Consider the following 56,637-nt stretch of genomic DNA (forward strand, 5'->3'; position numbering starts at 1 on the left):
CGCCATCGCGGGCAAGCCCGCTCCCACAGGAGATCACCTTTGAGATATCGACTTGTATTTGCCCTGCTGTTCATCAGTGCCAGTGCGAGCGCTGCGCCGCCTACGCTCGAACCCTTGCTCAACAGCATCGCCGAACGCCTGGAGATTGCCGACCAGGTGGCGCTGAGCAAATGGGACAGCCACAAGCCCGTGGAGGACAAGAAGCGTGAACAAGAGGTGATCGCCAGCGTTACTGCCCAGGCTGCCAGCTACAAGCTGGACCCGGCCGCTGCCGAGCAGTTCTTCGCCGTCCAGATCGAAGCCAACAAACTGGTGCAATACACCCACCTGTCCGATTGGCAGTTCCAGGGCAAGGCGCCCGACGACCCGCGCCCGGACTTGGTCAAGCAGATCCGCCCGCGATTGGACGAGCTGCAAAAAAGGCTGCTGCAGCAGTTGGCCGACTTCACTCCACAGCGCACCGACCCGCAGTGCCCGCAATGGCTGGCCGAGGGAGTACACGAACCGCTGAATGATCCGCTGCGCCAATTGGCGATGATCCGCGCCACCGCTGAACTGTGCATCTATAAAGGTTAAAAGGACTGCAAATCCAATTAAAAATGTGGGAGCTGGCTTGCCTGCGATAGCAGTGTTGAATGCACACAGCTATCGCAGGCAAGCCAGCTCCCACACTGACCACAATCATCACTGGCTGAACAACCTTCATAAAATCGCACTATATTGGTGCGATAGCCTGCACCCTTCTCAAGTGCCCAGCCCATTTTGGTTCGAAACTTCCCGTTAAGGCTGGCAGAACGCCACAGTTTCGCGCCTGAACCCCTTATTTCAGGGCATTAGCGCTTCTTTTCGGAGCCTTGGTTTGGTTTTTGCATTTTCCTTGTATCAGCGTGTGCCTCAAGCCCGCGCCTTGCTCCAAAAGAGGTCCCGATGACCATCAGCGATGCACTGCACCGTTTGTTACTCGACAACCTGACCACCGCGACCATCCTGCTCAATGCCGACCTGCGCCTTGAGTACATGAACCCGGCGGCGGAGATGCTCCTGGCCATCAGCGGCCAGCGCAGCCATGGGCAGTTCATCAGCGAATTGTTCACCGAGTCGGCCGAAGCCTTGAGTTCGTTGCGCCAGGCCGTGGAGCAGGCACACCCGTTCACCAAGCGCGAAGCGATGCTCACCGCGCTCACCGGGCAGACGCTGACCGTCGATTACGCCGTGACCCCGATCCTGAGCAACGGGGCGACCCTGCTACTACTCGAAGTCCACCCCCGCGACCGCCTGCTGCGCATCACCAAGGAGGAAGCGCAGCTGTCCAAGCAGGAAACCAGCAAGATGCTGGTGCGCGGCCTCGCCCATGAGATCAAGAACCCGCTGGGCGGTATTCGCGGCGCGGCACAGCTGTTGTCCCGCGAGCTGCCGGACGAGCACCTCAAGGATTACACCAACGTCATCATCGAAGAAGCCGACCGCCTGCGTAACCTGGTGGACCGCATGCTCGGCTCCAACAAGCTGCCGTCCCTGGCGATGACCAACGTGCATGAGGTGCTGGAGCGCGTCTGCCAGCTGGTCGAGGCCGAAAGCCAAGGCTGCATCACCCTGGTGCGCGACTACGACCCAAGCATTCCCGATGTGTTGATCGACCGCGAGCAGATGATCCAGGCGGTGCTCAACATCGTGCGCAACGCCATGCAGGCCATCAGCAGCCAGAACGAGCTGCGCCTGGGCCGCATCAGCCTGCGTACCCGCGCCCTGCGCCAGTTCACCATCGGCCATGTGCGCCATCGCCTGGTGACCAAGGTCGAGATCATCGACAACGGCCCGGGCATTCCTGCGGAGCTGCAGGAAACCATCTTCTTTCCCATGGTCAGCGGCCGCCCGGACGGTACCGGGCTGGGCCTGGCCATTACCCAGAACATCATCAGCCAGCATCAGGGCCTGATCGAATGTGAGAGCCACCCTGGCCACACCACGTTCTCGATCTTCCTGCCATTGGAACAAGGAGCCCCCACGACATGAGCCGTAGTGAAACTGTCTGGATCGTCGACGACGACCGTTCTATCCGCTGGGTCCTCGAAAAAGCCTTGCAACAAGAAGGCATGACCACCCAGAGCTTCGACAGCGCCGATGGGGTGATGAGCCGCCTGGCACGCCAGCAGCCGGACGTGATCATTTCCGACATCCGCATGCCTGGGGCCAGTGGCCTGGACTTGCTGGCGCGCATCCGCGAGCAGCACCCGCGCTTGCCGGTGATCATCATGACCGCCCACTCGGACCTGGACAGCGCTGTCGCGTCTTATCAGGGCGGCGCCTTTGAATACCTGCCCAAGCCATTCGACGTGGATGAGGCGGTGGCACTGGTCAAGCGCGCCAACCAGCACGCCCAGGAACAACAGAACCAGGAAGCCCCGCCGACCCTGACCCGCACCCCGGAAATCATCGGGGAAGCGCCGGCGATGCAAGAAGTGTTTCGCGCCATCGGGCGCTTGAGCCACTCCAACATCACCGTGCTGATCAACGGCGAATCCGGGACCGGTAAAGAGCTGGTGGCCCATGCCCTGCACCGCCACAGCCCACGGGCGGCCTCGCCGTTCATCGCGCTGAACATGGCGGCGATTCCCAAGGATTTGATGGAGTCCGAGCTGTTCGGCCATGAAAAAGGCGCGTTCACCGGGGCAGCCAACCTGCGTCGCGGACGCTTTGAACAGGCGGACGGCGGCACGCTGTTCCTCGATGAGATCGGCGACATGCCGGCCGATACCCAGACTCGCTTGCTGCGCGTGCTGGCTGACGGCGAGTTCTACCGTGTGGGCGGGCATACACCGGTCAAGGTCGATGTGCGCATCATCGCGGCCACCCACCAGAACCTGGAAACACTGGTGCATGCGGGTAAATTCCGTGAGGACTTGTTCCACCGCCTCAACGTGATCCGCATCCACATCCCGCGCATGTCGGACCGTCGCGAAGACATCCCCACCCTCGCCCGCCACTTCCTCAGCCGCGCCGCCCTGGAGCTGGCCGTGGAGCCCAAGCTGCTCAAAAGCGAGACCGAGGAATACCTCAAGAACCTGCCGTGGCCCGGCAATGTGCGCCAGCTGGAGAACACCTGCCGCTGGATCACCGTAATGGCGTCCGGGCGCGAAGTGCACATCAGCGATCTGCCGCCGGAGCTGCTGAGCCTGCCGCAGGACTCGGCACCCGTGACCAACTGGGAACAGGCGCTGCGCCAATGGGCCGACCAGGCCCTGGCACGCGGCCAGTCGAACCTGCTGGACAGCGCCGTGCCGGCGTTCGAGCGGATCATGATCGAGACTGCGTTGAAGCACACTGCCGGCCGTCGTCGCGATGCCGCCGTGCTGCTGGGCTGGGGGCGTAATACCCTGACGCGCAAGATCAAGGAACTGGGAATGAAGGTGGATGGTGGGGATGATGATGAGGGTGATGAGGCCTGAATCTCAAAGCCACTGAAAACCTACTGCGGGAGCCGGGCTTGCCCGCGATGACGGTGTGTCAGCCACCCGATATAGGGCTGACACACCGTCATCGCAGGCAAGCCAGCTCCCACATGTGTTTTGTGCAATGCCTGCAGACTGTGCACCGCTTCAATGCACTATGAACCGGCATTGAGCACAGACCCGAAACCTCACAGAGCGCTTTCGCTACGAAGTTCACAACCGTAGAAACAACCAAAGCCCCGTATTCCGGGGCTTTGCGCTTTTTGGCATTTTTTTCAAGCAGCAATTGCAAGTTTTGGCACGCCCCCTGCAACAACCCCAGTACTACCCAGTTTCGGGGACCTTGGTACAGGCAGGCCGAGAATCCCCTCTTTAACACCGAAGCCTCAGGCTTCACCCCGTTTTGGGAGCCCTGGTACAGGCAGGCCGGGAACTCCCTCTTTTATTGCTCTTGGAGATGGATCTCCAGCCGCCAGCGGCCATCGACCTCTGCACCGCGCCACTCCCCACGCAACGGCCGGGCCGCTACCAGGTTCAGCAGCAAGCCAGCATCGGTCTTGCGTATGCGCCAATTCACGTCCTTGTCATTGACCTTGAGCTGCCCGCTGGCAGCCTTGCCCTGAGCGTCAAACAGCAGCGCCACGGTGCCGTCGATATGCTCGCCGTGCAGCTTGGGTTCGTGGTTGAACCACACCACCAAACCCTGCGCCGCAGGTTCTACCTGTTGCAGCTCAAGCGGTTCGGGGGTGGTCAAGCGGCCGATCATCAAGCCAATCATCAAGCCGACAATCGCCAATGAGCCCAACACCCTTGGCAATAGCTTCGGTCTCGGGTCGTCTTCGGGGGTAGAATGCAGCGCATCTTTGCCTTCGGAGCCGTGCATGTTTCACGTCATCCTTTTTCAACCAGAAATTCCGCCGAATACCGGCAACGTTATCAGGCTGTGCGCCAACAGTGGCTGCCACCTGCATTTGATCGAGCCTTTAGGCTTTGACATGGACGACAAGCGCCTGCGCCGTGCCGGGTTGGACTACCACGAGTACGCCACCCTCAAGCGCCATGCCGACCTCGCCAGTTGCCTGGAGAGCCTGAGCCACCCACGGCTGTTCGCATTCACCACAAAGGGCTCGCGGCCGTTTCATGATGCCAGCTTTGCCGAGGGCGACGCGTTCCTGTTCGGCCCCGAGAGCCGCGGCCTGCCGGCCGAGGTGCTTGACGCATTGCCCGATGGCCACCGCCTGCGCTTGCCGATGCGTGAAGGCTGCCGCAGCCTGAACCTGTCCAACACCGTGGCCGTCGCTGTTTACGAAGGCTGGCGCCAACTCGGCTTTAAATAACACCCCTTCTCCCTGTAGGAGCGAGCTTGCTCGCGAAAAACCAACAGGCGATGTGGGCTACCTGATAGAGCTGCGTCATCGTTGACGCTCTTCGCGAGCAAGCTCGCTCCTACAGGCGTTAGCAGTACATAAAAAAAGCGCCTGTGATGGCGCTTTTTTATACATCGAAGGCTTACTGAACGGTTGGCGCGCCTTCCTGTTGCATGCGCTGCAGCTCTTGGGCGTACAGGGCATCGAAGTTCACCGGCGCCAGCATCAGTGCCGGGAACGAGCCACGGGTGACCAGGCTGTCCAGGGTCTCACGGGCGTACGGGAACAGGATGTTCGGGCAGAACGCGCCCAGGGTGTGGCTCATGGACGCTTCGTCCAGGCCCTGGATCAGGAAGATACCGGCCTGTTGCACTTCAGCGATGAAAGCAACTTCTTCACCATTCTTGACGGTGACCGACAGGGTCAGCACCACTTCGTGGAAGTCACCTTCCAGGGATTTCTGACGGGTGTTCAGGTCCAGCGCAACGCTTGGGGTCCATTCCTGACGGAAGATGGCCGGGCTTTTTGGCGCTTCGAACGACAGGTCACGCACGTAGATCCGCTGCAGCGAGAACTGTGGGCCTTGAGCTTCTGCTGCTTCGGTGTTCTGTTGATCAGTCATCGCAGATCCTTCTTTATCTTGGGTTCTTAAGGGTTTAGGCGTCAGGCGGACAGCAGCGCATCAAGTTTACCGGCGCGTTCCAGGGCAAACAGGTCGTCGCAGCCACCGATGTGCCGGGTGCCGATCCAGATCTGCGGGACCGACGTGCGGCCAGCCTTCTGGGCCATTTCGGCGCGCACCTGGGGCTTGCCATCGACCTTGATCTCTTCGAAGGCAACACCCTTTTTCTCAAGCAAGGCCTTGGCCCGCATGCAGTAAGGGCACCAATCGCTGGAATACACGACAACCTGGCTCATATCACTTCACCAACGGCAGGTTATCGCCACGCCAGCTGCTGATACCACCGGACAGCTTGGCGGCGGTGAAGCCGGTCTTGAGCATCTCGCGGGCGTGGGTGCCGGAGTGCTGGCCCTGGGCATCGACCAGGATGATGGTCTTGGCCTTGTGCTTTTCCAGTTCGCCCAGGCGCGCCATCAGCTTGTCCTGGGGAATGTTCAGGGCGCCCACGATATGGCCGGCGGCATAATCCTTGGCCGGGCGAATATCGACGACGACGGCCTCATCCTTGTTGACCAGCGCGGTCAGCTCCGACGTGCTCAGGCTGCGACCACCGCGGCTCAGTTCATGAGCGATCAGCAGCGCCAGCAGGATGACGAAGGCGCCCACAAGCAGGTAGTGGGCAGTGGCAAATGCAATCAGGTGATCAACCATCAAGGAGGTTCCAGGGCGTTAAAATGGCGGTAAGTATACACAGCCGCCAGGGGGGGCCAACCCCCGTAAAGCGGTGACGTGGTTGGAACTTAGCTTTAAACTGCCACTCCCTTTTCAATTGTCTTCCTTTATTAGCGCCGCGAGAGGATCTATGACTACCACGCCTAAACCTTTGGTCCTGATAATTCTCGATGGCTTCGGACACAGTGAAAGCCACCACGACAACGCGGTTTACTCGGCCAACAAGCCGGTACTGGACCGTCTGACCGCTACCGTGCCAAACGGTCTGATCTCAGGTTCCGGCATGGACGTGGGCCTGCCGGACGGCCAGATGGGCAACTCGGAAGTCGGCCACATGAACCTCGGCGCCGGACGAGTGGTGTACCAGGACTTCACCCGTGTCACCAAAGCCATCCGCGATGGCGAGTTCTTCGAGAACCCGACCATCTGCGCGGCGGTTGATAAAGCCGTTGCCGCCGGCAAGGCCGTGCACTTCATGGGCCTGTTGTCGGACGGCGGCGTACACAGCCATCAGGATCACTTGGTCGCCATGGCCGAACTGGCGTTCAAGCGCGGTGCTGACAAAATCTACCTGCACGCTTTCCTCGACGGCCGCGACACGCCGCCCAAAAGCGCACAATCCTCCATCGAACTGCTGGACGCCACCTTCGCCGCTCTGGGCAAGGGCCGTATCGCCAGCCTGGTGGGCCGCTACTTCGCCATGGACCGCGACAACCGTTGGGACCGTGTCTCCCAGGCCTACAACCTGATCGTCGACGGCCAGGCCGAATTCAACGCGGCCACCGCCCAGGAAGGTCTGGAAGCGGCCTACGCCCGTGGCGAGAGCGATGAGTTCGTCAAAGCCACCACCATCGGCGAGCCGGTGAAGGTCGAAGACGGCGACGCCGTGGTGTTCATGAACTTCCGCGCCGACCGTGCCCGTGAGCTGAGCCATGTGTTCGTCGATGACGGTTTCAAGGACTTCGAACGCGCGCGCCAGCCGAAGGTCGAGTTCGTCATGCTCACCCAATACGCCGCCAACATCCCGGCCCCGTCGGCGTTCGCGCCGGGCAGCCTGGAGAACGTGCTGGGCGACTACCTGGCCAAAAACGGCAAGACCCAGCTGCGCATCGCCGAGACCGAGAAATACGCTCACGTGACGTTCTTCTTCTCCGGTGGCCGCGAAGAGCCGTTCCCTGGCGAAGAGCGCATCCTGATCCCGTCGCCAAAAGTCGCGACCTACGACCTGCAGCCGGAAATGAGCGCGCCGGAAGTCACCGACAAGATCGTCGACGCCATTGAAAACCAGCGCTATGACGTAATCGTGGTCAACTACGCCAACGGCGACATGGTTGGCCATAGCGGCAACCTGGAAGCGGCGGTCAAGGCGGTTGAATGCCTGGACCTGTGCGTTGGCCGCATAGTCGACGCGCTGGAAAAAGTCGGCGGCGAAGCGCTGATCACCGCCGACCACGGCAACTGCGAGCAGATGTCTGACGAATCCACCGGCCAGGCTCACACAGCCCACACCACCGAGCCGGTACCGTTCATCTATGTCGGCAAACGTGACCTGAAAGTGCGTGAAGGTGGCGTGCTGGCGGATGTGGCGCCGACCATGCTGAAACTGATGGGGCTGGAGCAGCCGAAGGAGATGACCGGGACCTCGATCCTGGTCTGATCCGTAGGAGCGAGCTTGCTCGCGAAAAACTCACAGGCGCCGCGCTTAATCAGGGCACACGCGTTATCGTTGACGTTTTTCGCGAGCAAGCTCGCTCCTACATGGGTTCGTGGCGTTTTGGGGGATGTCTTTTTGACATACCCCTGCCACTCGGCACCTATCTTGCCCACCAGCCCCAATTGGGCGTTTTTTTTGCAGCGCTTGGCGGGCATACTAGGCCGTCCTTTTCCCCTGGTGTCGCCCGCCTCTATGCTTCGCGCCTTGATAACCCTTGCTCTTGTCTGCCTGCTCCAACCGGCGTTTGCCGATGAGCGTGCACAAACCCAACAACAGTTGGACGCTACGCGTCAGGACATTACCGAGCTGAAAAAGCTGCTCGGCAAGCTCCAGGAAGAAAAATCCGGGGTGCAGAAAGACCTGCGCGGCACGGAAACCGAAATGGGCAAGCTGGAGAAGCAGGTCCAGGAGCTGCAAAAAGAACTAAAGAAGAGCGAGTCGGAACTGGAGCGACTCGACGCTGAGAAAAAAAAACTCCAGAGCGCACGCGTTGAACAGCAACGCTTGATCGCGATCCAGGCCCGTGCCGCGTACCAGAGCGGCCGCCAGGAATACCTCAAGCTGCTGCTCAACCAGCAGAACCCGGAAAAATTCGCCCGTACCCTCACCTATTACGATTACCTGAGCCAGGCCCGCCTGGCGCAATTGAAGGGGTTCAACGAAACCCTGCGCCAATTGGCCAATGTCGAACAGGAAATCGCCGACCAGCAATCCCAGTTGCTCGACCAGAAAACCGCCCTCGACACCCAGCGCGACCAGCTCGATAAAGTACGCAAGGAACGCCAGCAGGCCCTGGCCAAGCTCAACAGCGATGTAAAAGCCCGCGACGCCAAGTTGCAGGCCCGTGAGCAAGACCAGGCCGACCTGGCCAAAGTGCTCAAGACCATCGAAGAAACCCTGGCCCGCCAGGCACGCGAGGCCGAAGAAGCGCGGCAAAAAGCGCTGATCGCCCAGCAGGAAGCCGAAAAAAAGCGTCAGCGTGAGGCCGAACTGGCTGCCACCACCGACGCTCCGGCCCCGCGCAAACCGGCGCGTGCAGCCCCTGGCCCGCTGGTTTCCAGCAGCGGCGAGTCGTTCGGCGGCCCTTTTGCTTCAGCGCGGGGCAAACTTCCATGGCCGGTTGATGGTCGATTACTGGCACGCTTTGGGGAAACCCGTGGCGATGACACCCGTGCCAAGTGGGATGGCGTGATGATCAGCGCCTCTGCCGGCAGCCAGGTCCACGCCGTGCACGGTGGGCGCGTGGTGTTTGCCGATTGGTTGCGGGGCGCCGGCTTGCTGGTGATTCTTGACCACGGTAATGGCTATTTGAGCCTTTACGGCCACAATCAGACATTACTCAAGTCGGCAGGTGATGTTGTAAAAGCCGGTGAATCCATCTCCACTGTCGGTAACAGTGGTGGCCAGGACACCCCGGCGCTGTACTTCGCTATTCGTCAGCAGGGCCGCCCGAGCGACCCTGCACAATGGTGCCGGTCCCAAGGATAGGGTCGCATCTACATTAGGAGTTCGTTCGACATGCTGCATTTGTCCCGCCTCACTTCGCTGGCCCTGACGATCGCCCTGGTGATCGGCGCGCCTCTGGCTTTTGCCGACCAGGCCGCACCGGCTGCACCCGCCACGGCTGCGACGACCAAGGCGCCATTGCCGCTGGACGAGCTGCGCACCTTTGCCGAGGTCATGGACCGGATCAAGGCAGCTTATGTCGAACCCGTAGACGACAAGGCCCTGCTGGAAAATGCCATCAAGGGCATGCTCAGCAACCTCGACCCGCACTCCGCCTACCTGGGCCCGGAAGATTTCGCCGAGCTGCAGGAAAGCACCAGCGGTGAGTTCGGTGGCCTGGGCATCGAAGTGGGCTCCGAAGATGGCCAGATCAAAGTGGTCTCGCCTATCGACGATACCCCGGCGTCCAAAGCGGGTATCCAGGCCGGCGACCTGATCGTGAAGATCAACGGCCAGCCGACCCGCGGCCAGACCATGACAGAAGCCGTCGACAAAATGCGCGGCAAGCTCGGCCAGAAGATCACCCTGACCCTGGTACGCGACGGCGGCAACCCGTTTGACGTGACCCTGGCGCGCGCGACCATCACGGTCAAAAGTGTGAAAAGCCAGCTGCTGGAGTCGGGCTACGGTTATATCCGTATCACTCAGTTCCAGGTCAAGACCGGCGACGAAGTGGCCAAGGCCCTGGCCAAGCTGCGCAAAGACAACGGCAAGAAGCTCAACGGCATCGTGCTTGACCTGCGCAACAACCCAGGCGGCGTGTTGCAGTCGGCGGTCGAGGTGGTCGACCACTTCGTCACCAAGGGCCTGATCGTCTACACCAAGGGCCGTATCGCCAACTCCGAGCTGCGCTTCTCGGCCACCGGCAACGACCTCAGCGAGAACGTGCCACTGGCGGTCTTGATCAACGGCGGCAGCGCCTCGGCCTCGGAAATCGTCGCCGGCGCCCTGCAAGACCTCAAGCGCGGCGTGCTGATGGGCACCACCAGCTTCGGCAAAGGCTCGGTGCAGACCGTATTGCCGCTAAACAACGAGCGTGCGCTGAAGATCACCACGGCGCTGTATTACACGCCCAACGGCCGCTCGATCCAGGCCCAGGGCATCGTGCCGGACATCGAAGTACGCCGCGCCAAGATCACCAACGAGATCGATGGCGAATACTACAAAGAGGCCGACCTGCAAGGTCACCTGGGCAATGGCAACGGCGGCGCCGACCAGCCAACCGGCAGCCGCGCCAAGGCCAAGCCGATGCCCCAGGACGATGACTACCAACTGGCCCAGGCACTCAGCCTGCTCAAGGGCTTGAGCATCACCCGCAGCCGTTGATCATGCGTCTTGCCCTGATCTTCGCTGTACTGTGCAGCCTCGCAGCGGTCGCTCAAGCGGCCCCTGCCGGCGAACCGCACAAAGCCTACCTGACACTGATCATCGACGACCTGGGGCAAAACCTGCCTCGGGATCGTCGCGTGCTTGCGCTACCCGGTCCGGTGACCGCCGCCATCATGCCGGACACGCCCCACGCCGCCGAATTCGCCCGTGAGGCCCACAAGGCTGGCAAGATCGTGATCCTGCACATGCCCATGGACCCGGCTACCGGCCCCTTCGCCTGGCACCCGGAGCTGCCCATCGAAGAACTGGGCAAGCGCCTGGACGCCGCGTTCGATGCCGTGCCGTACACGGCGGGTGTCAACAACCACATGGGCAGCCGCATGACCGCACAACCGGTGGCGATGGCGTGGTTGATGGCCGAGCTGCAGCGGCGCCACAAGTTTTTCGTGGACAGCCGCACCAGCGCGCAAACCGTCGCCGCCGCCGAGGCGCAAAAGATCGGTTTGGCCCATGTCTCGCGGGATGTATTTCTCGATGACGAGCGCACCGAGGCCGCGATTGCCACGCAATTGCAAACGGCGATAAAGCTGGCGCACAAGCAGGGTTCGGCGGTGATGATAGGGCATCCTTACCCACAGACGCTGGCGGTGCTGGAGCGCGAATTGCCCAAGCTCAAGGCGCAGGGCGTGGAGTGGATCGATATCAAGTTGATGATCAGCGTGCGCAGTAACCGGGCGATGGCCGGGCATGGCAAGAACGGCATTTACCGCTGACGCCCCCCTGTAGGAGCGAGCTCGCTCGCGAAAAACTTGAGACCGCCGCGCACCCCCTGGATACCCGCGTCATCGTTGACGTCCTTCGCGAGCAAGCTCGCTCCTACAGGTAGTTGGCCATGATCTGGTCGATACGGCCTTCTTCGCGCAACTGGTCCAGCGCGGCCTGGAGCCTGGCCACCACCTCATCCGGCACGTCCTTGTTCAACGCCAGGTAAAGCTGCGCACTGTTGAAGCGCAACACCGTCTTGAGCCCGTTCACCCCCACCTGCCGCGCCAGGTAGCGCCCAGCAGGATCGCCAGTGGCCCACAGGTCGATCTGGCCGTCCATGAGCTTTTGCGCATTGTCCTGGTCACGCAAGGCAACAATCGGCTTGAGCCCCTGCTTGTCGAGGCTTTCGGCAATGGCGTCGCCTTTGTAGGCGCCGATCTTGTAGCGGCGCGCCTGCTCAAGGTTTTCCAGCTGGATGTTGCTGTCGGCCTTGGCCAATAGCACCCAATCGTCCGGGCCGATGGGGCCGACCCATTTGAACAAGGCTTCACGGTCTGGCAGACGCGCCATTACAAACACACCGTAACCCGGCTTTTCCAGGGCGAGCTTGTAGATTCGCTCCCAAGGGAAACGCAGGGTCAGGTTGTAGGAAATGCCGGCGCGCTTGAAGGTTTCGCGCATGATGTCTACGGCGATGCCTTCGATGTTCTCGTCCTTGGCGAAGTTCTTGCCGTTTTTCGCCATGTTGTAGGGCGGGAAATTTTCCGTCAGCAACACCAGGGAGGCGTCAGACGGTTGTTCGGCGTGTGCCGTAGCCACCATGAGCATGGAGGAACTGGCGAGGGCGAGCAGCAGGTGTTTGAACATGAAGGCTACCGGAATCCATGGCAAGCGCAGAGAGTGCCGCGAGCCTGCCATGGTGTCCAGCAGCGTTTAGCGCACGACGATACCGCGCGCCGCCATGTAGGCCTTGGCCTCGGGTACGGTGTATTCGCCAAAGTGGAAAATACTCGCCGCCAGCACTGCGCTGGCGTGGCCTTCCAGTACACCATCGGCCAGGTGTTGCAGGTTGCCAACGCCACCCGATGCGATCACCGGAATGCCCAGGGCATCGCTGATGGCGCGGGTGACGCCCAGGTCGAAGCCGTTTTTCATGCCGTCCTGGTCCATGCTGGTCAGCAGGATTTCACCGGCGCCCAGGCCTTCCATCTTCATCGCCCACTCCACCGCGTCCAGCCCGGTAGGCTTGCGCCCGCCGTGGGTGAAGATCTCCCAACGCGGGGTTTCGCCCGGGCCGGACACCTTCTTGGCGTCGATAGCCACCACGATGCATTGCGAGCCGAAGTGCTGCGCGGCTTCGCCGACAAACTCGGGATTGAACACGGCAGCGGTGTTGATCGAGACCTTGTCTGCACCGGCATTGAGCAGGTTGCGGATGTCTTGCACGGTGCGCACACCACCACCCACGGTCAGCGGGATAAACACCTGGCTGGCCATACGCTCGACGGTATGCAGCGTGGTGTCGCGGCCATCGACGCTGGCAGTGATGTCGAGAAAGGTAATCTCGTCGGCACCTTGCTCATCGTAGCGACGGGCAATTTCCACCGGGTCGCCGGCATCACGGATGTTCTCGAACTTGACGCCCTTGACCACGCGACCGTTGTCGACGTCCAGGCAAGGGATGATGCGTTTGGCCAAAGCCATGGGCTTATCTCCGATAAGAGTTGCAAGCTTTGAGCTACAAGCTGCAAGTTGAAGCAGATCTGCTTTTACTTGCAGCTTGCGGCTTACGACTTGGAGCTGGCCGCGTAGCCATCACACAAAGCCTGAGCCTCGGACACATCCAACGTGCCCTCATAAATCGCGCGGCCAGTGATGGCGCCGATGATGCCGGGGGCCTTGGCGTCCAGCAGCGACTTGATGTCACCCAGGTTGTGAATGCCGCCGGAAGCGATCACCGGAATCTTGGTGGCCGCTGCCAGGGCTGCGGTGAAGGGCACGTTGCAGCCCTGCATCATGCCGTCTTTGGCAATGTCGGTATAAACGATGGCAGACACGCCGTCGGCTTCGAACTGCTTGGCCAGGTCAATCACCTGCACGGTGCTGATCTCAGCCCAACCGTCGGTAGCGACGAAGCCATCTTTGGCATCCAGGCCTACGATCACTTTGCCCGGGAAAGCGCGGCAGGCTTCGGCGACGAAGGCTGGGTCTTTCACGGCCTTGGTGCCGATGATCACGTAGCTCACGCCCGCTTTGACGTAGTGCTCGATGGTTTCCAGGGAACGGATACCGCCGCCGATCTGGATCGGCAGGGTCGGGTAGCGCTTGGCGATGGCAGTAACCACCTCGCCGTTGACCGGCTGGCCTTCGAAGGCGCCGTTCAGGTCCACCAGATGCAGACGACGGCAGCCCCCTTCTACCCATTTGGCAGCCATGCTCACCGGGTCATCGGAGAACACGGTGGAGTCTTCCATGCGGCCTTGGCGCAGGCGGACACAAGCGCCGTCCTTGAGATCGATAGCGGGGATAATTAGCATGCTTTTCCTTCGTCAAAGAGCTGCAAGCTGCAAGCTATTAGCTGCAAGCAAGCACGCGTATCAATTCTTGCAGCTTACGGCTTGAAGCTTTCAGCTGCTCTTTTCAAGCGACCACAAGTCGCTTTCGATGCTTTCGAACCTTTCTTTAAGGAGCGTCTGCGTGTCGAAAATCGCCCTGTTGTAATAATGCGGCGCCACTTCGGTGGTAAACAGCTCAAGAATCTCGGCAACCTCGAACGAGCCCAGCTTGAGCTCGAAGCGGTCCTCCATGAATCGCTTGATCTTGTCGGTAGCCTCACGCTCCTGCTCGGGCGCGAGGTTCAAGATCGGCGGCTTCGGTTTCCTGGCCATTTACCAACGACCATCCCAGGCGGCGAAGTTCTGCAGCAATTGCAGGCCATGGGTATGGCTCTTCTCCGGGTGAAACTGCACGGCAAAGCGCGAACCGTCGGCCAGTGCGGCGGCAAAATCGACGCCGTAATGCCCGCCACCCACCACCTGGCGCGGGTTACCGGCGGCGATGTAGTAGCTGTGCACGAAGTAGAAACGCGCCAGGTCCGGGATGTCGTGCCACAGCGGGTGGTCGATGGTGCGACGCACTTCGTTCCAGCCCATGTGCGGGACTTTGAGGTGCTCGCCGTCCTCATGCAGGCCTTTGCCGAAGAACTTCACCTGGCCCGGAAACAGGCCGATGCAGTCGACACCGCCGTTCTCTTCACTGCTGTCGAGCAAGGCTTGCATGCCCACGCAGATGCCGAGAAACGGGCGGTCCTGGCTGACTTCGCGCACCAGGCTGTCAAAGCCCAGGCGGCGAATCTCGGCCATGCAATCGCGAATCGCGCCTACACCGGGGAACACCACGCGGTCGGCTTCGCGAATCACGTTGGCATCGCTGGTGATCAGCACCTTGCCGGCGCCTACATGCTCAAGGGCCTTGGCCACCGAGTGCAGGTTACCCATGCCGTAATCGATAACCGCGACCGTCTGCATTACAGAACGCCCTTGGTCGACGGCATTTGCCCGCCCATGCGCTCATCGACTTCCACAGCCATGCGCAATGCGCGGCCGAAAGCCTTGAACACGGTTTCGATCTGGTGGTGAGTGTTGGTGCCGCGCAGGTTGTCGATATGCAGGCTGACCAGTGCGTGGTTGACAAAGCCCTGGAAGAATTCCTGGAACAAATCCACATCAAAGCCACGGCCCACATTCGCGCGGGTGTAAGGCACGTGCATCTGCAAGCCCGGGCGACCGGAGAAGTCGATGACCACACGGGACAGCGCTTCATCCAACGGGACATAGGCATGGCCGTAGCGACGAATGCCTTTTTTGTCGCCAATGGCCTTGGCAAACGCCTGGCCGAGGGTGATGCCCACGTCTTCCACCATGTGGTGGTCGTCGATGTGCAGGTCGCCCTTGCCGACGATATCCAGGTCGATCAGCCCGTGACGGGCGATCTGGTCCAGCATGTGCTCAAGAAAAGGTACACCGATATCAAATCGGGCCTTTCCGGTGCCATCCAGGTTGATCGAGGCTTTGATCTGGGTTTCCAGAGTGTCGCGCTCGACAGATGCCTTACGTTCGGCCATCACCAGCTCCGCAAAATCATTGGGCGAAAAAGGCAGCCATTATAGGGGCGCAGGCGCTAAACAGAAACAACGAAGGGGATAAGACTGACGAGTTGGAGGGAGGAATGTCGGGGATAGACATGTGCATACATGTGAGCATGGGCTTATGTGGGAGCTGGCTTGCCTGCGATGCAGACACCTCGGGGTATCAGTTGCACCGCAGTGATGCTATCGCAGGCAAGCCAGCTCCCACACAAGCCCGGCCCCATAGGAGCCGGGCCCACCCTTATTGCGGTGTCAGTGGAACAGTACCGCCGTCTTCTGCAGGGTCACCCACACACCCCACGCCAGTGGAATACCCACTACCAGCCACGCGGCAATCGCCAGCGGCTTGCTGGCGGCGGAGGCCTTCCATTCCAGCACGGTGCTCGCATCAGCACCTTTGTCATGGCCCAGCGCCTGTTCGGCGGCAAGTTCGGCGTCGCTCATGAAGTACTTGTCGGCCACCGGGCGCACCAGCAGGTTGCAGATAAAGCCCAGCACCAGCAGGCCGGCGAGGATGTACAAGGTGATGTCGTAGGCCGCGGCGCGTTCAACGCCGATGCTCAACTGGTATTCACGCAGGTAGTTCACCAGCACCGGGCCCAACACGCCCGCAGCGGCCCAGGCGGTCAGCAGGCGACCGTGGATCGCGCCAACCATCTGAGTACCGAACAGGTCGGCCAGGTAGGCCGGGACTGTCGCAAAACCACCGCCGTACATCGACAGGATGATGCAGAACGCGGCCACGAACAGCGCCACGTTACCCAGATGCCCCAGGTTCGGGATCAACGCATACAGGGCAAAGCCCAGGGCGAAGAACACGAAGTAGGTGTTTTTACGCCCCAGGTAGTCAGAGAACGACGCCCAGAAGAACCGGCCACCGATATTGAACAGGCTCAACAGGCCGGTAAAACCAGCGGCAATGGCTGCAATGGAGGCCAACTGGCCCGCATCCAATTGACCAAATGGCACATCGACGCCCAGGAGTTTGCCGCCAAACACCTCCTGCAGCAGCGGCGAAGCCATGCCCAGAATACCGATACCGGCCGACACGTTCAGGCACAGCACCAGCCATACCAGGCGGAACTGCGGGGTTTTCCACGCAACATTCACATGCACATGGCGGTGAGTGATCATCGCATTGCTGGCTTTCTTCGCTGGCGCGGTCCAGCCCTCAGGCTTCCAGCCGGTTGGCGGAACGCGGTACAGCAACGCACCACCGATCATGAACACGAAGTAAATCGCCGCCATGACCACAAAGCTCTGCCATACACCGACACTGGTCGGCGAAGAGAAATGGCCCATCAGCGCTGCGGCCAAAGGTGCACCCACCATCGCGCCGCCGCCAAAGCCCATGATCGCCATGCCGGTGGCCATGCCGCGCTTGTCCGGGAACCACTTGATCAACGTCGAAACGGGCGAGATATAGCCCAGGCCCAGGCCAATACCGCCAATGACCCCGGAGCCGACCCACATCAGCCAGATCTGGTGAGTATAGATACCCAGGGCCGAGATCAGCAGGCCACCACACCAGCACAGCGCCGAGACAACCCCCGCCTTGCGTGGCCCGGCGTGCTCCAGCCAGCCGCCCCAGATCGCTGCAGAGCAGCCCAGGAAGATGAAGAACAGGGTGTAGATCCAGCCCAGCATGGAGATGGGCCAGTCGCATTGAGACGAGAAGACTTGAGCGATAAAGCCCATGTCCGGTGCGCAAGCCACTGGCGCGGTGATACCCAGCGCCTTGGACAGCGGCAGCCAGAATACCGAGAAGCCGTAGGCCATGCCGATGCACAGGTGGATGGCCAGGGCGGCCGGTGGAACCAGCCAGCGGTTGAAGCCCGGCTTGGCGATGATGCGTTCCTTGGACAGGAACGCAGGCTGTGCGGCGTCAGTGCCGGCCACAGTGCTAGTGCTCATTGGTGTTTCCCCCAGTTATTGGTATGCGTCCGTCAGGCGCTCTCTCCCTCGGCCTTGCACGCAAAGCGTGGCCGTTTTGTTGAGTGAAACTTCCTTTTAGGCGCGACCTTAAGTCGCAGAAGGCGGACGAACGTGCAGAGATTAGCACCAGTGGATGTGAGAAAAATCAGATTGCCACTACCTTTTTGGATTATCTGTATTTTTCTGACGTCAAAATCCCATTTCCGCGCCGGTGGATACAATGTAACGATCCGTGAACTGACGCGGGCCGTCGAGCGTTATACTCTGCGGCTAAATTTTGAAATCGACATACAAGGACTCGCCCATGAAAGCGTTCGGCAAAATCCTGGGTCTGGTACTTCTCGGGCTGTTGCTGATCATTGTGGCGCTCGGCTTTGCCCTGACCCACCTTTTCGATCCCAACGACTACAAAGAAGAAATTCGCCAGATAGCCCGCGACAAGGCCCACATCGAGCTGACGCTCAATGGCGATATCGGCTGGAGCCTGTTCCCCTGGCTGGGCCTGGAGCTTCACGAAGCCAGCGTCGCGACCCTGACCGCACCCACGCAACCCTTTGCCGACTTGCAGATGCTCGGCCTGTCGGTGCGCGTACTGCCACTGCTGCGCCGCGAAGTGCAGATGAGCGATGTGCGTGTCGAGGGCCTGAACCTGCGCCTGAACCGCGACAAACAGGGCCATGGCAACTGGGAAGACATCGGCAAGAACCTGCCCGATGAAACCACAGGTACCCCCGCTCCCGCGCCGGTCGAGCCCGTGGCTGAAACCAAGCCGGAAAAGCCACCGCAGCCGATCCGCCTGGACATCGACAGCCTGACCATCAACAACGCCCGCGTCGAATACACCGATGAACAGACCGGCAAGCAGTTGAGTGCCGAAAGTATCCAGCTGAGTGCAGGTGCCATCCACGAAGGCGCCAGCATCCCGCTGAAACTCACGGCCTTCCTGGGCAGTAACCAGCCGCTGATGCGGGTCAAGACCGAGCTGAACGGCAACTTGCGCATCCAGCGTGCGCTCAAGCGTTACCAGTTCGAAGACATGCGCTTTAGTGGCGAGGCCACCGGTGAGCCGTTGCAAGGCAAGACGATGAGCTTCTCCACCCAGGGCCAATTGCTGGTGGACCTCGCGGCCAACGTCGCCGAATGGACCAACCTGAAACTGGCGGCCAACCAACTGCGCGCCTTGGGCGAACTGAAAGCCAATGACCTGGACAAGACCCCGCAGATCAGCGGCGCCCTGTCGGTCGCCCAGTTTGACCTGGCCAAGTTTCTTGAGAGCATCGGCCACCCACTGCCGGCTATGGCTCCCGGTAGTCTGAGCAAGGTTGAGCTGGTGAGCCGCCTCAAAGGCACACCCTCCAGCGTCGCCTTGGAAAACCTGAACCTGAAGCTCGATGGCAGCACCTTCACTGGCCGTGTCGCCGTGGATGATTTCGCCAAGCAGTCCCTGCGTTTGCAGCTCAAGGGCGATACCTTCAATGCCGACAATTACCTGCCGGCCAAATCCGAAGCCGCCAAAGGTGCAACCGCCGCACGCCAGGCCGAAGTGCAGAGCAGCGAAGCTGGCGCCATGGCGGCAGGCGGCAACACGCCATTGCCGGACGCGCCGACCAAAGGTGCCTGGAATAACGACAAACTGCTGCCGCTGACCCGCCTGCGCAGCCTGGATGTGAATGCAGACCTGGCCTTTGGCGAGCTGACCCTGAGCCAGTTGCCCATTCAGAACGCGGTGCTCAAAGCATCCGGCATCGACGGGCAACTCACGCTCGACACCCTCAGCGGCGGGCTCTACAACGGCACGTTCCAGGCCAACGGCACGCTTGACGTGCGCCAGGACACACCCGTGCTGGCCCTGCAAAGCCACATCAAACAAGTGCCTGTTGAACGTATCCTGCAGGCCCAAGGGAAAACCCCGCCGGTCAAAGGCCAGCTCACCCTCGACAGCAACCTCAACGGACGTGGCAACAGCCAGAAAGCGCTGATCGACAGCCTCAACGGCACTGCCAGCCTCGTGATCAACAACGGCGTGTTGCTCAATGCCAACATCGAGCAGCAACTGTGTACCGGCATCGCCCTGCTCAACCGCAAGACCCTGAGCACTACCCCTGGCGGCAAGGACACGCCCTTCCAGGAACTGCGCGGCAACCTCACGTTCCGTAACGGCGTGGCGAGCAACCCCGATCTGAAAGTGCGTATCCCGGGCCTGACGCTCAACGGCAACGGTGATGTGGATTTGCGCGTGCTGGGCATGGACTACCGCGTGGGCATTATCGTCGAAGGCGACAAACGCGACGTGCCGGACCCAGCTTGCCAGGTCGGCGCCAACTTCCAGGGCATTGAGGTGCCGCTGCGTTGCCGTGGCCCGCTGGAGCTGGGCGCCAAGGCCTGCCGCCTGGACAAGGACGGCCTGGGCCAGGTCGCTCTCAAGGCGGCCGGCAATCGCCTCAACGAGAAGCTGGAAGAAAAACTCGACAAGGTTAACCCCAAGCTCAAAGACGCATTGAAAGGCCTGTTCAACCGATGAGAAACGAGCAGTTTTCACAAGCGGTACTGGACTGGTACGACCGCCATGGCCGCCACAACCTGCCCTGGCAACAGGGCATCACCCCTTACCGGGTGTGGGTGTCGGAGATCATGCTGCAACAGACCCAGGTCAGCACCGTGCTCAACTACTTCGACCGGTTCATGGCCTCCTTGCCGACGGTCGAAGCCCTGGCCGCCGCGCCGGAAGATGAAGTGCTGCACCTGTGGACGGGCCTGGGCTACTACACCCGGGCGCGCAACCTGCAGAAGACCGCGAAGATCGTGGTGGCCGAATACGACGGCCAATTCCCTCGCGACGTGGAGAAGCTCACCGAGTTGCCTGGCATCGGCCTGTCCACCGCAGGCGCGATTGCCAGCCTGAGCATGGGCCTGCGCGCGCCGATCCTCGACGGCAACGTCAAACGCGTGCTGGCGCGCTTTACCGCGCAAGAGGGCTACCCAGGCGAACCCAAGGTGGCCAAGCAGCTGTGGGCCACCGCAGAGCGCTTCACGCCCTTTGATCGCGTCAACGCCTACACCCAGGCCATGATGGACATGGGTGCCACCCTGTGCACCCGCAGCAAACCCAGTTGCCTGCTTTGCCCGTTGGAAAAAGCCTGCGAAGCCCACATGCTGGGCCTGGAAACCCGCTACCCGATCCCCAAGCCGCGCAAGACCATCCCACAAAAGCGCACGCTGATGCCGATGCTGGCCAACGCCGAGGGCGCCATCCTGCTTTACCGTCGCCCGTCTACAGGCTTGTGGGGCGGTTTGTGGAGCTTGCCGGAGTTGGACGACCTGCAAGACCTGGATCACCTCGCCAACCAGCACGCGCTGGCACTGGGCAAGCATCAGGAACTGCCCGGGCTGGTCCACACCTTCAGCCACTTCCAGCTGTCCATCGAACCCTGGCTGGTCCAGGTCGAGGAAACCGCCCATCACGTGGCCGAGGCCGACTGGCTCTGGTATAACCTCGCCACCCCGCCGCGCCTGGGCCTTGCCGCCCCGGTGAAAAAACTGCTGAAGCGCGCGGCCGACGTATTGAACGCAGGAGTTTCGTCATGACCCGCACCGTTATATGCCGCAAGTACAAAGAAGAACTGCCAGCCCTGGAACGCCCTCCGTACCCAGGCGCCAAAGGCCAGGACATTTACGACCACGTCTCCGCCAAAGCCTGGGGCGACTGGTTGAAACACCAGACCCTGCTGATCAACGAAAAACGCCTGAACATGATGAACGCCGAAGACCGTAAATACCTGGCCGGCGAAATGGACAAGTTCTTTTCCGGCGAGGAATACGCCAAGGCCGACGGCTACGTGCCGCCTGCTCAATAATTGATCAAAAACCGGGGTCTGCACGTAAGCGACGGTAATAATTAAATATTTTTTGAAAACTTGCTTGACGACCCCCTGAAAAACCCGTTTAATGCGCCCCGTTGCCCAGATAGCTCAGTCGGTAGAGCAGGGGATTGAAAATCCCCGTGTCGGCGGTTCGATTCCGTCTCTGGGCACCAAAATACCGAAAAACCCCAAGGAACAATGTGTTCCTTGGGGTTTTTTATTGCCTGCGATTTAATGCGACTAACGCATTTACGGACATGATGTCGCAGCAGGACGATTGAGGGTTATTTTTGGCTGGACTCAATCGTTCAGCCTTTACCCAATTCTCAGTTGTAAGGTTTTTTCATGACCCGCTTCTTGCTTTGCACCCTATTAATACTGACCGCCCTGCTCAGTGGGTGTGCCACGCAGTTGGACGTAGCAATCAACGCAACGCCTGATCCCGACTACCACTTTGACCGACAGGCAACCGTGTTGGTGACCTCCACGGGCGGCAGCGATGAAAACTCACTCAATGCCCGCTACTACCTGCGTGACATGGTTCGCGCCATGCAGGACCAGGGCTTTGGCAATGTCTTCACCGACACCACCCTGCCCAAGAACCACGCGCCGATCAAAATGACCGTCACCCTGGATGTCGACAGCAAGCAGGTGACTTATCGCTACACCGCCACCGAATACGGGCAGGTGGCAAACAGCACCACCACTCAGTGCAAAAAGAACAAGAAAAAGACCGACCAGCTGACCTGCACCAGCACTCCAAACACCTCCTACGGCCCGGTAGGGACCTCGGAGCGCACCGGCTACACCACGCTCACCACCTTCCGGGTCACCGCTCGCGATGAAGCGAGCAGGCGCGCGGTCTACCTGCTACGGGCGTCGTCCTATAACGACGATTGCCAAGCCGCCAAAGTCGAAGCCTTTCTGGTACAGCAGGGTTTGCAGAACCTGAATTTCCAGGACCGTGTGCAGCGCAACTATACGGTCACGATGCCTGAAAGCTTCCGTTGCAAATAATCATCTGCTCGACAGGCCCTTCGCTAAAGGGCCGCCTTACTTGAGCAAAAACACCATCAACGGGTTGTCATTCAAGCGCCCCTGATAGCTCGGCGCCAAGTGCTCCACCGGCGAGCCCTTCAACAGTGCAGTCTCCTTGCGCGACACAATCACCCAGGAGGGCCGGGGCAGCGCCGCCAGCTTTTCAAGCTCGTGACGCCCGACAAACAGCGGCTGTTCATCGTGATCCAGGTTCATCATGTAGCGCACAGCCCAAGTATCTCGCGCCAGGTCGACAAACACCAAAGGGCCCGGCTGCGCCTGGCGCAACGCCTCCACCTGGCTGACAAACCGCCGAGTATCGAATTGCAGGTCCTTGGCCGGCTCTATCACCGTCACCAGCAACAACCATTGCGCCGCCAGGGCGATCAGACTGAGCCACACCAACCGTCCTGCTCGCCGCCAGGCAATCAACGCCACGACTTGCAGCACCACCAACGCGCCGATCATCAACGGCAAGGAAATGTCCGGCCAGTAGCCCTGCTTGTGCCAGGCGTGTCGGCACACAAACAACACCACCACGCATAACGTCGGCAGCGCCGCGACCAGCCATTCGTAGCCACGGCGCACGCCTACCAGCCAGCCTTGCGCACGCAGCAGCCCATAGGCGGCGACCGCCGCGAACATCGGCACCATCGGCAAAATGTAATAAGCGCGCTTGAAGTGCGGTACCGACAGGCCGAGCAGAATGATCAAGCCGCAGCCCCCAAGGCGCACCAGCAATTGCAGGTGCTCATTGGCCCAACGTTCGGGCCACCGATGGCGCAACGCAAACAGGGTCGCAAACGCCAGCGGTACCACCGGGAAGTAGCGGTACAAGCTCAGTTGAAAATAGAAGTAGAACGGCTCACCCGACTCATCCAGACGCCCACCCACTTGCATCTTGAACACTTCATCGGCAAAGGCATCGCCGCCACTGAACCGCGCAAGCTTCATCAGTAGCCACCAGCACGCAGCAAGCAACACCAAGCCGACAACGCCGTGGATCAGCACCTGCCGGACACGCTCCCCCGGCTTGCCCAACGCCCAATACACACACACCACCGCGCAGACCTCAATCAACCCCAGCGGCCCACGTATCGCAAACCCGAGGATGAACAACGGGAACACCGCCAGTTGCCTCAGCCGTGACCCGAGGCGTTCGCCGGTGTGCAGCAGGTAGAAACTGCTTACGCATAACAACGCAACCATCTGGTCCAGGCACACCGAGCGCGACTTTTCGAGCAACTGGGCGGTGAGCAGTGTGAGCAGCACCGTCAGCAGTGACCAGGCACGGCTGTAGGGTGCCAGCAGGCGGTACATCAGCGCGATCACCCCCGCCGACGCGAGCGCCGTGGGCAGCACATTCGCCAAGTGGTTCGGCGCGTCAAACAAACGGGCGAATAGATAACTGAAGAAGGTCGCGGTGCCGGGGTAATCCGCATAGGGCTGGCCGTAGGTGGTGGGGAAAAGACTCGCGCCATGGCGATACATTTCCTGCATGAACAGCGCCCAACGCCCATCAAATCCCTGGGGCTGCTGATCCCAGATTCCCACTGTGAATAACAAGAGAGCGACTAGAAAGATGCCCAGTGACTCCAGGCGAAAACGGTTGCAATGATCCATCGGGTGACCTGTCAGGTGGGAAGCGCTGGCGTATGGTGCCGAACACATCCCTGAATAGCGCCTGAACAGACCTGAACATTCACGCGGTTACCGACTGGTGGGCCACACCACTGCCGGGATGACGCGAACGTAGAGCAATTCGGCAACCAACTCGATCAGGGTTTGCAGGATCACCACCGTTGCGGCCAAGCCGCGCACACCCTCCGGCAGGGCCAGCGCCAATGGCAAAACCACCAGCGAGTTACGGGTCGACGCACTGAACGTCACCGCCCGCGCCGTCAACGCTGGCAGTACGAACAGCCGCGCAGCCACAATGCCCATCAACGGCGCCAGCAACACAAAGGCCACGTAGACCGGAATGACTGGCAGCAACACATTGATATCCCGTACCACCGCCGTGATGTGCGAAGCCAGCACTACAAACAACACCAACGCCATCGCCGGCACCGGCATCCACGCCCAGGCACTGCTCCAACGACCAATAGCGCTCGAACGCCGCGCAAGCGCGCTGGTCACAACCGCCAGTAGCATCGGCACCACAATCAGCCCCACGAACGCCTCGACAAAAGGCCCTGCAGCCACCACCACGGAGGATTGCTCGCCCAACATCAGCCCCAGGTAGACCGGCAACAACAGCAGTTGCAGCAACAGCAGCAGCGGTGTTGCCGCCAGCATCGACCGCGAATCGCCCTTGCCGATATGGGTAAACACCACCACATAGTCGATACAGGGCGTCAGCAACACCAGCAGAGCGCCTACCAGCAACGCCGGGCGTTCCACCAGGCCGCGGGTCAACCCCCACACCAGCAAGGGCACCAGGATGAAATTGGCCAACAGCAAGGCCGCCAGGAAGCGCTTGTTGCCCAGGCCTCGGCGCAGTTCCAGGAAGGGGATTTGCAAAAACATCGCGTACATCAGCACGGCGATGGCAGGTGTTACCCAAAGGCTGAGGCCATGCGCCGACAAGGGCCAGAGCAGGCCGAACGTGACGGCCACAAAGACGGCAACGAAGTAGATCGGGACCTGATGGTGTTCCAGGGTATCGCGGGTCATGGGCGGGCTCTGGTGGATCAATAGACTGTCAGCCTAAGTACCCGCACAGAGAAGGTCGAGCACTACAGCAATCATTGCCGCCCGAGAAACCCTTGGGATTTACCCCAACCTGCGCTTCAATACACCCTCTAGACCCAGACCCCAAGGACGTCGAGCCCATGGCCTCGCCAAACAAGCAGCAAAAACGCGCCCACCGGGCAAAAGCCAAGGCCAAGCAAAACCGCACCCAGCGCGCCGTGGCGCCCAAGCCAGATGCTTTCGCGGGCGACGATAGCCGCATCGACCTTGAGTCGGTGGATTTGACTGAGCTGTTCGTCGAAATGCGTACCGCCGGCGAGATCAGCCAGCAGGCGCTGTGTGCGGTGTTCCTGGCGCACCCGTTGCTGGCGCTGGTGCTGGAGCAGGAAGGCGAAGAGGAAGCGACCGACTTTATTCTGGCGGCGCTGATCGAGTATCGGCAGTGGGCGACGGACAGCGATGACGAAGCCGCGGCGTTAGCGTGGATTGAGTCGCCGCAGTTCCAGGCCGACTACGTGGCGGCGTCCCAGGCGCTGGCCAACGCCCCCGACTGACACAAAACAAAAATATGGGAGCGGGCTTGCCCGCGATGGCGGTGTGTCAGGCGACGAATACATCGACTGGCAGTCCGTCATCGCGGGCAAGCCCGGCTCCCACATTGTTTGGTGGCGCTCGATTCACCGTATCTCGTCAGTTAAGCGCCGCAGCCCCCACTCTTTGGGCCTTGCGACGGCTCGCCACCACCAACCCCGCCAATACCACCAGCAAGCTCAGAACCCCGGTGGCGATGATCTCGACCCGGTGCGCTTCCTGGAACAGCATGATGGTCAAGGTACCGACGATAAACACCATTACCGCGTACGTCAGGCCTGGGAACAGCCACATCTTGAAGACGATCTTCTCGCCCGCCGCCGTACGCTTCTGGCGCATGCGCAGCTGCGACACGGCAATCACCAGGTACACCAACAACGCGATGGCGCCAGAGCTGGCCAGCAGGAATTCGAACACCGCCGCCGGGGCGACGTAGTTGGCGAATACCGCCAGGAACGCAGCACCGGTAGACAGCAACACGGCCCAGTAAGGCGTACCGCTCTTGTTGGTACGCTTGGCCACGGCCGGTGCGTCACCGCGACGGCCCAGGGAAAACAGCATGCGCGAGGCGGTGTACAGCGCCGAGTTGAGGCAGCTGGTCACGGCAACCAGCACCACCAGGTCGACAATCAGCTTGGCATTCGGGATGCCCATGCGCTCAAGCACAGTCTGGTAGGAACCTACGGCAGCCAGGGTCGGATCGTTCCAAGGCACCAGGGACACCACGATGAAGATCGACAACAGGTAGAACAAACCAATCCGCCAGATCACCGAATTGGTGGCCTTGGTGATTTGCTGGCCCGGGTTCTTCGATTCGGCTGCCGCGATGGTGACAATCTCGGTACCCATGAACGAGAACATGGTGGTCAGGATCGCCGCCAATACCGCGCCCATGCCGTTGGGCATGAAACCTTGGGTATCGAACAGGTGCGAAACACCACTGACCTGGCTGGTGGGCAAAAAGCCGAAGATCGCGGCCAGACCGAGGATCACAAAGCCCACGATGGCCACGACTTTGATCAACGCAAACCAGAACTCGAACTCACCGTAGTTCTTCACGCTGAACAGGTTGGTGGCGGTGAGCAGCAAGGTAATCACCAGGGTGAACACCCAGATCGCCACGTCGGGGAACCAGGCGTGCAGGATGGTCGCCGCCGCGTTGGCTTCCAGCGGAATCACCAGTACCCAGAACCACCAGTACAGCCAGCCAATGGTGAACCCGGCCCAGTGGCCGATTGCCCGGTCGGCATAGGTAGAGAACGAACCGGTATCCGGTGACGCAACGGCCATCTCGGCCAGCATGCGCATCACCAAGACCACCAGCGTACCGGCGGCTGCATAGGCCAACAGTACAGCCGGGCCGGCAGCAGCGATCGCATGGCCGGAGCCGACAAACAAACCGGCGCCGATGACACCGGCAATCGACAGCATGGTGACGTGACGCGGTTTGAGCCCCTGTTCGAGGTCATTGGAGCTTTGCGTACTACTCATTGACACACCTTTGCGAGGAATTGCGAAAACGGTTCGCCCGGCTTGCAGCCTTTCTCGTGAAAAGAATCCAACAGGGCGTTCTTTATTTTTTACGCAAGATTTGCGCCAAAATGTTTCACAGCCATAGTTGGCGGGGGCTGTAGGACAATTCGCCATCTATCGCAAGTCATTGAGAACAATGGCATTCCGCTATAGCGTTACCGTGCGACTCACATTCACGGCATATCGATGCACCAAAAACACACACAAAAAGTACGTGACGCCCCATAAGCGGGCTGATATGGACCGTTTGCCCGGTTAACCCTTCCAACACCCGGCCAAAGCTGGCACCATCGCGCCCTTTTTTACGCGAAGCCTGTGGATCTTTCCGGGTCAAACGTCTGTAGGTTGTTGATGGCGCGACACACTGCTGCGCCGATGCGACACCCTGCCGCAGACCACCGGTTAACCGTCCGCAGCGCTGTTGGCTGTCATCCAAACGCTATGCTAGCTTGGCGCCTCGCCAGGAAGGCGGCCCAACAGCGAAGATCGCAACGAACACAATGAGGACCGCACATGGCCCAGGCCACGCCCGCGCTTGAAATCCGCAACTTGCATAAACGCTATGGTGAGCTTGAGGTACTCAAAGGTATCTCGCTGACCGCTCGCGACGGCGATGTGATCTCGATCCTGGGTTCCTCCGGTTCCGGCAAGTCCACCTTCCTGCGCTGCATCAACCTGCTGGAAAACCCGCACCAGGGCCAGATCCTGGTGGCCGGCGAAGAACTCAAGCTCAAGGCCGCGAAAAACGGCGAACTGATGGCCGCCGACGGCAAGCAGATCAACCGCCTGCGCAGCGAAATCGGGTTTGTGTTTCAAAACTTTAACCTGTGGCCGCACATGAGCATCCTCGACAACATCATCGAGGCCCCTCGCCGCGTGCTCGGCCAGAGCAAGGCCGAAGCCATAGAAGTGGCCGAGGCCCTGCTGGCCAAGGTCGGTATCGCCGACAAGCGCCACGCCTACCCTGCCCAGCTCTCTGGCGGCCAACAACAACGCGCGGCGATTGCGCGTACCCTGGCGATGCAGCCTAAAGTCATCCTGTTCGACGAGCCGACTTCGGCGCTTGACCCGGAAATGGTCCAGGAAGTACTTAATGTGATCCGCGCGCTGGCCGAAGAAGGCCGCACCATGCTGCTGGTCACCCACGAAATGGGCTTCGCCCGTCAGGTATCCAGCGAAGTGGTGTTTTTGCACCAGGGCCTGGTCGAGGAGCAAGGATCGCCACAGCAGGTATTTGAAAACCCGCTTTCGGCGCGCTGCAAACAATTCATGTCCAGCAACCGCTAACGGAGCAACATGCATGCAGACCTACAAGAAATTCCTTCTGGCCGCGGCCGTCTCGATGGCGTTCAGCGCCACAGCCATGGCAGAAACCTTGAAAATGGGGATCGAAGCGGCCTACCCGCCGTTCAACAATAAAGACGCCAGCGGTAACGTTGTCGGCTTCGACAAAGACATCGGCGACGCCCTGTGCGCCAAGATGAAAGTCGAGAAGTGCGAAGTGTATGTGTCCGACTGGGACGGCATCATCCCGGCCCTGAACGCCAAGAAGTTCGACTTCCTGGTGTCTTCGCTGTCGATCACCGATGAGCGCAAGCAGGCGGTTGACTTCACCGACCCGTACTACTCCAACAAGCTGCAGTTCATTGCGCCCAAAGCCACGGCAGACTTCAAGACCGACGCCACTTACCTCAAAGGCAAGGTCATCGGTGCACAGCGCGCAACGCTGGCCGGTACCTACCTGGAAGACAAGCTGCCAGACACCGAAGCCAAGCTCTACGACACCCAGGAAAACGCCTACCTCGACCTGACCTCCGGTCGCCTCGACGGCATCCTGGCTGACAAGTACGTGCAGTACGAATGGCTCAAGAGCAAAGACGGTTCGGCCTATGAATTCAAAGGCGACCCCGTTGTAGAAAGCGACAAGATCGGTATCGCCGTACGCAAAGGCGACCCGCTGCGCGAGCGCCTGAACAAAGCCCTGGCAGAGATCAAGGCAGACGGCACCTACAAGAAGATCAACGACAAGTACTTCCCGTTCAGCATCGAATGATCTGAAACGGCCTGCCCGGCGCGCTCATGCGAGCGCGCCGGCTTTTAGCAATGCCTGCCGCGATATGAAAACACCATGAATTTCGATCTCTACGGATTCGGCCCGGCCCTCGCCGCCGGCGCGCTGATGACCGTCAAACTGGCGCTCACGGCCCTGTGCCTGGGGCTGGTGCTGGGCCTCGCCGGCGCCTTGGCCAAAACTTCGCCGTACAAGCCGCTGCAATGGCTGGGCGGCGCTTATTCGACCATCGTGCGCGGTATTCCCGAGCTGCTGTGGGTGCTGCTGATTTACTTCGGCACCGTCAACCTGATGCGTGCGCTCGGTGAGTTCTTCGGCAACCCCGACCTGTCGCTGAGTGCCTTCGCCGCCGGCGTCATCGCCCTGGGCCTGTGCTTCGGCGCCTACGCAACGGAAGTGTTCCGCGGCGCGATCCTCGCCATCCCCAAGGGCCACCGCGAAGCCGGCGTGGCGTTGGGGCTGTCGAAGTTTCGGATTTTCACCCGGCTGATCATGCCGCAGATGTGGCGCATCGCCCTGCCGGGCCTGGGTAACCTGTTCATGATCCTGATGAAAGACACCGCGCTGGTGTCGGTAATCGGCCTGGAAGAAATCATGCGCCACGCGCAGATCGGCGTGACCGTGACCAAGCAACCCTTCACCTTCTTCATGGTCGCCGCATTCATGTACCTGGGCCTGACCGTACTGGCGATGACCAGCATGCACTTCCTGGAAAAACGCGCCGCCCGCGGCTTTGCAAGGAGCACCCAATGAGCGGCGACTACAGCTGGCTATCGCACTTTGACCTGGGCCTGAACTGGGCCGTGATCATCAAGTGGCTGCCGAAGTTGGCCCAGGGCGCCACCCTGACCCTGGAGCTGGTGGCAATCGCCGTGATCGCCGGCCTGCTGCTGGCTATCCCGCTGGGCATCGCCCGCTCTTCGCGCCGCTGGTACGTGAGCGCCCTGCCCTATGGCTACATTTTCTTCTTCCGTGGCACACCGCTGCTGGTGCAGTTGTTCCTGGTGTATTACGGCCTGGCGCAGTTCGATGCCGTGCGCAACAGCTTCATGTGGCCGTACCTGCGCGACCCGTTCTGGTGCGCCACCGCCACCATGACCCTGCACACCGCCGCCTACATTGCCGAGATCCTGCGCGGCGCGATCCAGGCCATCCCGCCGGGTGAAATCGAAGCGGCGCGCGCTCTGGGCATGTCCAAGCCCAAGACGCTGTTCTACATCATCCTGCCCCGCGCCTCGCGCATCGGCCTGCCGGCCTACAGCAACGAAGTGATCCTGATGCTCAAGGCCAGCGCCCTGGCCAGCACCGTGACCCTGCTGGAACTGACCGGCATGGCGCGCACCATCATTGCCCGCACCTACCTGCCGGTCGAGATCTTCTTCGCCGCCGGACTGTTCTACCTGCTGATGGCCTACGTGCTGGTGCGCGGCTTCAAACTGTTGGAAAAATGGCTGCGCGTCGATGCATGCCAAGGACGTTGAGGCACGCTTCCAGGCACTGGATGCATTCCTGATCGAACACCAAGGGCTGTGGCGACCACGGCCCTTTACCCAGTTGCAGTTGCCGTGGGAAACCGCGCACCCTGCGTTATCCCAATGGCTGCGCCAGCGCTCGCTGGCCGAAGCCGAAGCCAGTCACAACCAACCTCACCACCTGCCCGCACCGGCACCTTTTCCACAACTGGCCGCTGACGCGCAGCGCCTCGGCACTGTGGATAAGTTGCCCACACATACCCTTGAACCCGCTCGCCATCGCCTGAATGTCGACGTGCCCGGGCGCAAATGGCAACAGATCGAAGCCTTCGGCGCCGCGCTGAGCTTTACCCAAACGCCCGCCCACTGGCTGGACTGGTGCGCCGGTAAAGGCCACCTCGGCCGTCGCCTGCTGCAACCCGGCCAACATCTGACCTGCTTGGAATACGACCCCGCCCTGATCGCCTCCGGCCAAGCCTTGAGCGATCGCCACGGCCTGCCCGCAACCCATCACCTCCAAGACGTAATGGCAGACGTTGCCATCCAGCCCGAACACACCCCCGTCGCCCTGCACGCCTGCGGCGACCTGCATGTGCGCCTGCTGCAACTGGCCAGCGCCGCCGGCTGCAAACAACTGGCATTGGCGCCCTGCTGCTACAACCGCATCACCGCCGACAGTTATCAGGCCCTTTCCGCCGCCGGGCGCGCCTCATTGCTACAGCTGTCGATTGATGACCTGGGCCTGCCCCTGAGCGAAACCGTCACCGCCGGCAACCGCGTACGCCAACAAAGAGACACCTCCATGGCCCGGCGCCTGGGCTTTGACCAACTTCAACGTCAACTGCGTGGCTGCGACGACTACCTGCCAACACCCTCCTTGCCCGCCAGTTGGCTGGACAAACCGTTTGCCGACTATTGCCAGGAATTGGCAAGCCTCAAAGGCTTATCCACAGGCGAACAGGACTGGCCGGCACTGGAAGCCCACGGCTGGCAGCGCCTGGCCGAAGTGCGCAACCTGGAGTTGGTGAGAGGCCTGTTTCGACGCCCATTAGAACTGTGGCTGGTGCTGGACCGTGCACTGTTCATGGTGGAACAGGGCTACAACGTCGAGGTCGGCAGCTTCTGCGAACCATCGTTGACCCCGCGCAACCTGATGGTGCTGGCCGAGCGCGAATAAAGGGCAAAAATGCCTACACGTGCCCTGTGGATAACTCTGTTGATGAATAGTTTACAGAGGCCCTAGATATCGGCACTTCACGCCAAAAGCCAACCTGGTCATTTTTTGTTCACAAAATAAAATGCACACAAAACAGGCAGTTGCAGCGTGTTGAGAACTGCTGCACAAAATGGCTGTTTCGTGACAGCTGTTACCAACCGATTGTGCATAAGCATCTGGCGCTCGGCGCATAACGGGCGCTTTATGTGGGCTGTTTTGCCGTGTTCGGCAGGGGTTAAAGCTCGTTGGGCATCAGGTTACGAGGGGGTCCGAAACCTATTGGTCATGGTCTGCTGCGCGAGCTGGACCCGAACTTTGGGCGTTCTTTTCAACCGGTGAAGACACGGGGAAAACGCCCTAATCGCGAGAAACCTCTGACTTTGCAAAAATAGTCAGAATTCAGGGGTTTACAGAACCTTTCCAATCGCTATAATCGTCGCCCTAACACGCCGGTATAGCTCAGTTGGTAGAGCAACTGACTTGTAATCAGTAGGTCCCGGGTTCGACTCCTGGTGCCGGCACCATACAAAACAAAGCCTCCACAGAAATGTGGGGGCTTTGTTGTTTCTGCGACATTAATATTCTCCCTGCGCGTGGCCGCCATGGCGGGCCTGCAACCTTGGCGACAGGAAAACAGCGACGTTTCGCACAGAAACACATTCATCTGATGGTTGAATAGCGTGATGTATTGCGCAATACAAAGCGTACTTAAACGCATAGGATTTAGCGCTTTATTGTATGCATTCCTGTGTTTCAATGTCTGTTTTGTATGGAGTGACAGTCATGGCAGCGTTGCTTGAGCGAGCTGATCAGGCCGTATCGGTTACCGCGATGGTTCGAGGGTTCAGTGCGAAGCTCAAAGAGGTATCGAGCCGCACCACCGATCGTCTGGTTGTATTCAAAGACAATGAGCCCGCAGCAGTCATCGTAAATGTCCAGGCTTATCAAGAGATGCTTGATGAGCTTGAAGACCTTCGTATTGAAGCGACGGCACGTGATCGGTTGGCGAATTTCGACCTAAAAAACGCTATTTCCCACGCTGATATGCGGGCCAGGTACGCCAAAAAAGACTAAGGATTTTCAATGGTTTGGAGCGTCATATACCACCCGGATACAGAAGAAGACTTCGATAAGCTTGGTTCTGCTGCGGCAAACCGGATCCTTGATGTGATTGAAGACAGGGTTGAAAACGGCGAGCCTGACAAAAGCGGTAAACCTTTAAGTGGCAGCCTGGCTGGGTGTCGCAGAATCCGAACGGGCGACACTCGAATCGTCTACCGGGTCGATGGAAAGAGAATCGAGGTTCTGCATTGCTGTCGGAGCTCGTCGTGATAGCGAAATTTACGACACGGCGAAAAAGCGAGTCTGAGCCTGCCATTGCAGGCTTTCCTTTGTGACGAGGCAGTAACAATCATTATTGAAGGCCTTGAGGCTAAAAGGGACAGATCCATTTTCCCGACTGCTCCCCACTCCCCATCAAGTTACCCTTGCAACCGTCAGCCAATTCCGCGACCGGGCCTGAGAACCCGATTTGATGCAGGCTCCTTAGCAGAAGTCGTGTGGTGCGCGGGCTGATGTCATCGCGGCATAGGTATCTACACAATTTTTTAGGTTGTAGCAGCCGACGGTAACCACGATGCGAAGCGAGCCGCTCTTGATCTGGCTCTTGATCTGCTTTTGATCTTGATCTTAGGCGCCCCGTCAAACCACGCTGGCCGGAATTCGGCAGGGATTTGGGGGGTAAACCGGCAGGGATGCCGGTTTAGCCGCCCCGCGCCATGGATGGCGCGTGGCGGCGGCCCCCCAAATCACTGGCGGATTACGGGCACACCGAGCCTAGGCGAGGTGCCGAGTGGTGGGGCAAGAGCGCTTTGCTTACTTTCGCGCTTTTCGAAAGTGAGCCGCCGTCAGGGCGGAACCCTAAGTGGCCGTTACCTAAATAATGGATATGTACTCGGTCAAATCAAATATACCGGTCGGCTGGCAGGCCGTCTTCGCAGGCAAGCCAGCTCCCACATTTGGATCGCGATGCGTCAGTTAGAACAGCGTCGGCTATCCGGCCGTCACGGGAGCAAGCTCCCTCGCCACAGGTCCAGCGTCGCACCAAAGTTGTGTAGATACCTATGGTCATCGCGGGCAAGCCCAGCTCCCACACAGGAAAGCCCTGCCCTGAATAGGCCAGGGCTTTTTTGCGAACGACGATCCATGCGCCCATAGCGATATGGCACTTAGCCACTTTTCCAATTGACACCCCCTCCCCACTCCGTTAAAAACCCCGCCTTGCTTGCGTTTTTATCGAGACATGGATGTTGTCCAAACCCCCGCTGTTCAAATACCGCCGCTATTGGCTGGCGGTCATCATCGTGTTGCTGGCGATTCTTGATCCTTTCGGCCTGGCCAGTTCCAGCGACAAGGCGTCGGCGCAGTGGCTCAATCGTATGTTCGCCAGCCACTACCCGAGCCTTGGGCAGCAGCGGGTGGCGGTGGTGTTGATCGATGATGCCTACCTGATGCGCAATAACAGCTCATGGCCCATGCCTTATGGCGAGCAGAGCAAGTTGTTCAAGCGCTTGCTCGCGTACAAGCCCCAGGAGGTGTTTGTGGATTTGCTTTATAGCCACGACCACTCGTTGGGCGACCCGACCAGGGGCAGTCAGTTGCTGGCGAATGTGTTTGAGCGTTATCAACGCCAAGGCATCCCGCTGTGGCTGGCCAATACGGGGTTGACGCGTGCAGAGGCGGGCCAGGCGAATACGCTGGCGCCGTTTATGCAGGTGAGCCAGCCGGCCCTGGTGGTGTGGGAAGGAGTGGATGACAAGTATCCACTGGCGATGCAGACACAGGCAGGGCTGATGGAAACGCCTGCCATGTCGCTGTACCGGGTGTTCTGTGCCACGCAGCACTGCAAGCAGCCGCCGGTGGATGCGCAAACCGCTGCGCAGCGCCAACCCATCGCGGTGCAATGGGGGCTGAAGCTGGCGCCCGAGCAGGCGCGTATTGCCGATATCCGCCACTGCGCGCCGGCACGGCATTTTTTGCTGGATGGGGTGGCGCAGTTCTTTCAGGCGGTGTTCTGGAAGCTCGATGATTCGGCCCAGGCGCGCTGCCCTTATACGCTGACGTTGTCGGCCAGTGACCTGGAGGTCAGCGACCCCGACGACCAGGCACTGGTCGCCGAGTTGCTGCGCGACCGCCTGGTGCTGGTGGGCGCCAATATCGCCTCTACCGGGGACTTGGTGGAGTCGCCGGTACACGGCCAACTCCCTGGCGTTTACCTGCATGCCATGGCGCTGGACAACCTGATCAATGCGGGCATGGACTACGACCACGAACCGGCCAACTTCCCCCACCTGCCGTTCAATTGGCTGGACCTGCTGGAGCTCGGGCTGCTGGCGTTGATCGCCGTGCTCAAGGCGCTGCACGCACGTCGCCTGGCGGGCCATCGCCCCTGGAGCCGTTGGCGGCGCCAGGAAATCTGGTTTTTTACCTCGCCGTGCCCGTCGTGGCTGTTGGTGATGTCGATGTTGGCGGGGATCAGTGTATTGCTGAGCCTCAATGACATCACCCCGGTCAACGTGCTGGGCATTGTGTTGCTGTCGTTGGTGCTGTTCAGCGAGCGGATCGAAGCCTTCTTCGACCGCGATCGCTGAGTGCGCCGCTCTGCTATCTGACTCAAGGAAACCAAGGATGAACAGAAGCCTCATCGTCTTGCTCGCCGCCCTCTTCACCCAGGGCGCCTGGGCAGAAACCCACAGTATCAAGGCGTTCCTCGCCGACCCGGTGACAGTGCTGGACGAGCAGGGCAAGCAACAACGTGAGCTGGCGAAAAAGGACGCGCCCACCCAGCCCCTGCCGGTGTTGCAGTACAACCAGGCGCTGGAGCTGGTGCAGGTGGAACTGGCAGGCCAGAAGGTCTGGCTGGACACCATGGACCTGCGCATCGAGCCGCCGCTGAACGTCGTGGACCTGCCCTGCCAGGGCCTGACCAAAAGCCAGGCCAAGGACAGCCGCAACAACTCCACCATCGGTTTTGGTGCCGGCTGCAATCAATAAAAAGGAGCGTTGCGGTGAAGGGATATCTAGTAGCAGCCAGCCTGTTGGCCAGTTCGGTGCTCAGTGGTTGCGCCACCTTGAAAGGCGCAGACCAGGCGTTCCTGAACCTGGTGGGGCCCTCGACCCAGTCCCGGGTTCAGGGCCATTACGTGGATAACAGCGACGTACGCCAGTATTACAAGCTCGACCCGCAACGCCAGAGCAAACAGCGCCTGAGCTACGACGGGCGTGCGGTGCCAGCCGCTGAAGCGCGTCAGCAGAACCTGGTGGATATCCCGATGCTGCAAGGCTACTTGCAGGGCATTGTCACGCGCTTGTCCAAGGGCTGGCCGGGGGAGTTGCCGCCGCTGCAGGTGAAGATCACCGACAGCTACGGCTTCGGGCCGTCGGCAGACCCTTACGGCAATCTGTTCGTGCCGCTGGGCATGCTGGACAACGTCGCCAGTGAAGATGAAATCGCCGCGATGCTGGGCCATGAAACGAGCCACGTACTGCTGCATCACCATGACCGCATGGCCGCTTTCCAGCAGCAGAAAGACATGTTCACCACCGTAGCCTCCACGGTCGCCTTGGCCACCATGGCTGCCGATACGGGCGTGGACCGCAGCTCCGGTACGATGAAACTGTTCAGTAAAGACCCAGCCGGCACCCAGAAGACCATCGGTAACACCGTGCTGTACACCGCACTGGCCAATACCTTTTCCGACCAAGTTTGGAGCACCGCCTGGGGCCGCAGCCAGGAAGACCAGGCCGACTTGCTGGGCACCGACTTGATGATCCGCGCCGGTTACGCGCCGCGAGCCGCCACCCATAGCCTGGAGCGCCTCAACGACTTCCAGGGCAAGCAGAAGCCCTTGCTCACGGGGTTCCTCACCGCGCGCAAGAATGCCATGCAGGATTCGCTGCAGCAGTTCAATCTCAACCAGTTCACCAAAGAGCTGGATGTGCTGGTCAAGGATGGCTTGACCACCGGCCTCACCGCGACCAGCCAATATTTCAACCGCTCACATATGTCGGCCATGGACCGCGACACCGAGTTGCGCCAGTACCTGCAACGCGAATATCGCCAGGAACGCCGCGCCCGAGTCAACCCACAAAGCTGGTCGAAAATGAAGAGCACGCCCCAAGTGGCGAAAGCTATGCAGGGCTATAAAGACGCGTACTTCGCGATTGATGCCCTGGAGAAAAACAAGGTGCCAGACGCTGACGCTTTCATCCGCAAGGCCCTGGCTTCGCCGGTAAAAGACCAGCCGAGCATTCGGCGCACCGCCTATACCGTGCGCCTGGCCCAGGGCAAAAACAGCGAAGCGGTGAAAGAGTTGCAGGCGATCAAGGACTGGTCCCTGGCCGGGCCTTCCACCTATGACTTGATGATCAGCTACCACCTCAAGCGGGGTGACGGGCAATCAGCACTGGCGATGATCGACAAGGCAGAACGCAACCTGGGCTCGGAAGAACTGTTTATTACCGAGAAGCTGTTGGCCAACCAGCAACTGCAGAATGCGCAGCAGGTACAAACGGTGTTGCGCAAGTGCGAGCAGTACCCGACACGCAAGGAAAACTGCAAGAAGCTCGCCCCAATCAAGGCCTAGGTGGCAGCCTCCAGGCATAAAAAACCCCGAACCAGTCGGGGTTTTTTATGGCCTGGCATCAGGCACGACATTCGATCAATTAGAAAACGTTGATCGGGTAGTCGGCGAACAGACGGATTTCGTTACCGCCTACGTTGTACTCGCTGGCGTTATTGGAAACGCGCAACCACGAGGCGCGAGCACGCAGGCTCAGGTCTTTGGCTGGGCCGCTCTGTACGACGTACTTGAACTGGTTCCAGATTTCACGCTCGGTACCATCGCCACGGTTGGTGCCGTCGTCGATGTTGGTACCGCGCACGTAGGCAATGTTGTAGGTCAGGCCCGGTACGCCGAAGGTGGCGAAGTCGATGCCGTAACCTGCTTGCCAGGAGCGCTCGTCCTTGCCGTTGAAGTCGGACCAGTAGGAGTTGGCCAGCAAGATGGTATTGCCGCCGTCGCCGATGCCGCCAGCGTTGCGGTAGCCGCCGTACAGGTAGCCGGTGTCACCGGTGCTGCGCTGGTGAGCGATGGTGAAGCTGTGCGGGCCCACGGCCCACGTAGCGCCCAGGCTCCAGATTTTGTTGTCGCGAGCGTCAGCGTCTTTTTGGTTTTCCAAGGCGAAGCTGCGATCCAGCTTGGTCTTGTAGCCATTGAAGTCAAACGTCAGCGACTGCTGCTGCGGCAAGGCCAGCACGTAGTTGACGTTGACGTATTGCTTCTTCAACACGTCCTGCATGTCGGAGGCGTACAGGGCAGCCGACAGGCTTTCGGTGAATTTGTAGCTACCACCGATATAGTCGATGCTTTTCAGGCGGCCGCTGTCGGTGCCTTCCATGCTCTTGCGCGCTTCTTTGGTGAAATGACCCGCGTCCAATTGCAGACCGGCGATCTCTTTGGAGACGATCGAAGTACCGGTGTAGGTTTCCGACAACAGGCGAGAGTTGTCGTACTGCAGCACAGGCACAGCCGGGAACTGATCACCGTACTTGAGTACCGTGTTGGAAACGCGGAACTTCACGGCAGCGCCGCCTTTGGCCAGGTCGTGTGGTGCCGAGCCTGGGTTTGGCTTGCCGTTGTCATCAAGAGTGCCGTTGCCCTGCTTGAAGAAGTCGATACCGCCGGCACCAGCGCGACCTTTACCACCGTCCAGGCGGATAGCGTATTGACCAATCACATCCACACCCACACCGACGGTGCCTTGGGTGAAGCCGGACTCGAACTTGCCGATGAAGCCTTGGCCCCATTCAGCTTTGTCCTGCTTGCCGTTTTTGTAGTCACGGCTGATGTAAGCGTTACGTGCTGCGATGTTCAGGTGGCTGTCTTCAACGAAACCCTTGGATTGCTCCTGGTCGTTTGCCATTGCTGTCGATGCGCTCAAAATCCCCAGAGCGATCAGACTCATCCGTTGCTTCAACATTTTCTTATATTCCTTATTACGGGTTGAGTACGCGCTGTGACACCAGGCTCCTATTGCTTTTTCTGGTGTCGACTTTGCCGGCAAAAAGAAGGCCCGCGGACGACTGAACTGCCGCAGGCCTTTTTTTATTGGATTAGTCATGGTGGTTAGCCACAGGCGTTGGGCGCAATCCTATGCGGGCGTTGAACTATGTGTCAATTTCGTGAATCGTCTGTATTTAGGCGATATTCGTCTAAGCGGCGAGGGGAGGCGCGGGGATGAAAGCCTGAAAAGCGCCTTGAATCCCCCGCAAAACACATTAAGTAACAAATCCGACAGGGCAGGCGTTAGGGAATAGATAACACGCGCAAATGCAAAGCATTACCATTCGCGCATCATTTTCCTGCCACATCATTTGGATACACTCCCATGCCTGCCCCTCGCCTGACGCCCCTCTCCCTAGGGCTCTCTGTTCTGCTGTCTGCTGGTTTTGCCGGTGCGGCCACGGTCTTGCCCGAAACCTCGATCAGCGTGGAAGCAGACGAAGACGACCCACGGGTCAAAGAGACCAGCACCGCCACACGCACCGCGACAGCTGTTCGCTATGTGCCCCAGGCGATCGACTCAGTCAAAACCGAAAGCCTGCGCTCCTATGGCACCAACGACCTGGGCCAGGCGTTGAGCGGTATCCCCAACGTCAGCAGCGGAGCGGATACACGTTTTGACAGCCTGCGCATACGCGGCTTCGACGCCAGCAATGACTTCTATCTGGATGGCATTCGCGACGACAGCCAGTACGTGCGCGACCTGCATAACATCGAGCGTATCGAAGTGCTCAAGGGGCCGGCCGCCGTGCTTTACGGGCGAGGTGGCCAGGGCGGGATCGTCAACCGGGTGAGCAAAATGCCCACCCCAGGGCAAAAGTCCAGTATCGAAGCCCAAGGCGGCAGCAACGATTTGCGCAGCCTGTATGCCGACCTGAGCACCGACCCCACCGACACCATCAGCCTGCGCCTGAACATGGGCAACCAAGACAACAACAGCTTTCGCGATGGCGTCAGTGGCAACCGCCAGTTGTTCGCGCCGTCGATGAGCTGGCAGCTCACTCCAGAGCTGAACTGGCTGGTGCAATACGAATACAGCCGTTACAACCGCACCCCAGACCGTGGCATTCCGGGCGTCAACGGGCGCCCCGCGGATGTGAGCCGCAGCACCACCTACTTTGATCACGGCGATTACATCGACGATAAGTCTCAGTCCCTGCGTTCCAAACTCGCCTACGAGCTCAACGCCGACTGGCAACTGCGCCACACCCTCGGCGTGTTCAAGCTCGACAGTGATTTCGACAATACCTACCAGACCGGCTATGACCCGAAAACCAACAGCGTCACCCGCCAACACTGGCAGCAGGACCTGACCACCCGCAACGTGTTCAACAACCTGGAGCTGGAAGGCGGTTTCGACACCTTTGGCCTGGAACACCGCTTGCTCACCGGCATTGAGCTGGGCAGCCAGCGCCGCGATCCGAAGCTGTACTCCGCTCGGGATGGCAGGACAGTGCCGAGCCTGGACCTCAACCAGCCCAATCGCCGCCTGAGCCACACCGGGAGCATGCGATTGTCGAGTAACAACCACACCGAAGTCGAAAGCCGCGCCCTGTACGTGCAGGACCAACTGCGCCTGAACGACCAGTGGCAACTGCTGGGCGGGCTGCGCTACGACCGTTTCGAAGTGGACACCACCAACAAGCTGCTCGACATCCAACAGAACGTGAAAAGCCACAGCACCAGCCCACGCGTCGGCCTGGTGTGGACGCCTCTGGAGCACCACTCGTTCTATGCCTCGTGGAGCAAGACCTTCTCGCCAGCCGGCGGCGGCCTGATCGGCATTACGCCGAACGCCACCGGCAACGCCAACGACCTGAGTCCGGAGCTGACCAAGCAAAAGGAAATCGGCGTGAAGAGTGACTGGTTCGACGAGCGCCTGAGCACCACCCTGGCCGTGTACGAACTGGAACTCTACAACCGCCGCACCACCGACCCGCTGGACCGCACCATTACCCTGCTCACCGGCGAGCAACGCTCACGGGGCGTGGAGCTGACCGCCACCGGCAAGATCGTCGACAACTGGTATGTGCGCGGCGGCGTAGGCCTGCAGGACGCCAAGGTCGAGAAGGACAACAATGGCTTTGAAGGCAAACGTATCAGCGATGTGGCCAAGCGCAACGCCAGCCTGTTCATCACCTGGAAACCGCAGATGGGCTGGTACGCGGAGACCGGTTTAACCCTGGTGGGTGATCGTTATGCCGACAACCTCAACACTGTGGTATTGCCGGGTTATGGCCGCTGGGACGCGCTGGCCGGGTTCCGTCAGAAAGAATGGGACGTGCGGGCAGCACTGAACAATATCGCCGACAAAAACTACTACGCCTCGGCGACCAGTGCGGCGCAGATTCAACCGGGTGAGCCGCGAAGCCTGGTGGTCACCGGCACCTACAGCTTCTGACATAGCTCATGTGAAAATACGGTTTGTGTGGGAGCTGGCTTGCCTGCGATTGCGGTGGGCCAGCATCCCCTCTGTCGGCTGATACGCCGCTATCGCAGGCAAGCCAGCTCCCACATTTAGATTTCGGCGTTCTGTCAGTTGCTCATCAACTCGCACAACGCCTGCACCTCATCCTCCGTGAACAACCCCACCGGGTAGCGCTCACTCATCACGCTGCGCAAGTCAGGCGCTTGCCTGACCTGTCGCGAGCCGTTTGCCTTCAACCAAAGCGCCAGCGCATGGATGGCCTCTCCGTCGACCCGCAAAGGGTGGAACGTACGCGTGTTCATCAGGTGGACATCGGCATTCATTTCAGCGCTCTCTCCTGCTGCGTGAGCGGCTAACTTACTCAAGGTTTGTGACAGAACTGCGCGGTCATCCCCCATGGGCCACTGTAACCCCAGCGATACAAGAGCTATGCCAATGTGCCCTGTTCATTGGCATACAGGCATGAAAAAGCCCGCGACCGGGCTGGGTCGCGGGCTTGCGGGGAGCACTGCAATGGCGCAGTGCTCGTACGCCATCAAGGCACTGTTACAACTGCACTCACTTTCGCTGCGGGGCTGGCTGCTGTTGGGTCAGGCAATGGATATTGCCCCCACCCAGTAACAGTTCGCGGCCCGGCACCATCACCACTTCATGCTGTGGGAAGAGGTTCTGCAGGATTTGCTTGGCCTGGTCGTCCAACGGGTCATCGAAACTCGGCGCGATGATGCCGCCGTTGACGATCAGGAAGTTGACGTAGGAACCGGCCAACCGCACGGTCGGATTACGCTCCTGGCTGCCGTCAACCAGGTCTACCCCGGCGCATTCCTCCTCAGTGGCATACAACGGGCCCGGGATCGGCATTTTATGCACGATGAACGAGCGGCCCCGGGCGTCGGTGCTGCTTTGCAGCACATCCATGGCTGCGTGGCAGCGTGGGTAGTTCGGGTCTTGCGGGTCATCGGTCCAGGCCAACAGCACTTCGCCCGGGCGCACGTAGCAGCAGAAGTTATCCACATGGCCGTCGGTTTCGTCGTTGAAAAGGCCATCCGGCAGCCAGATGATCTTATCCACAGCCAGGTTATCGCTGAGCACCGCCTCAATGGCCGCACGATCAAGGTGCGGGTTGCGGTTGCGGTTCAACAGGCATTCTTCGGTGGTGATCAGGGTGCCTTCGCCGTCGACATGAATCGAGCCGCCTTCAAGCACAAAGCCTTCAGTGCGGTAACGCGGTGCGCGCTCCATCTCGAGAATCTTGCCTCCCACCTGGGAATCGCGGTTCCACGGCGAATACAGGCCGCCGTCAAACCCACCCCAGGCGTTGAAGTCCCAGTTCACACCCCGTACTTCACCACTGCCGTTGATCACGAAAGTCGGGCCGGTGTCGCGAACCCAGGCGTCGTCATTGGACATTTCCACCAAGCGGATATTGGGTACGTCCAGGCGGGCACGGGCGTTTTCATACTGGCCGGCGGAAACCGCGACAGTCACCGGCTCAAAACGCGCGATGGCCTTGGCCACCGCCACATGGGCCGCCTGCGCAGGCTTGCCGCCCAGGCGCCAGTTGTCTGGGCGCTCGGGCCAGATCATCCAGGTCTGGGTCTGGGGCGCCCATTCGGCAGGCATGTGAAAGCCATCGGCGCGAGGTGTACTGTGCAAGGTGGTCATGGCGATCAGGGCTCCGAATAGGGTGAAAGGCAACTTTATAATGGATAAAAATCGGCTTTAACAGCCTAAAAACATGATAGGTGCTCCGATATGCAAAAAATAGCCGATAACCATCGACAAATCACAGTTGCTCATCCAGCACTTTCGACAGCATGTCCACAAAGAAATCCACGCTGCGCCGGGAAGTGACCATCGGCGGCTTGATCTTGAGGATATTCAGGTAATCCCCGGTGGGCTGCATGAAAATCCCTAACTCACGCAGACGATCACACAACAAGGCGGTTTCTGCGGTCGCAGGTTCGAGGGTATGGCGATCACGCACCAGTTCAAGGCCCAGATAGAATCCCGAACCGTGTACAGCACCGACGAGTGGATGGCGGTCGATCAATTCCTCCAGTCGCGCCTTGAAGTGCCCGCCTACCACTTGGGCGTTTTCCCACAGTTTTTCCTCTTCCATCACGTCCAGCACTGCCATGCCGATCCGGCAGCTGACCGGGCTGCCTCCGGATGACGAGAAGAAGTAACCCTCGGCCTCCAGCGCCTCGGCAATTTCTCGGCGGGTGATCACTGCGCCCAACGGTTGGCCGTTGCCCATGCCTTTGGCCATGGTGATGATGTCGGGCACCACTCCCTGCTGTTCAAACCCCCAGAAGAAATGCCCCATGCGGCCGTAACCCACCTGCACTTCGTCGGCGATGCACACGCCACCCTGGGCACGGACCAAGCCATATACCTGTTGCAGGTAACCCGCTGGCAGGGAGATGCCGCCGGCATTGCCGTACACCGGCTCACAGATGAACCCGGCCAATTGACGCTGGCTCGCGGCGATTTTCGCCAGGTTATGCTCCACGCTTCGTACATAGTCCGGCGCGCTGTCCGGCCCTCGGAACTCACCGCGGTAGGTATTGGGCGCGGTCACTGGGTGCACCCAATCCGGGCGGCTGCTCAAGGCCTGGGGGTTATCGGCAATCGACGTGGACACGGCATCCGCCGCCACCGACCAACCGTGATAGGCCTCCAGCACGCTGAGCATGTCGCGCCCGCCGCTGTAGGCCCAGGCCAGGCGAATCGCCAGGTCATTGGCCTCGGTGCCGCTGTTGACCAGGAACACCCGGTCCATGCCCTCCGGCGCCAACGCCAGCAGGCGCTCGGAGAACTCGGCAATTGCCGCATAGTGAAACCGCGAGTTGGTGTTGAGCAACGACCACTGCCGCGCTGCCACTTCAGCCATGCGCGGGTGGCCATGGCCCAGCACGGCCACGTTGTTGAGCATGTCGAGGTAGGATCGGCCCTGCATATCGATCAGGTGGTTACGCCAGCCACGCTCGATACGCGGCGGGTCGGCGTAGTAGTGCTTCTGGGAGCGGGCAAAGCTGGCATCACGCCGGGCCAGCAGGGCCTCTGGGTCCAGTTCCGACTCAGCATCACAGGCCAGGCCCAACAGCGCCGCGGGTGACGGGCACAATGCCTGCCACGCCAACGCCCGGGAAGGTGTGCAGAACAGTGGCGGTTCAAGGTCGGCGCGGCACAACTGCACGGTCAACGGCGCATGAACCTCGCCCAGCACCTGCCCTTTGACCAGCGTTGCGCCGGGCTTGAGTGATGTGCGCACGCCCCACAGGCGCAGGCTCAGCCCACTGCTATGCAAACACAGTAAGCCGTCGGTGCCTTCGCGCAGCGTTCCCGCAAAGGGCGCCTCCAAAACCGTGCCGTGGGGCAGATGCAGCTCGACATGCAGGGGAAAGGTCTCGGGCTCCACCGCACTGTCGGGACGGGTGCGCGACAAGCGGTATTGCCCGTAACGACTGGCCGCCAGCCCATGCACCGTCGCCGCTTCATCCAGCAAGCGTCGATCTATGCCGGGAGTCTCCCAATTGCCAGCCTCGAAATGCGGGCTGAGTACGCCCAGGTCGATCAGCGCGAACTCGCGCCCCACCAAGCCTGGCAATAAAGGCGCGAAGTCTTGGATGGCGACGGGCGGTAATGTTTCGCCGACGCTGCGCAGAATCGCCGCTTGCATGAGTTCAAAGGGCACCGACGTGGCGATATCGAAAATTTCCCACTCGTGTTCGGCGTTTTTCTTTAGATAAGCGTTATCCGGGTCCAGGCGTTGCTGCTGCTCACTGCTGAGCACCAACACTGCCGCGCGAGCGACGATCAACGGCCACAGCGCCTCTAACTCTTCTCGCCGCAAGGGCGTGACCGCGCGAAAGGCCTGGATCGCCGACAAGAGGGCAAACGGATCACCGTCGGCATGGTGCAACAGCGCCGCGCAGGTCACCGACAGATCGGCAATTCGCCAGGTGAGCACCAGATCGCCGAAATCGATCACGCCTTGTATACGCCAGTGCCGCTGGGCATCACGCTGCCACATCACGTTGTCGTCGGTGATGTCCATGTGCACCGCTTGCCAGGGCAGGCGTGCCGCCAACGGCTGCACATGCGCCTCGACCTGCCTGGCCACCTGCTCCAATGCGGCACGGTGCGGCAGGTCGGGCAAGGTCGCCAGCAGGTGGATGATCAATGCCTGGGCGTGGCGCGGGTCCCATTGCAGGGTGCGCTCCAGGCCCGGGTGCTCAAACCCTGCCAGTGCGAGGCTCATCTGCCCGCACAGCTCACCAAAGCCTTCGATCACGGTGCGGCTCAGGTGGGGCAGATGCGTCAGGGGTTGGCCGTCGATGTAGTCCAACAGCCGCAGGTGCAGGGTTTGGCCATCGAGGTTGACCGTCAGCAACTCCTCGCCTTTCACGGTCTGGATGACCTTGGGCACGCGCAAGCCGGCATGCGTACCCAAGTTGTTGAGGGCCGCATGCTGAGCCTGGAGTTCAACCGCGGCGTAGTCACCCCGGCAGATTTTCAGAACGAAACGGCCCCGCGTGCTGTCAATTCTGTAGTTGAGGTCTTGTTGGCTGCCCAATGAGCGTAATTTGCCCGTCAGTCCATAGTGTCGATCGAGCAGGTGTGCTGCCTGCTCGGGGGTGACTTGTGGGCAAGGCAAGCTGGCACGGTGGGTCAACGTGGCTAACGACATTGTGACGACCTTTGTTTTTTCAGGCGTCTATATCGCCATTGTTCTGTGGCGTTAATCAACCCCTTCTGCTCACGGTGCTTGCGCCGGCCCGATTCACAACTCAAGCTATGCTACTTTCGCCCAGTGTCCGTCTAAGGAAAAGGCCCTCGACATGCGCATTCTCATCACCGGCGGTGCCGGATTTATTGGCTCGGCCCTGATCCGGCACTTGATTCAACACACTGAGCATGAAGTGCTCAACCTGGATAAGCTGACTTACGCCGGCAACCTTGAGTCGCTGGCCAGCATCGCGTCCAACAGCCGCTATGAGTTTGTCCAGGCCGATATCATCGACCAGGCCACCGTCAGCGCCGTGCTCGCACGCTTCGAACCCGATGCGATCATGCACCTGGCGGCCGAGTCCCACGTTGACCGCTCCATTGACGGTCCGTCGGATTTTATCCAGACCAATATCGTCGGCACCTACAGCCTGCTGGAAGCCACGCGCGCCTATTGGCAGAAGCTGGCAGAGCCGGCAAAAAGTGCGTTCCGTTTCCACCACATCTCCACTGACGAGGTGTATGGCGACCTGCACGGCGTGGACGATCTCTTCACCGAGACCACGCCGTACGCACCGAGCTCGCCGTATTCCGCGAGCAAGGCAGCGTCTGACCACTTGGTACGCGCCTGGCAGCGCACCTATGGCCTGCCGGTGCTGTTGACCAACTGCTCGAACAATTACGGGCCGTTCCACTTCCCCGAAAAATTGATCCCGCTGGTGATTCTCAACGCCCTGGCGGGCAAGCCACTGCCGGTATATGGCGATGGTCTGCAGGTGCGTGACTGGCTGTTCGTCGAGGATCACGCCCGGGCACTGCTCAAAGTGGTAACCACTGGGGTTGTGGGCGAGACCTACAATATCGGCGGCCACAACGAACAGAAAAACATCGACGTGGTACGTGGCATTTGCGCCCTGCTGGAAGAACTGGCGCCACAACGCCCAGCCGGCGTGGAGAAATTCACCGACCTGATCACCTTCGTCAAGGATCGCCCGGGCCACGACCAACGCTACGCCATCGATGCCAGCAAAATCGAACGCGAACTGGGCTGGGTCCCGGAAGAAACCTTCGAGACCGGCCTGCGCAAAACCGTGCAGTGGTACCTCGATAATCTGGAATGGTGCCGCAGGGTCCAGGACGGCAGTTATCAAGGTGAACGACTGGGCAATACTGACGTGAAGGATTTGATCGCATGATGAAGGGAATTGTATTGGCCGGCGGTTCCGGCACGCGTTTGCACCCCATTACCCTGGGCGTGTCCAAACAGTTGTTGCCGGTGTATGACAAGCCGATGATCTACTACCCGATCTCGGTACTGATGCTGGCAGGGATCAAGGACATCCTGGTGATCTCCACCCCAGTGGACTTGCCGCAATACCAGAACCTGCTAGGCGATGGCAGCCAGTTCGGCGTGCGCTTCAGCTACGCGGAGCAGCCGTCGCCGGATGGCTTGGCCCAAGCGTTTATCATCGGTGAAGAGTTCATCGGCGATGACCCTGTGTGCTTGATCCTGGGCGACAACATCTTCCACGGCCAGCATTTTGGCGATCAACTGCGCACCGCCGCCGAACGCCCTTCGGGCGCCACGGTATTTGGCTACTGGGTCAAAGACCCTGAGCGTTTCGGTGTGATTGACTTCGATAGCGAAGGCCGCGCCCTGTCCATCGAAGAAAAACCGGCTAAACCCAAGTCCCACTACGCGGTGACCGGCCTGTACTTCTACGACAACGACGTGATCAAGATCGCCAAGGCGGTCAAACCTTCGCCACGCGGCGAACTGGAGATCACCGACGTCAACAATGCCTACCTCCAACGTGGCGATCTGCACGTTGAACGCTTCGGCCGTGGGTTCGCCTGGCTCGATACCGGCACCCATGACAGCCTGTTGGAAGCCTCGACCTACGTTCAGACCATCGAGCACCGCCAGGGTTTGAAAGTAGCCTGCCTGGAAGAGATCGCTTACGAAAATGGCTGGATCAATCGTGATTATCTGCTGGAGCGTGCCAAGTACTTTGGCAAGACCGGCTATGGTCAGTACTTGTACTCTCTCGCTGGGAATCCTAAATGAATGTGAACGCCACTGAACTGCCCGGTGTATTGATCATCGAGCCCAAGGTTTTTGGCGATGAACGTGGCTTTTTCTACGAAAGTTTCAATGCCCGGGATTTTGCTCAGGCCAGCGGCCTGGAACTGCAATTTGTGCAGGACAACCATTCGCGCTCGCAAAAGGGCGTGCTGCGAGGCCTTCACTATCAGGTCGAACACGCCCAGGGGAAATTGGTGCGTGTAACCGCCGGAGAGGTACTGGACGTTGCGGTGGATATCCGCCGCAGCTCACCACATTTCGGCAAATGGGCCAGCGTGCGCCTATCTGCCGACAATAACCGCCAGCTGTGGATTCCACCGGGCTTCGCCCACGGTTTTGTAGTACTCAGCGAATACGCTGAATTCCTCTACAAAACCACGGATTACTACACGCCGTCTGCGGAGCGGTGCATTCGCTGGGACGATCCTGAACTGAATATTGATTGGCAGTTGGCGGGGCCACCCACTTTGTCTGCCAAGGATCAAAACGGTAAAAACCTGAAAGACGCGGACCTGTTCCCGTGACCACCTCACTTAAAATCCTCATCACCGGCCAACACGGCCAAGTCTCCCAGGAGCTGCAACAGCGGCTCCAGGGCCTGGGCGAACTTATCGTCCTGGGCCGCGACCAGCTTGACCTGGCGAACGCAGACCTCATCCGCCAACAAGTGCGCGCCCATCGCCCTGGCCTGATCATCAACGCGGCGGCCCACACCGCCGTCGATCTGGCCGAGAGCGAACCGGACGCTGCGTTCGCCATCAATGCCATCGCCCCCGGCATCCTCGCCGAGGAAGCCAAGGCCCTGGGTATCCCGCTGATCCATTATTCGACCGACTACGTGTTCGACGGCAGCAAACCTGCCGCCTACACCGAAGACGACACGCCCAACCCATTGGGTGTCTACGGCCAGAGCAAGCTGGCGGGTGAGCAGGCGATTGCGGCGGTAGGTGGCCAGTACCTGATCTTGCGTACCAGCTGGGTCTATTCGAGCCATGGCAAGAATTTCCTGCTGACCATGCAGCGCCTGCTGCAGGAAAAACCGCAGATGCGCATCGTGGCCGACCAGATCGGTGCGCCGACCTGGGCCGGTACCATCGCCAACAGCACCCGTTTGCTGATCGAGCAGTGGCAGGCCGGTAAGGCTGGGGATTGGGGTGTTTACCACCTTACTGCCCAGGGTGAAACCTCGTGGTTCGGTTTTGCCGAGGCGATTGGCGAGCAACTGCGCGCCGAGGGCAAGGCCTGTGCCGAGCTGGAGCCGATCCCTTCCAGCGCCTACCCGACCCCCGCCAAGCGCCCGCTGAACTCGCGCCTGGACTGCACGCGCCTGCAACTGCAATGGCACGTCAGCCAGCCACAGTGGCAAGACGCATTGCACGAGTGTCTTGCACAGCAGCACTAGGCATAATGCGCCTGTACCCACAGGCGCGACTTACATGACCCCACCCCTTGCGCGAAGACCCCGCTGGCGCAGCCTCGCCCTACTGGCTCTGTGCCTGGCGCCGCTGTTGTGGCCGCTGGAGCATTTGGCCGAGCGCTATTACCGCAGCGAGCTGGCCGGGCAAAACCGCCAGACCCTCGACCTCTACGTCGCCAACTTGTTGGGCACCCTGCATCGCTACGAAATACTGCCGCAAATCCTCGGTGACTTGCCGGCCCTGCGCACCGCATTGGACGCGCCCCACGTCAGCACCCACCTGGTCAGCGCCAACCAGTTGCTCAAGGACGTCGCCGCCCAGGCCGGGGTAGAGGTGATGTATTTGATGGACACCACCGGCAAGACCCTCGCCGCGTCCAACTGGGACAAACAAGACAGCTTTGTCGGGCGCAACTTCTCCTTCCGTCCGTATTTCAGCGAGGCCATGGCCGGGCGCCTGGGACGCTTCTTCGGCCTGGGCACCACCTCGGCCAAGCGCGGCTACTTCTTCGCTGCCGCGGTGCGTGACGGCGACACCATCATCGGCGTGCTGGTGGTGAAGGTCGACCTGGACCACACCGAAAGCCTGTGGGGCAATACCCCGGAACAACTGTTGGTCACCGACCATAACGGCGTGGTGATCCTCACCTCACGCCCGCAATGGCGATTCCGCGCCACTCGGCCACTAACCGCCGAAGAACGCGAGGCCATCGTTGCCATCCAGCCCTACCCCACCCGCGACCCGCAGCCGCTGAGCCTCAGCAGCAGCGCCTGGCTGCGCCAATCCACGGCCATCGCCGAGACCGGCTGGAACGTGGAAATCCTCGCGCCGCGCTCGCTGATCAACCGTCCGGTGCGCACGGTCGTCGCCGTGGGCGGCGCCACGTTGTTGGTGCTGATGCTGTTGCTGGGGTTGCTGATGCAGCGCCGCCGGCACTACCTGGAACGCATCGCCTTCGAAGCCAAGGCCCGCCGCGAGTTGGAGATGCGCGTGGCCGAGCGTACCAGCGACCTGGAGGGCCTGAACCGGCGCCTGAAACAGGAAGTGCTGGAGCGCGAGCATGCCCAGCAAGAACTGGTGCGCGCCCAGGACGACTTGGTCCAGGCCGGTAAACTCTCGGCGCTGGGCACCATGTCGGCGAGTATCAGCCATGAATTGAATCAGCCACTGGCGGCGATTCGCAGCTATGCCGAAAACGCCGAGATCCTGCTCGACCATGAGCGCACCAACGATGCCCGCGGCAACCTCAAGCTGATCAGCGAATTGACCGGGCGCATGGCCTCGATCATCGCCCACCTGCGCGCATTCGCCCGCCGCGATCGGCATGCGCCAGAGAGCGTGGCTTTGCAACCGGCGCTCGACGACGCCCTGGCATTGCTGGCCAAGCGTCGGCGTTCGATGGAGGTGGAGTTGATCCGCGACCTGCCAGAGGCGACCCTGTGGGTGCAGGCCGGTGAAACCCGCCTGCGCCAGGTGCTGGGTAACTTGCTGGCCAATGCCCTGGATGCCCTCACCGAAAAAGGCCCGCCACGCAGACTCTGGCTGAGTGCCGAAACCACGCCCCAAGGCGTCAACTTGTATATTCGCGACAACGGCCCGGGCTTTTGCATGGAAGCCCTGGGCCGCGCCAGTGAGCCGTTCTACACCACCAAGACGCGCACCCAGGGCCTGGGGCTAGGGCTGGCAATCTGCGACACCCTGATGCGCGCCTTCGGCGGCGAACTGTTGTTCGCCAACCACAAGGAGGGCGGCGCGCTGTTAACCTTGAAATTGCGTGCCGGCTCGCCGGGCGTCAGTCTGCAACCGTCCGAGGACCGCAGTGTATGAGTATCGACAACTCGATTCAGGTGGTGTTGATCGACGACGATCCACACCTGCGTCAGGCCCTGTGCCAGACCCTGGACCTGGCCGGCCTGAAAGTCCTGCCCTTGGGAGAAGCCACCGGGCTCACCGCTCGCTTGTCTCGCGACTGGCCGGGCGTAGTGGTCAGCGACATCCGCATGCCCGGCATGGACGGCCTGGAGCTGTTGGCCGAACTGCACGGCCAGGATCCCGACCTGCCGGTGCTGCTGATCACCGGCCACGGCGATGTACCGCTGGCGGTGCAGGCCATGCGTGCCGGTGCCTATGACTTCCTGGAAAAACCCTTCGCCAGTGACGCGCTACTCGACAGCGTGCGTCGTGCCCTGGCCCTGCGTCGGTTGGTACTGGACAACCGCAGCCTGCGCCTGGCCCTCAGCGACCGCCAGCAACTGAGCACGCGGCTGGTAGGGCACTCGCCCCAGATGTTGCGCCTGCGCGAGCAAATCGGTGCACTGGCCGCGACCAAGGCCGATGTGCTGATCCTCGGCGAAACCGGGGCGGGCAAGGAGGTCGTCGCCCGCGCCCTGCACGACCTCTCAAGCCGACGCAGCGGCCCGTTTGTGGCGATCAATGCCGGGGCACTGGCGGAATCGGTGGTGGAAAGCGAACTGTTCGGCCATGAACCCGGCGCGTTTACCGGCGCGCAAAAGCGCCGCATCGGCAAGTTCGAGTTTGCCAATGGCGGCACGCTGTTTCTGGATGAAATTGAAAGCATGAGCCTGGATGTACAGGTCAAGTTGCTGCGCCTTCTACAGGAGCGCGTAGTGGAACGCCTGGGTGGCAATCAGCTGATCCCGCTGGATATCCGCATTATCGCCGCCACCAAGGAAGACCTGCGCCAGGCCGCTGACCAGGGCCGTTTCCGTGCCGACTTGTATTACCGCCTCAATGTGGCGCCGCTGCGCATCCCACCGCTACGTGAACGGGGTGAAGATGCGCTGATGCTGTTCCAGCACTTCGCCGACGAGGCCAGCAGCCGTCACGGCCTGCCCTTGCACGAACTGCAACCGGGCCAGCGCGCGCTGTTGCTGCGCCACAGCTGGCCGGGCAATGTGCGGGAACTGCAAAACGCCGCGGAGCGTTTCGCCCTCGGCCTGGAGCTGGCCTTGGATAACACCCAGGATCACCCCGCCGCCGGGGTCCTGACCTCCACACCCGGAGGCCTGAGCGAGCAAGTCGAACAGTTCGAAAAAAGCCTGATCGCCGCCGAACTGACCCGCCCCCACAGCTCCGTGCGCAGCCTCGCCGAAGCCCTGGGCGTGCCGCGCAAAACCTTGCACGACAAACTGCGCAAACACGGCCTGAACTTCGCCGACAGTACCAGCCAGAGCGCCGACGACGAATGACATCGTCAACCCACAAAGAGGCCGCCATGAGCCGCGACAGCCGTTACCTGGAATCCATCCTTCACCATGACATCCCACTCACCCGGGAAATGGGCCTCAAGGTGCTCGACTGGCAACACGACCAACTGCAACTGCACCTGCCCTTGCAGGCCAATATCAACCACAAGAGCACCATGTTTGGCGGCAGCCTCTACTGCGGCGCGGTGCTGGCGGGTTGGGGTTGGCTGCACCTGAAGCTGCGTGAAGCCGGGATTGAAGACGGGCATATCGTGATTCAGGAAGGGCAGATCAGCTACCCGTTGCCGGTAACCCAGGACGCGACAGCCATTTGCGCGGCGCCGCAGGACAAGGTGTGGAAACGCTTTGTGGCGACCTTTCAGCGCTATGGGCGGGCGCGGTTGGCGCTGGAGACGTGGATAGTGAATGAAGGCAGCGAAGAGCACGCCGTGATCTTTACCGGTCAATACGTGCTGCATCGCTAACGACCGCTGGCAACGTACTGTAGGAGCGAGCTTGCTCGCGAAAAAGGCCAACGATAACGCAGCGCTCTCAGGTTTTTCGCGAGCAAGCTCGCTCCTACAAAGGGGTCATGATCTGGCGAGGGTCAACAGCCGCTCACGCCACGCCGCCTTGGCTGGCAACGCCAGGAAGAACGGATTCAGCAACGATTCCCGCGCCGGGTAGCTGAACGGCTTGCCATTCAACTCCAGCACTTCCCCCCCTGCCCCTTCCAATACACCCTGGGCCGCTGCGGTATCCCACTGCGAGGTCGGCGCCAGGCGCGGATAACAATCGGCACTGCCCTCGGCCAGCAAACAAAACTTCAACGAGCTGCCGATATTCGCCAGCTTCAACTCACCCAAACCTTCACTCAAACCATCCAACAGGCGCTCCTGCTCAGGGCTGGTATGACGACGGCTGGCCACCACGGTAAAGGCTTCTCCCGCAGCCCTGGTCTGACGCACTTGAATCTGCTTGGGCGCAGCATTGACGTCCGAACGCCAAGCCCCCAGGCCCGCGCCGCCGAAGTAGCAACGGCCAGTGGTCGGTATCGACACCACGCCGAACACCACGCGGCCCTGTTCGATCAAGGCGATATTGACGGTGAATTCTTCACTGCCAGAAATGAATTCCTTGGTGCCATCCAAAGGGTCCACCAACCACCAGCGCTGCCAACCGGCACGCACACTCTGATCGATATCGGCATCCTCTTCAGACAGCACTGGAATGCTTGGGTCCAGCGCGGTGAGGCCTGCGAGAATCAGATGGTGGGCAGCCAGGTCGGCAGCCGTCACGGGTGAATCGTCCGCTTTGGAGGTCACGGCTACGTCGGCACGCCAGTACGGCAGGATGGCTTCACCGGCCTGGCGCGCCAGTTCAATGACCGGGGCGATAAACGGGTGGCCTAAAAACAGTTCGCTCATGCGTTGAACGCTCCACGCTGGGTCAACAGGTCTCTGACCAGATACAGCGCTGCCAGGGCGCGACCTTCGCTGAATTGCTCGTTTTGCGCCAACGCCGACAGCTCACGCAGGTTGACCCGGTCTACCCGCATCGGCTCGGGCTCATCACCTTCAAGGCGCTCTTCATAGAGATCGGTAGCTAACACCACCTGGATCTTCTGGCTCATATAACCAGGCGACAATGACAGCTCGGTGATGTGTTCCAACTGCCGTGCGCCATAGCCGGCCTCTTCCTTGAGTTCGCGGTCTGCCGCCGCCAGTACGTCTTCGCCGGGCTCGATCAGGCCTTTGGGTAATGACAATTCATATTCGTCAGTGCCGCCGCAGTATTCTTCCACCAGCAATGCATGGTCTTCATCGATCATCGCCACAATCATCACCGCGCCATAGCCCGCACCGCGGCCCACAAGACGTTCGTAGGTGCGCTCAACGCCATTGGAAAAGCGCAATTGCACTTCCTCCACGCGGAACAAACGGCTACTGGCGACTATTTCGCGGGCGAGGACAGTGGGTTTCTGGCGCATAAACGGCTCCTTGGCGTGATCGGGTTACTATACCGTGGCTTTTCCGATTGTCTGTGTCGGATATCTTTACTTACATGAGACCCCACCATGCCCTCTCTGCCCTGGCACGCCATCGACACCGTCCTGCTGGACATGGACGGCACCCTGCTCGACCTGCATTACGACAACCACTTCTGGATGGAGCACCTGCCCCAGCGCTACGCCGAGCTGCACGGTGTGAGCCTGGCCATGGCCGAGATGGAGCTGCAACCGCTGTTTGAGCGTAACGCCGGACAGTTGCAATGGTATTGCCTGGATTTCTGGACCACCGAACTCAAGATCCCGGTGCGCGAACTCAAGCTGGAAACCGCCCACCTGATCGCCCTGCGCCCGGATGCCGATACGTTCCTGGCGGCGATCAAACAGGCCGGCAAGCGCGTGATCATGATCACCAACGCTCATCGTGATTCGCTGTCATTGAAATTGGAACGCATTGAACTGGCGCCGTATTTCGAGCGATTGATCAGCTCTCACGACTACGGTTTTCCCAAGGAAAACCCGCAATTCTGGCAAGCCTTGCAAGCGGATATCCAGTTTGACCCGGCCCGTAGCCTGTTTATAGATGACACTTTGCCGATCCTGCGCAGTGCTCGGGATTTCGGTGTAGGGCATTTACTGGCCGTGAAAGAGCCTGATAGCAAGAAAGGACCAAAGGACACTGCAGAATTTTTAGCAGTGGGGGATTATCGAGATCTCATTGCCGGACTTATGTAGGAGCGAGCTTGCTCGCGAAAAACGTCAACGATAACGCGTGCTTCCTGGATAAACGCGGTGCCTGTGAGTTTTTCGCGAGCAAGCTCGCTCCTACAAAAGGGCGAGCTTCCTCATTTTATCCTGCGTATTACTCAGGGATGCGCAGTGTCTGGCCTGGGTAGATCTTGTCCGGGTGCGACAACAGTGGCTTGTTAGCCTCGAAGATCTTGTTGTACTGGTTGGCATTACCGTACACCGCCAGGGAAATCGCGCTGAGGGTATCGCCCTTTTTCACTACGACGAAACGAGCAGCGGCAACCGCAGGGCCAGTGACAGTGATCTGGTCATCCACACTTGCCACACCGGCAATGTTGCCCAGCGCCAACAGGATCTTTTCTTTCTCTTCCTGCGTGGCCACTTCACCGGTCACTGTGACCTTGTCGCCATCCACCGTGGTCTGCACGTTTGGATTACCCAGGCCCACCTTGCTCACATGCTCCTTCAACTGCTCACTGGCGTTCGCATTACCCGGCGTCAACAGGTCGATCAACTTCTCGCCGGCTTCCTTTACAAAGCTTAATAGACTCATGGTGCGCTCTCCTTGGGGTTTATTTATCAGATGCCCAAGACTAGACCAGTCCTGCCGACTTGGGTTCCAGACTGGCTAAAGACTCAAAAGTATCCCAATCAACCCTGCCTGGAATAAGCCCGACGAAAACGCCGGTGAACCTTGATCGACGCCCTCTATCAATAGATCAATACTGGCGATTAGACGCGACCCTTTGTCACGCCTAGTCTAAACACTGATCAATCCGCCGGTGGTACTGCCCCATGAACGCCAAGCGCCCTCACTGCGCGGCGCCCGCTCTCGAAACGAA

54 protein-coding genes and 2 tRNA genes (1 of these 56 cut by a window edge) are annotated in these 56,637 nt (G+C 60.3%); 35 read left to right on the forward strand and 21 right to left on the reverse strand.

Annotated elements, in window-relative coordinates; all coding sequences use genetic code 11:
- Nucleotides 1-39: 39 nt before the first annotated feature.
- The 3 genes from DK871_RS04970 (at nt 40) to ntrC (ending at nt 3,446) form a co-directional block, all read left to right on the forward strand.
- Nucleotides 40-576, forward strand: a complete 537-nt coding sequence (locus tag DK871_RS04970; protein WP_161904197.1) for a chorismate mutase — start codon at nt 40-42, stop codon at nt 574-576.
- Nucleotides 577-927: 351 nt separating this feature from the next.
- The gene (glnL, locus tag DK871_RS04975; RefSeq protein WP_014716523.1) at nt 928-2,013 is read left to right on the forward strand and encodes a nitrogen regulation protein NR(II); all 1,086 of its coding nucleotides are present in this window, start codon (nt 928-930) and stop codon (nt 2,011-2,013) included.
- A complete protein-coding gene (ntrC, locus tag DK871_RS04980) occupies nt 2,010-3,446 on the forward strand; it encodes a nitrogen regulation protein NR(I) (RefSeq protein WP_003187806.1) in 1,437 nt (478 codons plus the stop codon). Before glnL ends, ntrC begins: the two co-directional genes overlap by 4 nt.
- A 445-nt stretch (nt 3,447-3,891) precedes the next feature.
- On the opposite strand, the gene DK871_RS04985 is transcribed toward ntrC, so the two are convergent.
- Nucleotides 3,892-4,332 (reverse strand): hypothetical protein, encoded by a 441-nt coding sequence (locus DK871_RS04985; protein ID WP_161904198.1) that lies wholly within the window; start codon nt 4,330-4,332, stop codon nt 3,892-3,894.
- On the opposite strand from DK871_RS04985, the gene DK871_RS04990 reads away from it, so the two are divergent.
- Nucleotides 4,331-4,786 (forward strand): tRNA (cytidine(34)-2'-O)-methyltransferase, encoded by a 456-nt coding sequence (locus tag DK871_RS04990; RefSeq protein ID WP_161904199.1) that lies wholly within the window; start codon nt 4,331-4,333, stop codon nt 4,784-4,786. The two genes, DK871_RS04985 and DK871_RS04990, sit on opposite strands and share 2 nt — an antisense overlap.
- A 172-nt stretch (nt 4,787-4,958) precedes the next feature.
- Here DK871_RS04990 and secB read toward each other — a convergent pair whose 3' ends face one another.
- The 3 genes from secB to DK871_RS05005 are packed head-to-tail and all read right to left on the reverse strand — an operon-like array spanning nt 4,959 to nt 6,149.
- Complete coding sequence (gene secB, locus DK871_RS04995; RefSeq protein ID WP_032894017.1) at nt 4,959-5,438, reverse strand: protein-export chaperone SecB; 480 nt, start codon at nt 5,436-5,438, stop codon at nt 4,959-4,961.
- Between the two features lie 41 nt (nt 5,439-5,479).
- A complete protein-coding gene (gene grxC, locus DK871_RS05000) occupies nt 5,480-5,734 on the reverse strand; it encodes a glutaredoxin 3 (protein ID WP_003171118.1) in 255 nt (84 codons plus the stop codon).
- Between the two features lies 1 nt (nt 5,735).
- Complete coding sequence (locus DK871_RS05005; RefSeq protein WP_032894019.1) at nt 5,736-6,149, reverse strand: rhodanese-like domain-containing protein; 414 nt, start codon at nt 6,147-6,149, stop codon at nt 5,736-5,738.
- A gap of 151 nt (nt 6,150-6,300) precedes the next feature.
- On the opposite strand from DK871_RS05005, the gene gpmI reads away from it, so the two are divergent.
- From gpmI to DK871_RS05025, 4 genes are all read left to right on the forward strand, one after another.
- Complete coding sequence (gene gpmI, locus DK871_RS05010) at nt 6,301-7,827, forward strand: 2,3-bisphosphoglycerate-independent phosphoglycerate mutase (protein ID WP_161904200.1); 1,527 nt, start codon at nt 6,301-6,303, stop codon at nt 7,825-7,827.
- A 249-nt stretch (nt 7,828-8,076) separates the two neighbouring features.
- Entirely contained in the window at nt 8,077-9,372 is a 1,296-nt protein-coding gene (locus tag DK871_RS05015) for a murein hydrolase activator EnvC (RefSeq protein WP_003187792.1), read from the forward strand.
- Between the two features lie 30 nt (nt 9,373-9,402).
- Nucleotides 9,403-10,716: a S41 family peptidase gene (locus DK871_RS05020; protein ID WP_003187790.1), complete on the forward strand. Its 1,314-nt coding sequence runs from the start codon at nt 9,403-9,405 to the stop codon at nt 10,714-10,716.
- A gap of 2 nt (nt 10,717-10,718) precedes the next feature.
- Complete coding sequence (locus DK871_RS05025; RefSeq protein ID WP_161904201.1) at nt 10,719-11,492, forward strand: divergent polysaccharide deacetylase family protein; 774 nt, start codon at nt 10,719-10,721, stop codon at nt 11,490-11,492.
- A 103-nt stretch (nt 11,493-11,595) separates the two neighbouring features.
- Here the strand turns inward: DK871_RS05025 and DK871_RS05030 are convergent, their stop codons facing one another.
- The 7 genes from DK871_RS05030 to DK871_RS05060 all read right to left on the reverse strand — a co-directional run bounded on the left by DK871_RS05030 (nt 11,596) and on the right by DK871_RS05060 (nt 17,545).
- Complete coding sequence (locus DK871_RS05030) at nt 11,596-12,351, reverse strand: ABC transporter substrate-binding protein (protein WP_161904202.1); 756 nt, start codon at nt 12,349-12,351, stop codon at nt 11,596-11,598.
- A 66-nt stretch (nt 12,352-12,417) separates the two neighbouring features.
- Nucleotides 12,418-13,188 (reverse strand): imidazole glycerol phosphate synthase subunit HisF, encoded by a 771-nt coding sequence (gene hisF / locus DK871_RS05035; protein WP_003187786.1) that lies wholly within the window; start codon nt 13,186-13,188, stop codon nt 12,418-12,420.
- An 83-nt stretch (nt 13,189-13,271) separates the two neighbouring features.
- A complete protein-coding gene (gene hisA, locus DK871_RS05040; RefSeq protein WP_161904203.1) occupies nt 13,272-14,021 on the reverse strand; it encodes a 1-(5-phosphoribosyl)-5-[(5-phosphoribosylamino)methylideneamino]imidazole-4-carboxamide isomerase in 750 nt (249 codons plus the stop codon).
- A 90-nt stretch (nt 14,022-14,111) separates the two neighbouring features.
- Complete coding sequence (locus DK871_RS05045) at nt 14,112-14,372, reverse strand: DUF2164 domain-containing protein (RefSeq protein ID WP_161904204.1); 261 nt, start codon at nt 14,370-14,372, stop codon at nt 14,112-14,114.
- Nucleotides 14,373-15,011, reverse strand: coding sequence for an imidazole glycerol phosphate synthase subunit HisH (hisH, locus tag DK871_RS05050; RefSeq protein WP_161904205.1), 639 nt, complete (start codon nt 15,009-15,011; stop codon nt 14,373-14,375).
- A complete protein-coding gene (gene hisB / locus DK871_RS05055; RefSeq protein WP_003187781.1) occupies nt 15,011-15,607 on the reverse strand; it encodes an imidazoleglycerol-phosphate dehydratase HisB in 597 nt (198 codons plus the stop codon). The genes hisH and hisB overlap by 1 nt, the downstream gene beginning before the upstream one ends.
- Nucleotides 15,608-15,883: 276 nt before the next feature.
- A complete protein-coding gene (locus tag DK871_RS05060; protein WP_161904206.1) occupies nt 15,884-17,545 on the reverse strand; it encodes an OFA family MFS transporter in 1,662 nt (553 codons plus the stop codon).
- Nucleotides 17,546-17,870: 325 nt separating this feature from the next.
- On the opposite strand from DK871_RS05060, the gene DK871_RS05065 reads away from it, so the two are divergent.
- From DK871_RS05065 to DK871_RS05085, 5 genes are all read left to right on the forward strand, one after another.
- Nucleotides 17,871-20,087 carry an AsmA family protein gene (locus DK871_RS05065; RefSeq protein ID WP_161904207.1) on the forward strand — a complete coding sequence of 739 codons (2,217 nt, stop codon included), beginning with the start codon at nt 17,871-17,873 and terminating at the stop codon, nt 20,085-20,087.
- Nucleotides 20,084-21,151 carry an A/G-specific adenine glycosylase gene (mutY, locus tag DK871_RS05070; protein ID WP_161904208.1) on the forward strand — a complete coding sequence of 356 codons (1,068 nt, stop codon included), beginning with the start codon at nt 20,084-20,086 and terminating at the stop codon, nt 21,149-21,151. Before DK871_RS05065 ends, mutY begins: the two co-directional genes overlap by 4 nt.
- Nucleotides 21,148-21,420: an oxidative damage protection protein gene (locus DK871_RS05075; RefSeq protein WP_056782654.1), complete on the forward strand. Its 273-nt coding sequence runs from the start codon at nt 21,148-21,150 to the stop codon at nt 21,418-21,420. The genes mutY and DK871_RS05075 overlap by 4 nt, the downstream gene beginning before the upstream one ends.
- A gap of 103 nt (nt 21,421-21,523) precedes the next feature.
- Nucleotides 21,524-21,599 (forward strand) — tRNA-Phe (locus DK871_RS05080).
- Nucleotides 21,600-21,771: 172 nt separating this feature from the next.
- On the forward strand, nt 21,772-22,443 hold the full coding sequence (locus tag DK871_RS05085; protein ID WP_161904209.1) for a hypothetical protein: 672 nt from the start codon (nt 21,772-21,774) through the stop codon (nt 22,441-22,443).
- Nucleotides 22,444-22,479: 36 nt separating this feature from the next.
- Here the strand turns inward: DK871_RS05085 and DK871_RS05090 are convergent, their stop codons facing one another.
- Both DK871_RS05090 and DK871_RS05095 read right to left on the reverse strand, forming a co-directional pair.
- Nucleotides 22,480-24,087 (reverse strand): glycosyltransferase family 39 protein, encoded by a 1,608-nt coding sequence (locus DK871_RS05090; protein ID WP_161904210.1) that lies wholly within the window; start codon nt 24,085-24,087, stop codon nt 22,480-22,482.
- An 87-nt stretch (nt 24,088-24,174) separates the two neighbouring features.
- Nucleotides 24,175-25,140, reverse strand: coding sequence for an arsenic resistance protein (locus DK871_RS05095; RefSeq protein WP_161904211.1), 966 nt, complete (start codon nt 25,138-25,140; stop codon nt 24,175-24,177).
- 158 nt (nt 25,141-25,298) lie between these two features.
- Here DK871_RS05095 and DK871_RS05100 point away from each other — a divergent pair, with 158 nt between their 5' ends.
- Entirely contained in the window at nt 25,299-25,712 is a 414-nt protein-coding gene (locus tag DK871_RS05100; protein WP_047712362.1) for a hypothetical protein, read from the forward strand.
- 136 nt (nt 25,713-25,848) lie between these two features.
- Here DK871_RS05100 and gabP read toward each other — a convergent pair whose 3' ends face one another.
- Entirely contained in the window at nt 25,849-27,240 is a 1,392-nt protein-coding gene (gabP, locus tag DK871_RS05105) for a GABA permease (protein WP_003187762.1), read from the reverse strand.
- Between the two features lie 555 nt (nt 27,241-27,795).
- Between gabP and DK871_RS05110 the strand changes: the two genes are divergently transcribed.
- The 11 genes from DK871_RS05110 (at nt 27,796) to DK871_RS05160 (ending at nt 37,686) form a co-directional block, all read left to right on the forward strand.
- Nucleotides 27,796-28,569: an ABC transporter ATP-binding protein gene (locus tag DK871_RS05110; RefSeq protein WP_003187760.1), complete on the forward strand. Its 774-nt coding sequence runs from the start codon at nt 27,796-27,798 to the stop codon at nt 28,567-28,569.
- A gap of 13 nt (nt 28,570-28,582) precedes the next feature.
- On the forward strand, nt 28,583-29,335 hold the full coding sequence (locus DK871_RS05115) for an ABC transporter substrate-binding protein (RefSeq protein WP_014716503.1): 753 nt from the start codon (nt 28,583-28,585) through the stop codon (nt 29,333-29,335).
- Between the two features lie 75 nt (nt 29,336-29,410).
- Nucleotides 29,411-30,106, forward strand: coding sequence for an ABC transporter permease (locus DK871_RS05120; RefSeq protein ID WP_005783890.1), 696 nt, complete (start codon nt 29,411-29,413; stop codon nt 30,104-30,106).
- A gap of 38 nt (nt 30,107-30,144) precedes the next feature.
- Nucleotides 30,145-30,834: an ABC transporter permease gene (locus tag DK871_RS05125; protein ID WP_032803763.1), complete on the forward strand. Its 690-nt coding sequence runs from the start codon at nt 30,145-30,147 to the stop codon at nt 30,832-30,834.
- Entirely contained in the window at nt 30,815-32,002 is a 1,188-nt protein-coding gene (locus DK871_RS05130; RefSeq protein ID WP_161904212.1) for a methyltransferase, read from the forward strand. Before DK871_RS05125 ends, DK871_RS05130 begins: the two co-directional genes overlap by 20 nt.
- Before the next feature lie 487 nt (nt 32,003-32,489).
- Nucleotides 32,490-32,565: transfer RNA gene (locus tag DK871_RS05135), tRNA-Thr, on the forward strand.
- Between the two features lie 259 nt (nt 32,566-32,824).
- The gene (locus DK871_RS05140) at nt 32,825-33,115 is read left to right on the forward strand and encodes a type II toxin-antitoxin system Phd/YefM family antitoxin (protein ID WP_161904213.1); all 291 of its coding nucleotides are present in this window, start codon (nt 32,825-32,827) and stop codon (nt 33,113-33,115) included.
- A 9-nt stretch (nt 33,116-33,124) separates the two neighbouring features.
- A complete protein-coding gene (locus tag DK871_RS05145; protein ID WP_256677377.1) occupies nt 33,125-33,373 on the forward strand; it encodes a type II toxin-antitoxin system RelE/ParE family toxin in 249 nt (82 codons plus the stop codon).
- Between the two features lie 974 nt (nt 33,374-34,347).
- Complete coding sequence (locus DK871_RS05150) at nt 34,348-35,691, forward strand: CHASE2 domain-containing protein (protein ID WP_161904214.1); 1,344 nt, start codon at nt 34,348-34,350, stop codon at nt 35,689-35,691.
- A 37-nt stretch (nt 35,692-35,728) separates the two neighbouring features.
- On the forward strand, nt 35,729-36,094 hold the full coding sequence (locus DK871_RS05155) for a hypothetical protein (RefSeq protein WP_161904215.1): 366 nt from the start codon (nt 35,729-35,731) through the stop codon (nt 36,092-36,094).
- 14 nt (nt 36,095-36,108) lie between these two features.
- The gene (locus DK871_RS05160; protein WP_161904216.1) at nt 36,109-37,686 is read left to right on the forward strand and encodes a M48 family metallopeptidase; all 1,578 of its coding nucleotides are present in this window, start codon (nt 36,109-36,111) and stop codon (nt 37,684-37,686) included.
- 79 nt (nt 37,687-37,765) lie between these two features.
- Here DK871_RS05160 and DK871_RS05165 read toward each other — a convergent pair whose 3' ends face one another.
- Nucleotides 37,766-39,082: an OprD family porin gene (locus DK871_RS05165; RefSeq protein ID WP_014716498.1), complete on the reverse strand. Its 1,317-nt coding sequence runs from the start codon at nt 39,080-39,082 to the stop codon at nt 37,766-37,768.
- Nucleotides 39,083-39,490: 408 nt separating this feature from the next.
- On the opposite strand from DK871_RS05165, the gene DK871_RS05170 reads away from it, so the two are divergent.
- Entirely contained in the window at nt 39,491-41,566 is a 2,076-nt protein-coding gene (locus DK871_RS05170; RefSeq protein ID WP_161904217.1) for a TonB-dependent siderophore receptor, read from the forward strand.
- 134 nt (nt 41,567-41,700) lie between these two features.
- Here DK871_RS05170 and DK871_RS05175 read toward each other — a convergent pair whose 3' ends face one another.
- The 3 genes from DK871_RS05175 to DK871_RS05185 all read right to left on the reverse strand — a co-directional run bounded on the left by DK871_RS05175 (nt 41,701) and on the right by DK871_RS05185 (nt 46,289).
- Complete coding sequence (locus DK871_RS05175; protein ID WP_161904218.1) at nt 41,701-41,916, reverse strand: hypothetical protein; 216 nt, start codon at nt 41,914-41,916, stop codon at nt 41,701-41,703.
- Nucleotides 41,917-42,151: 235 nt separating this feature from the next.
- A complete protein-coding gene (gene aguA / locus DK871_RS05180) occupies nt 42,152-43,258 on the reverse strand; it encodes an agmatine deiminase (protein WP_161904219.1) in 1,107 nt (368 codons plus the stop codon).
- A 121-nt stretch (nt 43,259-43,379) separates the two neighbouring features.
- The gene (locus DK871_RS05185; protein WP_161904220.1) at nt 43,380-46,289 is read right to left on the reverse strand and encodes an aminotransferase; all 2,910 of its coding nucleotides are present in this window, start codon (nt 46,287-46,289) and stop codon (nt 43,380-43,382) included.
- Nucleotides 46,290-46,440: 151 nt separating this feature from the next.
- On the opposite strand from DK871_RS05185, the gene rfbB reads away from it, so the two are divergent.
- Genes rfbB through DK871_RS05220 form a run of 7 tightly spaced genes read left to right on the forward strand, consistent with a single transcriptional unit; the run spans nt 46,441 to nt 53,522 of the window.
- Entirely contained in the window at nt 46,441-47,523 is a 1,083-nt protein-coding gene (gene rfbB, locus DK871_RS05190) for a dTDP-glucose 4,6-dehydratase (RefSeq protein WP_032894082.1), read from the forward strand.
- Nucleotides 47,520-48,395, forward strand: a complete 876-nt coding sequence (gene rfbA, locus DK871_RS05195; RefSeq protein ID WP_161904221.1) for a glucose-1-phosphate thymidylyltransferase RfbA — start codon at nt 47,520-47,522, stop codon at nt 48,393-48,395. The genes rfbB and rfbA overlap by 4 nt, the downstream gene beginning before the upstream one ends.
- Nucleotides 48,392-48,937, forward strand: coding sequence for a dTDP-4-dehydrorhamnose 3,5-epimerase (gene rfbC, locus DK871_RS05200; RefSeq protein WP_094774393.1), 546 nt, complete (start codon nt 48,392-48,394; stop codon nt 48,935-48,937). Before rfbA ends, rfbC begins: the two co-directional genes overlap by 4 nt.
- Nucleotides 48,934-49,815, forward strand: a complete 882-nt coding sequence (gene rfbD, locus DK871_RS05205; protein ID WP_161904222.1) for a dTDP-4-dehydrorhamnose reductase — start codon at nt 48,934-48,936, stop codon at nt 49,813-49,815. Before rfbC ends, rfbD begins: the two co-directional genes overlap by 4 nt.
- Before the next feature lie 34 nt (nt 49,816-49,849).
- Nucleotides 49,850-51,658 (forward strand): ATP-binding protein, encoded by a 1,809-nt coding sequence (locus DK871_RS05210; RefSeq protein WP_056782632.1) that lies wholly within the window; start codon nt 49,850-49,852, stop codon nt 51,656-51,658.
- Entirely contained in the window at nt 51,655-53,040 is a 1,386-nt protein-coding gene (locus tag DK871_RS05215; protein ID WP_161904223.1) for a sigma-54 dependent transcriptional regulator, read from the forward strand. Before DK871_RS05210 ends, DK871_RS05215 begins: the two co-directional genes overlap by 4 nt.
- Nucleotides 53,041-53,066: 26 nt before the next feature.
- Nucleotides 53,067-53,522, forward strand: coding sequence for a thioesterase domain-containing protein (locus DK871_RS05220; protein WP_161904224.1), 456 nt, complete (start codon nt 53,067-53,069; stop codon nt 53,520-53,522).
- 105 nt (nt 53,523-53,627) lie between these two features.
- Here the strand turns inward: DK871_RS05220 and cysQ are convergent, their stop codons facing one another.
- Both cysQ and nudE read right to left on the reverse strand, forming a co-directional pair.
- Complete coding sequence (gene cysQ / locus DK871_RS05225) at nt 53,628-54,464, reverse strand: 3'(2'),5'-bisphosphate nucleotidase CysQ (RefSeq protein ID WP_044270548.1); 837 nt, start codon at nt 54,462-54,464, stop codon at nt 53,628-53,630.
- A complete protein-coding gene (gene nudE / locus DK871_RS05230; protein ID WP_005783845.1) occupies nt 54,461-55,027 on the reverse strand; it encodes an ADP compounds hydrolase NudE in 567 nt (188 codons plus the stop codon). The genes cysQ and nudE overlap by 4 nt, the downstream gene beginning before the upstream one ends.
- 87 nt (nt 55,028-55,114) lie before the next feature.
- On the opposite strand from nudE, the gene yrfG reads away from it, so the two are divergent.
- The gene (gene yrfG / locus DK871_RS05235) at nt 55,115-55,780 is read left to right on the forward strand and encodes a GMP/IMP nucleotidase (RefSeq protein ID WP_161904225.1); all 666 of its coding nucleotides are present in this window, start codon (nt 55,115-55,117) and stop codon (nt 55,778-55,780) included.
- A 127-nt stretch (nt 55,781-55,907) separates the two neighbouring features.
- On the opposite strand, the gene lysM is transcribed toward yrfG, so the two are convergent.
- Nucleotides 55,908-56,348, reverse strand: a complete 441-nt coding sequence (lysM, locus tag DK871_RS05240) for a peptidoglycan-binding protein LysM (protein ID WP_161904226.1) — start codon at nt 56,346-56,348, stop codon at nt 55,908-55,910.
- 242 nt (nt 56,349-56,590) lie between these two features.
- Here lysM and fdhD point away from each other — a divergent pair, with 242 nt between their 5' ends.
- Nucleotides 56,591-56,637, forward strand: partial view of a formate dehydrogenase accessory sulfurtransferase FdhD gene (gene fdhD, locus DK871_RS05245; RefSeq protein WP_161904227.1) — the 5' portion only. It continues 793 nt past the right edge of the window; only the first 47 of its 840 coding nucleotides appear in the window; its start codon is at nt 56,591-56,593; its stop codon lies beyond the right edge, outside the window.

It is taken from the genome of Pseudomonas sp. L13 (assembly GCF_009935965.1).
In the GTDB taxonomy this organism is placed as follows: domain Bacteria; phylum Pseudomonadota; class Gammaproteobacteria; order Pseudomonadales; family Pseudomonadaceae; genus Aquipseudomonas; species Aquipseudomonas lactis.

Excerpts from the sequence above, each read along its gene's own strand:
- hisF (WP_003187786.1), bottom strand. The coding sequence starts at position 13,188 with ATGGCTTTGGCCAAACGCATCATCCCTTGCCTGGACGTCGACAACGGT.
- DK871_RS05065 (WP_161904207.1), top strand. The coding sequence starts at position 17,871 with ATGAAAGCGTTCGGCAAAATCCTGGGTCTGGTACTTCTCGGGCTGTTG.
- hisB (WP_003187781.1), bottom strand. The coding sequence starts at position 15,607 with ATGGCCGAACGTAAGGCATCTGTCGAGCGCGACACTCTGGAAACCCAG.
- gpmI (WP_161904200.1), top strand. The coding sequence starts at position 6,301 with ATGACTACCACGCCTAAACCTTTGGTCCTGATAATTCTCGATGGCTTC.
- DK871_RS05130 (WP_161904212.1), top strand. The coding sequence starts at position 30,815 with ATGCATGCCAAGGACGTTGAGGCACGCTTCCAGGCACTGGATGCATTC.
- DK871_RS05110 (WP_003187760.1), top strand. The coding sequence starts at position 27,796 with ATGGCCCAGGCCACGCCCGCGCTTGAAATCCGCAACTTGCATAAACGC.
- DK871_RS04990 (WP_161904199.1), top strand. The coding sequence starts at position 4,331 with ATGTTTCACGTCATCCTTTTTCAACCAGAAATTCCGCCGAATACCGGC.
- mutY (WP_161904208.1), top strand. The coding sequence starts at position 20,084 with ATGAGAAACGAGCAGTTTTCACAAGCGGTACTGGACTGGTACGACCGC.
- DK871_RS05025 (WP_161904201.1), top strand. The coding sequence starts at position 10,719 with ATGCGTCTTGCCCTGATCTTCGCTGTACTGTGCAGCCTCGCAGCGGTC.
- yrfG (WP_161904225.1), top strand. The coding sequence starts at position 55,115 with ATGCCCTCTCTGCCCTGGCACGCCATCGACACCGTCCTGCTGGACATG.
- DK871_RS05095 (WP_161904211.1), bottom strand. The coding sequence starts at position 25,140 with ATGACCCGCGATACCCTGGAACACCATCAGGTCCCGATCTACTTCGTT.
- cysQ (WP_044270548.1), bottom strand. The coding sequence starts at position 54,464 with ATGAGCGAACTGTTTTTAGGCCACCCGTTTATCGCCCCGGTCATTGAA.
- DK871_RS05015 (WP_003187792.1), top strand. The coding sequence starts at position 8,077 with ATGCTTCGCGCCTTGATAACCCTTGCTCTTGTCTGCCTGCTCCAACCG.
- DK871_RS05005 (WP_032894019.1), bottom strand. The coding sequence starts at position 6,149 with ATGGTTGATCACCTGATTGCATTTGCCACTGCCCACTACCTGCTTGTG.
- DK871_RS05220 (WP_161904224.1), top strand. The coding sequence starts at position 53,067 with ATGAGCCGCGACAGCCGTTACCTGGAATCCATCCTTCACCATGACATC.
- DK871_RS05170 (WP_161904217.1), top strand. The coding sequence starts at position 39,491 with ATGCCTGCCCCTCGCCTGACGCCCCTCTCCCTAGGGCTCTCTGTTCTG.
- nudE (WP_005783845.1), bottom strand. The coding sequence starts at position 55,027 with ATGCGCCAGAAACCCACTGTCCTCGCCCGCGAAATAGTCGCCAGTAGC.
- DK871_RS05155 (WP_161904215.1), top strand. The coding sequence starts at position 35,729 with ATGAACAGAAGCCTCATCGTCTTGCTCGCCGCCCTCTTCACCCAGGGC.
- DK871_RS05165 (WP_014716498.1), bottom strand. The coding sequence starts at position 39,082 with ATGTTGAAGCAACGGATGAGTCTGATCGCTCTGGGGATTTTGAGCGCA.
- ntrC (WP_003187806.1), top strand. The coding sequence starts at position 2,010 with ATGAGCCGTAGTGAAACTGTCTGGATCGTCGACGACGACCGTTCTATC.
- rfbC (WP_094774393.1), top strand. The coding sequence starts at position 48,392 with ATGAATGTGAACGCCACTGAACTGCCCGGTGTATTGATCATCGAGCCC.
- secB (WP_032894017.1), bottom strand. The coding sequence starts at position 5,438 with ATGACTGATCAACAGAACACCGAAGCAGCAGAAGCTCAAGGCCCACAG.
- DK871_RS05090 (WP_161904210.1), bottom strand. The coding sequence starts at position 24,087 with ATGGATCATTGCAACCGTTTTCGCCTGGAGTCACTGGGCATCTTTCTA.
- DK871_RS05100 (WP_047712362.1), top strand. The coding sequence starts at position 25,299 with ATGGCCTCGCCAAACAAGCAGCAAAAACGCGCCCACCGGGCAAAAGCC.
- DK871_RS05115 (WP_014716503.1), top strand. The coding sequence starts at position 28,583 with ATGCAGACCTACAAGAAATTCCTTCTGGCCGCGGCCGTCTCGATGGCG.
- DK871_RS05145 (WP_256677377.1), top strand. The coding sequence starts at position 33,125 with ATGGTTTGGAGCGTCATATACCACCCGGATACAGAAGAAGACTTCGAT.
- hisH (WP_161904205.1), bottom strand. The coding sequence starts at position 15,011 with ATGCAGACGGTCGCGGTTATCGATTACGGCATGGGTAACCTGCACTCG.
- DK871_RS05085 (WP_161904209.1), top strand. The coding sequence starts at position 21,772 with ATGACCCGCTTCTTGCTTTGCACCCTATTAATACTGACCGCCCTGCTC.
- gabP (WP_003187762.1), bottom strand. The coding sequence starts at position 27,240 with ATGAGTAGTACGCAAAGCTCCAATGACCTCGAACAGGGGCTCAAACCG.
- hisA (WP_161904203.1), bottom strand. The coding sequence starts at position 14,021 with ATGCTAATTATCCCCGCTATCGATCTCAAGGACGGCGCTTGTGTCCGC.
- DK871_RS04985 (WP_161904198.1), bottom strand. The coding sequence starts at position 4,332 with ATGCACGGCTCCGAAGGCAAAGATGCGCTGCATTCTACCCCCGAAGAC.
- DK871_RS05020 (WP_003187790.1), top strand. The coding sequence starts at position 9,403 with ATGCTGCATTTGTCCCGCCTCACTTCGCTGGCCCTGACGATCGCCCTG.
- DK871_RS05045 (WP_161904204.1), bottom strand. The coding sequence starts at position 14,372 with ATGGCCAGGAAACCGAAGCCGCCGATCTTGAACCTCGCGCCCGAGCAG.
- aguA (WP_161904219.1), bottom strand. The coding sequence starts at position 43,258 with ATGACCACCTTGCACAGTACACCTCGCGCCGATGGCTTTCACATGCCT.
- DK871_RS05140 (WP_161904213.1), top strand. The coding sequence starts at position 32,825 with ATGGCAGCGTTGCTTGAGCGAGCTGATCAGGCCGTATCGGTTACCGCG.
- glnL (WP_014716523.1), top strand. The coding sequence starts at position 928 with ATGACCATCAGCGATGCACTGCACCGTTTGTTACTCGACAACCTGACC.
- lysM (WP_161904226.1), bottom strand. The coding sequence starts at position 56,348 with ATGAGTCTATTAAGCTTTGTAAAGGAAGCCGGCGAGAAGTTGATCGAC.
- rfbA (WP_161904221.1), top strand. The coding sequence starts at position 47,520 with ATGATGAAGGGAATTGTATTGGCCGGCGGTTCCGGCACGCGTTTGCAC.
- DK871_RS05120 (WP_005783890.1), top strand. The coding sequence starts at position 29,411 with ATGAATTTCGATCTCTACGGATTCGGCCCGGCCCTCGCCGCCGGCGCG.
- rfbB (WP_032894082.1), top strand. The coding sequence starts at position 46,441 with ATGCGCATTCTCATCACCGGCGGTGCCGGATTTATTGGCTCGGCCCTG.
- DK871_RS05060 (WP_161904206.1), bottom strand. The coding sequence starts at position 17,545 with ATGAGCACTAGCACTGTGGCCGGCACTGACGCCGCACAGCCTGCGTTC.
- DK871_RS05030 (WP_161904202.1), bottom strand. The coding sequence starts at position 12,351 with ATGTTCAAACACCTGCTGCTCGCCCTCGCCAGTTCCTCCATGCTCATG.
- DK871_RS05150 (WP_161904214.1), top strand. The coding sequence starts at position 34,348 with ATGTTGTCCAAACCCCCGCTGTTCAAATACCGCCGCTATTGGCTGGCG.
- DK871_RS05175 (WP_161904218.1), bottom strand. The coding sequence starts at position 41,916 with ATGAATGCCGATGTCCACCTGATGAACACGCGTACGTTCCACCCTTTG.
- DK871_RS05215 (WP_161904223.1), top strand. The coding sequence starts at position 51,655 with ATGAGTATCGACAACTCGATTCAGGTGGTGTTGATCGACGACGATCCA.
- grxC (WP_003171118.1), bottom strand. The coding sequence starts at position 5,734 with ATGAGCCAGGTTGTCGTGTATTCCAGCGATTGGTGCCCTTACTGCATG.
- DK871_RS05185 (WP_161904220.1), bottom strand. The coding sequence starts at position 46,289 with ATGTCGTTAGCCACGTTGACCCACCGTGCCAGCTTGCCTTGCCCACAA.
- DK871_RS05075 (WP_056782654.1), top strand. The coding sequence starts at position 21,148 with ATGACCCGCACCGTTATATGCCGCAAGTACAAAGAAGAACTGCCAGCC.
- DK871_RS05210 (WP_056782632.1), top strand. The coding sequence starts at position 49,850 with ATGACCCCACCCCTTGCGCGAAGACCCCGCTGGCGCAGCCTCGCCCTA.